Here is a 55,115-nt window from a genome sequence, read left to right as displayed (position 1 = left end):
GGCTGGCCGAGGCCGTGGCCTGGTTCAGGGCCCGCGGCGCCTTTAAGCGCGCGGCCCCGGATCAGTCGATCACCTCAGGCTTGCGTTGATCCGGGCGAGCGCCGCCGCGCCGGGGCAGAGATCCTTCTCGCCCAGGGCATTCAGCGCGGTCGCCGCCGTCCGCTGGGCCGCATGCCAGTCCCTGGCCGCCGGGTCGACGTAGAGCAGGCCGGTGGCGATCTCGCCGGCGGCGGCACGCAGCTGCATGGCGTTCATGGCGCCCAGGCGGTCGGTGGGGTCGTAGTCGGGCGCCACCTTGCGCAGCCGCAGCGTCGTGCCGTCGGCCTGCGGCACATCGATGACGTCGGGTGAACCGGTGGCGACCTGCTCTTCGGCCAGGGCTATGAAGTCGATGCGGTTCAAGGCCTCGTTGTGGGCGCGGACATGGTCGTAGCTGCGCGTCGATCCGGCATGGTTGTTGAAGGCCACGCAGGGGCTGATGACGTCGATGAAGGCCGCACCGCCGTGGCGGATAGCGCCCTCGATCAGCGGCACGAGCTGCTCCTTGTCGCCCGAGAAGCTGCGCGCCACATAGGTGGCGCCGAGCTGCAGGGCCAGGCCTGCGAGGTCGATGGCGGCGTCGTTGTTGGTGGCGCCCTTCTTGGCCACCGAGCCCTTGTCGGCCGTGGCGCTGAACTGGCCCTTGGTGAGGCCGTAGACGCCGTTGTTCTCGACGATATAGATCATGCGCACGCCGCGCCGCATGGCATGGGCGAACTGGCCCAGGCCGATGGAAGCCGAGTCGCCGTCGCCCGACACGCCCAGATAGAGCAGTTCGCGGTTGGCGAGGTAGGCGCCGGTCAGCACGCTGGGCATGCGGCCGTGCACGGTGTTGAAGCCGTGGCTGGCGCCCAGGAAGTAGTCGGGCGTCTTGCTGGAGCAGCCGATGCCGCTGAGCTTGGCGACGCGGTGGGGCTCGATGTCGAGCTGCCAGCAGGCCTGCACGATGGCACCGGAGATGGAGTCGTGGCCGCAGCCGGCGCACAGCGTCGAGACCTTGCCCTCGTAGTCACGGCGCGTGTAGCCGACCTTGTTCTTCGTGAGGCTGGGGTGGTGCAGCTTGGGTTTCGCCAGGTAGGTCATGCAGCGCTCCTCGGCGCTGTGGCGAGCGCGTGGACATGGCGCGTGATCGCGTCGGTGATGAAGCGAGCCGTGATGGGCGTGCCGTCGAAATGCAGCACCTTGATCAGCTGCGCCGGCGCCACCTCCAGCTCGTTGACCAGCAGGCGGCGCATCTGCGCGTCGCGGTTCTGCTCGACGACGAAGACGGCGTCGTGGGCCTCGATGAACTCGGTCACGCTGGGCGCGAAGGGGTAGGCGCGCAGCCGCATCGCGTCGATGTGGATGCCAGCCTCGGACAGCGCGGCCAGGGCCTCGTCCATGGCCGGCGCCGTCGAGCCGAAGTAGAGGACGCCCAGGCGCGTCTTCTGCGACGCAGCCCGCACCAGTGGCTGGGGCGCGATCAATGCAGCCGTCGCGAACTTGGCGCGCAGCCGTTCGACGTTGCGGATGTAGTCCTCGCCGCGCTCGGAGTAGATGGCCTGTTCGTTGCGCGTCGTGCCGCGCGTGAAGTAGGCGCCCTTGCTGGCATGCGTGCCCGGCAGCGTGCGCCAGGGGATGCCGTCGCCGTCGACGTCCTTGTAGCGGGCGAATTCCTTGCCGGCATCGAGCTGTTCGGCCGTCATGACCTTGCCGCGGTCGTAGCGGCGTTCATCGTCCCACTCGAGCGGCGCGCACAGGCGCTGGTTCATGCCGATGTCGAGATCGCTCATCAGGAAGACCGGCGTCTGCAGGCGTTCGGCCAGGTCCAGCGCGTCGGCAGCGAACTCGAAGCATTCGCGCGGGTCCTCGGGCAGCAGCAGCACATGCTGGGTGTCGCCATGCGAGGCGTAGGCACTGGACAGCAGGTCGGCCTGCTGGGTGCGCGTGGGCATGCCGGTGCTGGGGCCACCGCGCTGCACGTCGATGACGACGAAGGGAATCTCGGCGAAATAGGCCAGGCCGAGGAACTCGGTCATCAGCGACACACCGGGGCCGGAGGTGGCCGTGAAGGCGCGCGCGCCGTTCCAGCCCGCGCCGGTGATGATGCCGATGGAGGCGATCTCGTCCTCGGCCTGCACGATGGCATAGCGCTTCTCGCCGGTCTCGGGGTCGGTGCGGAACTTCACCGCGTATTTCTCGAAGGCCTCGGCCACCGACGACGACGGCGTGATCGGGTACCAGGCGCAGACGGTGGCACCGCCGTAGACGCAGCCCAGGGCCGTCGCCGCATTGCCTTCCAGGAAGATCTTGTCGCCCACCGCATCGGCGCGCTTCACGGCCAGTCCGAAGGGCTGGACGGACAGATGGTCGCGCGCGAATTCGCGGCCGGCGTGCAGAGCGCGCACATTGGAGTCCAGCAGTCTCTCCTTGCCCTTGTACTGCTCGGCGAACAACTTCTCGATGACGGCCGCCTCGATGCCCATCAGCTCGCTGAGCGCCCCCAGCACGAGGATGTTCTTGAACAGCGTGCGCTCGCGCGGCACGTCGTAGGTGGCGTTGCAGATGGCCGTGGCCGGCATGCCGATGACGTGGATGTCGGCGCGGAAAGCGCTCGGCGGCATGGGCTTGGTGCTGTCGTAGAAGAGATAGCCGCCGGGCTGGATCTCGGCCAGGTCCTGGGACCAGGTCTGCGGGTTCATGGCCACCATCAGGTCGACGCCACCGCGCCGGCCCAGCCAGCCGGCCTCGCAGACGCGCACCTCGTACCAGGTCGGCAGGCCCTGGATATTGCTCGGGAAGATGTTGCGCGGGCTGACCGGCACGCCCATGCGCAGAATGGCGCGCGCGAACAGCTCATTGGCCGAGGCCGAGCCCGAGCCGTTGACGTTGGCGAACTTGACGACGAAGTCGTTGACGGCTTCGATCCGGCTCATGCGGCCTCCCGACGGGCAGCCCCTAGGGAGGCCGAGCCCCCTCGGGGGGCAGTGCGCGAAGCGCGCGTGGGGGTTGTTGTCATGCCGCCTCCTTGCGGGTGGCATGGTCGCGGCAGGACGCGCCCGCCTTCGCCGTCACCAGCATGAACTTCTGCATGTCCCAGGCCCCCGTCGGACAGCGCTCGGCGCACAGGCCGCAGTGCAGGCAGACGTCCTCGTCCTTGGCCATCACGCGACCGGTCTTCAGCCCGCCCTCGACATAGATGTCCTGCATCAGGTTCAGGGCCGGCGCCTTGAGCCTCCCGCGCAGGTCGTCGCCATCCTCGGTGAAGGTGATGCAGTCCATCGGGCAGATGTCCACGCAGGCATCGCACTCGATGCAGAGCTTGGGCGCGAACACCGTCTGCACATCGCAGTTCAGGCAGCGCTGGGCCTCCTTGAAGGCCGTCGCCGCGTCGAAGCCCAGCTCGACCTCGACCTTGATGCTGGCCAGCGCGATGTTGGCAGCCGTCCAGGGCACCTTGCTGCGCAGGTCGTTGGTGATGGCGTTGTCATAGCTCCACTCGTGGATGCCCATTTTCTGGGACACGAGGTTGACGTGCGGCGGCGGGCGCTGCGTGACCGGCTCGCCGTGCAGCAGGCGATCGATGCTGACGGCCGCCTCATGGCCATGGGCCACGGCGGTGATGATGTTCTTCGGGCCGAAGGCCGCGTCGCCGCCGAAGAAGACGTGAGGCAGCGTGGACTGGAAGCTCTGCGGGTCCAGCACCGGCAGACCATGCTCGTTGAAAGCAATGCCCGCATCGCGCTCTATCCACGGGAAGCTGTTCTCCTGGCCGACGGCGATCAGCACCTCGTCGCAGGGGATGACGACCTCTTCGCCGGTCTGTGCCTTCTTGAAGCGCATGCCGGTGAGCTTGCCGTCCACATGCTCGAAGGCCAGCGGCACATGGAAGTCGAGGATGGGAATGCCTTCGTGCTCGGCGTCTTCCTTTTCCCAGGGCGAGGCCTTCATCTGTGCATAGCCGCTGCGCACGGCGACGGTGACGGACGAGGCTCCCAACCGCCGCGCCGAGCGGCAGCAGTCCATGGCCGTGTTGCCGCCGCCCAGCACGATGACGCGCGGGTTCACGGCCGTCACATGGCCGAAGCTGACGCTGGAGAGCCAGTCGATGCCGATGTGGATGCTCTCGGCGGCCTCCTGCCGACCGGGCAGCTGCAGGTCGCGCCCGCGCGGCGCACCGCAGCCGACGAAGACGGCGTCGTAGTCTTCACCCAGCAGGGCCTTCATCGAGGCTATGCGCTGGCCCGAACGCCATTCGACGCCCAGGCCGAGGATGTAGCCGCACTCCTCGTCGATGACGCGTTCCGGCAGCCGGAAGCGCGGGATCTGGGTGCGGATGAAGCCGCCGGGCTTGGCCTCGCCGTCAAACACCGTGACGGCATAGCCCTCCAGTGCCAGGTCGCGCGCTACCGCCAGCGAGGCCGGCCCCGCGCCCACGCAGGCCACGCGCTTGCCGTTCTTCGCGGCGGGCTTGGGCAGCATGGCGCGGAACTCGTCCGTCTTGCTGTCCGCCGCCACGCGCTTCAGGCGACAGATGGCGACGGGTTCTGGCTTGGCGGCCTGCTTCTCCTCGACCCGGCCGCGCCGGCAGGCGGGCTCGCAGGGCCGGTCGCAGGTTCTGCCCAGCACGCCGGGAAAGACATTGCTGACCCAGTTGACCCAGTAGGCCTCGTCATGGCGCCCCTGGGCGATGAGGCGGATGTATTCGGGCACCGGCGTGTGCGCCGGGCAGGCCCATTGGCAATCGACGACCTTGTGGAAATAGGCCGGATCCGAGATGTCGGTCCGCTGCACGGTGTCTCCTCCGTGGTGCGCTTTGTCGGGCCAGTCTAGGCCGACGGCCGATCACCCGGCTCTGTGGAAACCCTTTGCGGGCCGCGGGACTTGTTTCAGGCCGTGGCTCGGCGGCGCAGCCGCCAGGGGCCGAGATAGACCGCAACGACGGTCACGGCCCAGCAGATCCATCCCGTCCACAGGGTGTGGCTGGGATAGTGGGCGCCGCGCACCATCTGACCCACCCCGTAGACCGCGCCCAGGCCCACGCAGGCCAGCAGCCAGGCCTTGGCCGCTCGCGGATAGGCGCGCGCCAGCGCCCAGCCGCCGGCCAGATAGGCAAAGGCCGCGCTCGCGTGGCCGGACGGGAAGCAATGCCCGCCGCCACCGTCCTGGACGCCCAGCACCCAGTGCGAGATGTAGTGGGCCTTGCCACCGAACTCCGCCAGGTCCCAGGGGCAGCTCGTCAGACTGAAGCGCTTGATCAGCGAGATGACGGCCAGGCAGACCAGGGTCGTCACCAGCCACCAACGCCGTTCGCGCCTGCTCAACGCCGGCAGCAGCCGGGGGGCCAGGTTGAGCACGACGATGAAGCCCATGGCCAGATAGGAGACGAGGCGCCCGCCTTCGTGGATCAGCACCCGCGTGACCCAGACCTCGCGCAGCGCGAACCCGCTGACGTCGCCCACCTGGCGCATCGCCCAGAGGTCCAGGCGGCTGACATCCCAGGCCAGCAGCGCCAGCAAGGTCAGGCCCAAGGCCAGGGCGGCGGCGCGCGGGGAAGGGGCGAGAGGCTCGGTGGACATGGGCGCGCATTGTTGGGGAGATTCGGGGGGCCGTCTTGCTGCCGACCGGCCGCTTTCCGCCGTGACGGGCGTAAGTCACGCCACGGACGGGCCTTGTCTACACTGGCTGGATGAGTTCTCCCGTCTTTGCCGCCGAGCGCGCCGTGCGCATCGGCCGTCAGGCGCTCGAGGTCGAGGCCCGCGCCCTGGCCGAGCTGGCGCCCCGCCTGGGCGACGCTTTCGCGGCCGCCGTGCAGCTGATGCTGGGCTGCCGCGGCCGTGTCGCCGTCATGGGCATGGGCAAGAGCGGCCATGTCGGCCGCAAGATCGCCGCCACCCTGGCCTCCACCGGCACGCCTGCCCTCTTCGTCCACCCCGCCGAGGCCGCCCACGGCGACCTGGGCATGGTCACCCCCAGCGACGTCGTGCTGGCCCTGTCCAATTCCGGCGAGAGCGACGAGCTCAATGCCATCCTGCCCGTGCTCAAGCGCCTGGGCGTGCCCATCGTCGCCATGACCGGCCGCGCCGCCTCCAGCCTGGCTTCGCATGCCGACGTGGTGCTCGACAGCGCCGTGGCCGAGGAGGCCTGCCCGCTGCAACTGGCGCCCACCGCCAGCACGACGGCCCAGATGGCCCTGGGCGACGCCCTGGCCGTCGCCCTGCTCGACACCCGCGGCTTCAAGGCCGAGGACTTCGCCCGCTCCCACCCCGGCGGCGCCCTGGGCCGCAAGCTGCTGACGCATGTGCGCGACCTGATGCGCAGCGGTGACGCTCTGCCCCGCGTGAAGGCCGATACCGGCTTCACCGACCTGATGCGCGAGATGAGCGCCAAGGCCCTGGGCATGGCGGTCATCGTCGATGCCGAGGATCGCGTGCAGGGCATCTTCACGGACGGCGACCTGCGCCGCCTCGTCGAGCAGGGCCGCGACCTGCGCGCGCTGACCGCCGCCGAGGTCGCCCACGCCAAGCCGCGCACCGTCGGCGCCGAGGCCCTGGCCGTCGACGCCGCCGACCTGATGGAAGCCGCCCGCATCACCGTCGTCCTCGTCGTCGATGCCGAGCAGCGCCTGCTGGGCGCCATCAGCATCAACGACCTGATGCGTGCGAAGGTGATCTGATGCGGCCTGCCCTGCGTTTCCCCCCCGAACTCCTCGTCAAGGCCCAGGGCCGCGGCCTGGCCATCAAGCTGGCCATCTTCGACGTCGACGGCGTGCTGACCGACGGCCGCATCTACATCGGCGAGAACGGTGAAGAGTTCAAGGCCTTCAGCACCCTGGACGGCCATGGCCTGAAGTCGCTGCAGCAGGTCGGCATCACGCCCGTCATCGTCACCGGCCGCGACAGCCCGGCCGTGCGCCGCCGCGTGGCCGACCTGGGCCTCGCGCACGCCGTCTACGGCGTCAAGGACAAGCTCGCCACCGCCACTCCCCTGCTCAGCGCACTGGGCGCCAGCTGGGACGAAGTCGCCGTGATGGGCGACGACTGGCCCGACCTGCCGCTGATGACGCGGGCCGGCTTCGCCTGCGCCCCGCCCGGCGCCCATGCCGAGGTGCTGGCCATCGCCCATCACGTCACGAAGGCGGCCGCCGGCCACGGCGCGGCACGCGAATATTGCGACCTGCTGCTGATGGCGGCCGGCCACTACGAGCGCCTGCTCAACGCCCATCACGACACGCTGGACGGAGGCAAGAGCCCTTGACTCCCGTTGCGCTGCCGGCACCGGCACCCCGCCGCCAGAAGCCCCGCCCGCTGCTGTGGCGGGCGCAGAGCCTGTTGTCCAACTATCTGCCGCTGCTGCTGATGGCCGTGCTGGCCAGCGGCACCTGGTGGCTGGTCAAGAACACGCCGCTGATCGACACGCCGGGCGAGGTGGCCGCGCCGCGCCACGTGCCCGACTACCGCATGGCCAATTTCGAGATCCAGCGCATCGGCGCGGACGGACGCATGCACGTGCAGATCGCCGGCGCCGAGCTGCGCCACTACCCCGATACCGACACCGTCGAGATCGACCAGGCCCGTGTGCGCGCCATCGCGCCCGACGGCAGCCTGGCCATCGCCACCGCCAGGCGCGCCGTCAGCAACGGTGACGGCAGCGACATGCAGCTGCTCGGCGACGTTCATCTGCGCCGTCTGCCGCCCGGCGCCGGCGAGAACGCGCCCGCCCAGCTCGAGGTGCGCGGCGAGTTCCTGCAGGCCCTGTCCAACAGCGAGATCCTGCGCTCCCACCTGCCCGTCACCATCCGCCAGGGCGGCTCGACCTTGAACGCGCAGAACTTCGAATACCGCCACCTGACCGGCCAGGTCAGCTTCACCGGCAAGGCCCAGGGCCAGATCACCTCCAGGAGCCGTCAATGATTCAACGGGCCGAGCGCCGGGCCGCCCCTAGCCGGCACTCCATCCCCGCGGGGGCTGAGGCCGGACACGTGGCGCCCAGTGGGCGGCATGTGCCTGCCGAAGAGCCGCGGCACCTGCCGAGGCGCGGCCTGCAAGGCCGGCTCGCGTACCCGCGGGACGAGGGGCTCGCATGACCGAACTGGTCTTCATCACCGGTGCCTCCAGCGGCATCGGCCAGGCGCTGGCGCTGCGCTACTACCGCGACGGCGCCCGTCTTGCGCTGGTGGCACGTCGCACCGCCGAGGTCGAGCGCTGGGCTGCCGAGCAGCAGCTCGATGCCGCGCGCTTCAAGGTCTACGGCGCCGACGTGGCCGACCTCGACGCCATGGCCCGAATCGGCCGCGAATGCATCGCCGCGCAAGGCCTGCCCGACGTCGTCATCGCCAATGCCGGCATCAGCATCGGCATGGACACGGCCCACTTCGATGACCTCGAGGTCATGCGCCGCACCTTCGAGACCAACAACGTCGGCCTGGCCGCCACCTTCCATCCCTTCGTCGCCGCGATGAACGAGCGCCGCTCGGGCACGCTGGTCGGCGTCGCCAGCGTCGCCGCCATCCGCGGCCTGCCGGGCCACGGCGCCTATTGCGCCAGCAAGTCGGCCGTCGTCGCCTACTGCGAGAGCCTGCGCGGCGAATGCCGGCCCTTCGGCGTTCGCGTCGTGACCATCCTGCCGGGCTATATCGACACGCCGCTGACGCGCGGCAACCGCTACAGCATGCCCTTCCTGATGCAGGTCGAGGACTTCGCCGACCAGGCCGTGCGCACCATCCGTGCTGAGGTCAGCTACCGCGTCATCCCCTGGCAGATGGGCGTGATGGCCAAGATCCTGCGCCTGCTGCCCAACTGGCTCTATGACAGGGCGTTAGGGAGCCGGCCACGCAAGAAGCGCGCAAGCGAGTAGTCACAACGCGCGCACCGTGGCTACACTGCGCGCCTTCGTACCGAGAGCTGCCCGACGCAGCCCAGGAGGACATCATGGCCAAGGTGCTTCACCCCTGCTAGTGCCCGCGCGCTGACACCGTGTCAGCGCCGCTCGCCGGCTGCGCTTCGCGCACGCCCACCTGATTCCTGCCGCCCGCCTGGCGCGGCAGCCGATCTCGGACGACTTCCATGACTTTTCGCCTCCTCGGCCCGGGCCTGCTGGCCCTGGCCTTGCCCGCCTGGGGCAACGCCCCCGAACTCTCTCAACCCGCCGCCCTGCGTCTGGCCGTCGGCGAAGCCACGCCCGTCATCGACGGCCGCCTCGACGACGCGGCCTGGCAGCGCGCCCCGGTCTACGAGCGCTTCGCGCAATTCCTGCCCGTCGACAAGCAGGCCGCGCGTTGGCGCACCACCGTGCAGGTCCTCGTCACCGAGGACGCCCTGGTCTTCGGCATCCGCGCCTGGGACCCCGAGCCCGACCGCATCCGCGCGCCGCTGACCCGGCGTGATCAGGTCAAGGCCGACCAGGACTTCATCGCCGTCTTCATCGACCCCGTCGGCCACCGTCGCGCGGCCCAGTATGTGCGCGTCAGCGCGGCCGGCGGCGTCGAGGACGGGCTGTTCGCGGCCGAGGAAGACAGCGAGGACTCGGCCCCCGACTTCGACATCGAGGCCGCCGCGACCCGGATGCCCGACGGCTACAGCATCGAGCTGCGCTGGCCGCTCGCGGCCCTGCGCTTTCCGCACGCTGATGGCGCGCCGTGGCGTGTCATGGTGGCGCGCAACATCCCGCGCGAGGACCGCACGCTCAACGTCAGCGCGCCGGCCCTGAGCAAGGATGCGTTGAGCTTCATCGCCGAACTGCAGCCGCTGGACGGCCTCGGCGACCTCGTCGAACAAGTGCGCGAGCGCAGCTTCGTCGGCTTCCGCCCCGAGCTGACGCTGCGCTCGACGCGCGGCAGCAGCGAGGCGGACGGCACGCGCCGCTCGCGCAAGGCGTCCCTCGGCGCCGAGTTCAAGTGGCGGCCGCGCGCCGACTGGGTCATCGACGCGACGCTGAACCCCGAATTCTCCCAGGTCGAGCTCGACGCGCCCCAGCTCGCCGGCAACACCCGCTTCGCCCTCAGCGTGCCGGAGAAGCGGCCCTTCTTCCTGGAGAGCGCCGACGTCGTCGGCCCGACCCAGCCCGACGAGTCCGGCGAGAACCGCAGCCTGGCCGCCTTCTACACCCGCGCCATCACCGACCCCGACTGGGGCCTGCGCGCCACCTGGCGCGGCGCCGGTGCCGAGGCCACCGCCCTGCATCTGCGCGACGCCGGCGGCGGCACGCTGCTGCGCGCCGGCGCCTTCGCGACGCGCAGCGGCACCCAGCCGCGCAACTCCGAGGCCAGCTTCGCCCGCGGCCGCATGCAATTCGGCGAGGGTGGCCATTTGGGCCTGGCCGGACTGCTGTCGCTGCGCGACTTCGGCAACGGCCTGGGAACCCAGGTCATCGGCAGCGACGGGGTCTGGCGCGCCAGCGACAGCGACCAGTGGCGCGGCCACCTGCTGCTGTCGGACACGACGCTGGGCCTGGACGCCGACGGCCAGGTGCAGCGCGTCAGCCGCGAACGCGGCCACCGTGCTTGGCTGGCCTGGCGCCACCGTGACGCGGACTGGGTGGCCAACGTCAACGTCGAGGAGATCAGCCCGCGCTTCGCCAACGACAACGGCTTCGTCAGCCAGAGCGGCGTGCGCCGCACCTCGGCCTTCGGCGTGCTGCGTCTGGGCCCGCGCGAGTTCGCGGGCATCGCCATGCACGACCACGAGGCCCAGCTCAAGTTGCAGGAGACGCGCACGCTGGCCGATCCCCTGCTCGGTGTGGCGGCCGGCCAGGTTGTCGACCGTCTCGTGCAGCCGGGCTTCTGGTTCGCCGCGGCACACAACACCGGTGTCTGGGGCCATGTCGGCCTGGACTCGCATCGCGCCCGCAGTGGCAGCCAGTTGCACGCCACGCGCACCCTGCTGCTGGGCATCGAGTCCAACCCGGGCGAACTGCTCAACTACGTGAATGCCGAGGTGGAATGGGGCCGTCGCCTGGACTTCGACGCCGACCGCGTCGGCCTGGGCGCCCAGGGCCAGTTGCAGGCCCAGATGCGCATGCCGCTGCCGGCGGGCTTGTGGCTGGAGTTCGAGCAGCGCTTCGGCTTGGGTTGGGTCGATGCGCCCGATGGGCGGCGCGCCTTCACGGACCGCAGCGCCCAGAGCCTGGTCGTGCTGCATCTGAGCCCGCGCGATTCGCTGCGCCTCATCCACCAGCAGACCCGCTTCAACCGCCGCGAGGATGCGGGCGCCCGCCTCGCCGCCCAGGACGACCACGGCCGCGTGCTGGCGTTGATGTTCCAGCACCGCGTCGGCCTGTCCCGTGTCATCAGCGTCGGCTTGAACCGCGCCCGCGAACAGCCGGGGGCCGTGCGCGCGAACGAGGTCTTCGCCAAGGCGACATTGGCCTTCTAGAGAAGAATCACCAGACCAGAAATGACAAAGCGCCCCGAAGGGCGCTTTGCTCAGATCTCTTGCGAGGTCGTCGGGGGATCAGTAGCCGCCGGAACGGCCACCGCCGCCGTAGCCACCGCCACCACCACCGTAGCCGCCGCCACCGCCGGAACGGCCACCGCCGCCACCGCCGTAGCCGCCGCCACCGCCGGAACGGCCACCGCCGCCACCGCCGTAGCCGCCGCCACCACCGCCGTAGCCGCCGCCGCCACCACCGTAGCCACCGCCGCCACCGGAACGGCCACCGCCGCCGTAGCCACCACCACCACCGTAGCCGCCGCCGCCGGAGCGGCCACCGCCGCCACCGAAGCCGCCCGGACGCTCTTCACGGGGACGAGCCTCGTTGACGACGATGGCGCGGCCTTCCAGGGCCTGGCCGTTCATGCCGTTGATGGCGGCCTGCGCCTCGGCATCCGAACCCATTTCGACGAAGCCGAAACCCTTGGAGCGACCGGTTTCACGATCCATCATGACCTTTGCGGAGGTCACCGTACCGAACTGACCGAACGCTTCTTGCAGCGATTCGTCACGCACGCTGTAGGCGAGATTGCCCACGTAAAGCTTGTTTCCCATGGGGAAGCCCTTCTCTTCTCAAAACCAAAAAACCATGTGGAGCTTCAACCCATCGTGAACCATTCAAGCGAAGGTGCGGCGTCCAGACACAGGCAATTGATTATGGTGGCGGGGTAATGAGATTGATGAACGGCACTCTTACAAGTGTTGTTTTTCCGAGCTAGCACAAACCCTGGCGCCGTGGAGTCATCACCTTGCCTTCATCGATACCATCGCCGCCCGAACGTGAATTCATGACGCCCAGCCCGCTCTCCGCCCTGTCCCGCATCCTCGCCAGCGTGGACGCGCTTCGCAATCTGCGCGCCCTCTACGCCCTGCTGGCGAGCTTTTGCTTTGCCGGCCTGCTGCTGGCCATGGCCCAGTCCGCCCTGATGCGCGAGCAGAGCCTGCTCAGCGCCCTCTGGCTGGGCCTGGGTTTGGCCGTCGCTTTTTTTGGCGTCAACGCCACGGGCCTGATGCTGATGGACCAGGCCTGCGGGCGCACGGTGCGAGACCCGCAGGAGGCGCTGGCGGACGCGCTGCGCAGCGGCCACCGGGTGCTGGTGGCCCTGTCGGCCTGCCTGGCGCTGGCCGGAGCGATCGTGCTGGCGCTGGCCGGCCTGCTGTGGGCCACCCGCTGGCCGGTGATCGGCGCGCCCCTGCTCGCCCTTGTGCTGCCGGCCGGGGTGCTGGCCCTGGGGGGCGTCAGCTTTGTGCTGGTCGTGCTGGTGGGTCCCCTGGCGGGGCCGGCGGTCTGGGCCGGGCGGCGCAGCCGCGGCGTGATCGGCTTCCTGCGCGAACGCCTGCGCCACGGCCTGCCCGAAACGGCCCTGTTGATGTCGGCCGTCTATCTGATGACGGCCCTGGCCACCGCCGCCGTCAGCTTTGTCGTCGTCAGCGGCAGCCGGCTGGTGGCCGGGCTGGCCATCGTCGGCGCGGGGGTCGAACTGCCGGCCCGCCAGTTGCTGGCCGGCGTCATGGGCCTGGGCCCGCGCGGTTTTGGTGCCAGCGGCATGCCGCTGGAGGGCGGCTCTCTCGGCCTGGCCGCGTTGATCGGCGGCGGCGTCGTTTTCGCCATCGCCCTGGTGCTGCCAACGCTGGTCTGGTTGCGCGGCTGCTGCGCGGTCTATCTCGCGGTGACCGAGCCGGAATGACGGCGCCGCGAGCCGAGCGCCGGGCCGCCCCTAGCCGGCTCAGCATCCCCTCGGGGGATCGGTCGGCGTACTCGCCAACCGAGGGGCCAAGAATTGCGTCCCTCGTGCCCAGCGCGACGGAAACGCTGGTGGCGCTCGGCTTGGGTCCCCGCCTGGTCGCCCGCACGGGCTTCTGCATCCATCCGGCTCCGGCCTTGAAGGATGTGCCCAAGGTCGGCGGCACCAAGGACGTGAACCTGGCCAAGCTGAAAAAGCTCGCGCCCAGCCATGTCGTCGTCAACATCGACGAGAACCGGCTCGAAACGGCCGAAGCGCTGCGGGAATTCGTGCCCGAGGTCATCGTCACGCATCCACGCCGGCCCGAGGACAACCTCGCGCTGTTCGAGCTGCTGCGCGTGGCTTTTTCCAGCGAAGCCGGCGTCAACGAGCGCGCCGCGGCGCTGGCGGCCGGGTTCTCGGCCGCCCTGGCGCGCTGTCGCCAGCAGGCCTGGCCGGCCGAGAAGGTGCTCTATCTGATCTGGCGCGAGCCCTGGATGACGGTCGCCCGCGACACCTATATCTCCACGCTGCTGGCCGAGGCGGGCTGGCACACCTGGCCGGAGGTCCTCGGCGGCGACCACGGCGCCGGCCGTTACCCGACCCTGCGCGGCGACGAAGCCTGGCTTCGCGACATCGACAGCGTGCTGCTCAGCTCCGAGCCCTACCGCTTCGGTCCAGCGCATGTCGCCGAAGCGCAGGCCCTGTGCCCGCAGGCACAAGTGCGGCTGGTGGACGGCGAGCTGCTGAGCTGGTGGGGTTCCCGCGGCGCAGCAGGGCTGGACTATCTGTGCGACCTCCGCAATCAGTCAGCGGACTGAGTTTTTCCACACGCCCGGCGCAGGGCTTCACAATCGCCCGCCATGGACATCTACAAGCCTCTTGTCGCGCTGCTGGCCATCGTGAATCCGGTCGGCGTGGTGCCCTTTTTCATCCACTTCACCTCGGCCTTTTCGCGCCAGCAAAGGCGCAAGACCATCCTGGTCAGCGCCTGCACGGCCGGCATCGTCATCGCGCTGAGCGCCCTGTTCGGGCTGAAGATCATCGAGTTCTTCGGCATCTCGCTGGCCAGTTTCCAGGTCGGCGGCGGCTGCCTGCTGTTGATCAGCTCGCTGCAGATGCTCAATGCCCAGCCGGCCGAGGCGCGCAAGGAGGACGTGTCCGAGGGCTCCAGCAAGGCCGACGCCGGTGCCAGCATCGCCGTCGTGCCGCTCGCCATCCCGCTGCTGACCGGGCCGGCCACCATTTCCACCATGGTCATCTATGCCGACAAGACGCGGGTCTGGTGGGAGCTGGCGGTGCTGTGCGGCTATGGCGTCGTGGTGGCCTTCGTGACCTTCGTCGTCTTCTCGGCGTCCAGCAAGATCGCCAAGGTGCTGGGCCAGACCGGCATCAACATCATGACGCGGCTGATGGGCCTCATCCTCGCCGCCCTGGCCGTCGAGCTGCTGGCCGACGGCCTCATCAAGCTCTTCCCCGTGCTGGCCGCGCGCTCCATCAGCTGACATGGTGCCCCTCGTCCAAGGTGTACCTTGGCCGGTCCCCCGAGGGGACGGCGATGCTTGCGGCGTTGAGCCGCAACCACATCGCCAAGACGGGCCGGCTCGGGAGCGGCCCAGCGCTCGGCCCGCGCAAACGGAGCAGAACTGACATGAGCCTCTTCAGCCTGCCGCCGATCTGGATGGCGCCCATGGCCGGCGAGGCCGCAAGCAGCGCTCTCGTCGCCGCCGTCAGCGCCGGCGGCGGCTTCGGCCAATTGGGCGCGGCCTACCTGGCGCCGGCGCGCATTGCCGAGATTGCCGCCGACATCCGCGCGCGCACCGACCAGCCCTTCGGCATCAACCTGTTCTGCCCCCAGCCCTGGCTGCGCGACGACGCGGCGCTCGACATCTACCTCGCCCGCCTGGCGGCCTGGCATACCGAACTGGGCCTGCCGGCGCCGACCCGCCCGGAGCGCTACGAGGAGGACTTCGACGCCCAGCTTGAAGCCACCATCGCCGCGAAGCCCGCCGTCATCAGCTTCGTCATGGGCGACCCGGGCGTGGCGCGCGTCGCGGCCCTGAAGGCGCAAGGCTTCAAGGTCACAGCCACCGCAACGCAGGTCAGCGAGGGCCGGGGGCTGCAGGCCAGCGGCATCGACGCCGTCGTGGCCCAGGGCTATGAGGCCGGCGGCCATCGCGGCGGCTTTCTCGGCAAGCCCGAAGGCGCGCTGATCGGCTCGATGGCCCTGGTGCCGCAACTGGTCGATGCCCTCGACATCCCGGTTCTCGCCGCCGGCGGCATTGCCGATGCACGCGGCGTCGCAGCAGCCCAGGCCCTGGGAGCCAGCGGCGTGACGGTCGGCACGGCCTTCCTGCTGGTCGACGAATGCCCGCTGTCACCGGCCTACCGCGCCGCCCTGCTGGCCGCGAGCGACGCCGACTCGACGCTGACCCATGCCTTCTCCGGCCGCTTCGCGCGCGGCGTGGCCAACCGCGTCACGCGCGAGCTCGAAGGGGTGCCCCTGCCCGCCTTTCCCCAGCCCAATGCCGCCAGCCGCCCCCTGCGCCAGGCCGCGGCCAAGGCCGGCCAGGCCGACTTCATCAGCCTGTGGGCCGGCCAGGCCCTGCCGCTGAACCGCGCGCCGGGCCGCGCCGCCGACCTCGTCGCGGCCTTGAACAAGGGCTGGCGCGCTTGACGACCGTCCTGCTGCTGGAAGACGACCCCGCCATCGCGGACACGGTGGCCTTCGCGCTGCGCCGCGAGGGCTTCGCCGTCGAGCACAAGGCCTGGCTGGCCGAGGCGCGCGAGCGGCTGAAGCAGGCGCCGGCGCCCGACCTTCTCATCCTCGACATCGGCCTGCCCGACGGCCATGGCCTGGACCTGTGCCGCGAGCTGCGCGCCGGCCCGCTGGCGCATCTGCCCGTCATCGTGCTGAGCGCTCGCAGCGAAGAGATGGACCGCGTGCTCGGCCTGGAGCTGGGCGCCGACGACTATCTCGCCAAGCCCTTCAGCCCGCGCGAGCTGGTGGCGCGCGTGCGCGCCCTGCTGCGTCGAGTGCCGGCGCCGCCGCCGGCGACGGCGGGCTTCCTGGTCGACGGCTCGCGGGTCAGCCTGGACGGCGTGATGCTCAACCTCACCAAGCTGGAGCTGGGCCTGCTGACGCATCTGCTGCGCGCGCCGCAGCGCATCCACAGCCGCGACACCCTGCTCGACGCCGTCTGGGGCAGCAGCGCCGAGAGCACGGACCGCACCGTCGACACCCACATCAAGACGCTGCGCGCCAAGCTGCGCGAGGCGGCGCCGGGGCGCGATCCGATCAAGACTCACCGGGGCCTCGGCTACTCCCTCGAACCATGAGGCTCGGTCTCCGCGTCTTCTTCGGCTTCTTCCTGATCGCCGGCCTAAGCGCCGTGCTGCTGCTCAAGGTCTTCCTGGCCGAGGTGAAGCCCAGCGTGCGCGAGGTCATGGAGGACCTGATGGTGGAGGCGGCCCATCTGCTGGCCGAGACCGCCGCCGACGAGATGGACGCCGACGGCCTCAAGCCAGGCAGCCGCCTCACCGAGCAGTTCCGGCGCTACGTGAAGCGCGAGGTCGACGTGCCGATCTGGGGCCTGCGCAAGCAGAGCCTGGACCTGCGCCTGTACGTGACCGACGCGCGCGGCCGCGTGGTGGCGGACTCCGGCCAGCCCTCGGCCGTGGGCCAGGACTACTCGCAATGGCGCGACGTGGCGCTGACCCTGCGCGGCGACTACGGCGCCCGCTCGACGCGCTATTCGGCCGACGACCGCAGCACCATCCTGGTCGTCGCGGCACCCATCCTCAAGGACGGCCGCACCCTGGGGGTCGTCAGCGTGGCCAAGCCGGTGGCCAGCGTGCAGCGCTTCATCGACCGCGCCGAGCGCCGCGTCTTCTGGGCCGGTGCCGCGCTGCTGGCGACCAGCCTCATCGTCGGCGTCGCGGTGACGCTGTGGCTGGTGGCCTCGGTGCGGCGGCTGCGCCGCTATGCCCAGCAGGCCCAGGCCGGCCAAGCCTTCGCGCCACCAGCCATGCCGGGCGAGCTCGGCGACCTGGCCCACGCGATGGACGACATGCGCCGCCGCCTCGAGGGCCGCGAACAGCTGGAGCACGACGTGCGTGCGCTGACCCACGAGCTCAAGAGCCCGCTCGCCGCCTTGCGCGCCAGCGGCGAGCTGCTGCAGGACGAGCTGCCCGAGGCCGACCGCAAGCGCTTCGCCGGCCAGGTGCTGGACCAGACCGCACGGCTGCAGACCCTGGTCGAGCGCGTGCTGGCCCTGTCCCAGCTCGAAGCCCAGGTGGGCCTGGGCGAGCGCCAGCGCATCATGCTGGCGGACTGGACCGAGACCCAGCTGGACCGGCAGGCACCGCGCCTGGAACAGCAAGGCCTGCGTGTGGCCTGGAGCGCTCGTGAGAACGTGGCCGTCGACGTCGACCCGGCCCTGCTGGAACTGGCCTTCGGCAATCTCCTCGTCAACGCCATCGACTTCGCCCCGGCCGGCTCGACGCTGGAACTGGCCGTCAGCACGACGCCGACGACGGCGCGCCTGACCCTGCGCGACCACGGCCCCGGCGTGCCGGCCGCCGGCTTCATCCACCTGGGCAAGCGCTTCTTCTCGACGGCAAGACCTGGCAGCCTCGTCAAGGGCTCGGGCCTGGGCCTGGCCATTGCGCGCCGCGTGGCCGAGCTGCACGGCGGCTGGCTGAGCTTCGAGACGACGGCACCAGGCCTGCGCGTCAGCCTGGTGCTGCCGCGCTGACTTCACGCCCGCCTCACACAGCCCTTCCTGCCCTCACCGCCGCTCGCGATGCTGGCGGCATGAAGCTCAACCCCACCTTTTCCAAGCTGGCCATCCTGGCCGCCGTTTCCCTCCTGCTGTGCATCGTGCTCGCCCAGATCGGCGGGCTGGTGCACGAACGCCAGTCCCGGCAGCAGGAAGCCGTCCAGAACGTCGAACAAGCCCTGGCTGGCGGCCAGACCCTGCTCGGGCCGCTGCTGGTGCGCAGCTGCAAGGAAGTCTGGAAGAACGGCCAGGGCGAAGCTCAATCGCGCGGCTTTGCGCTGACGGCCGCGCCGGCCGAGCTGACGGTCAGCGGCGGCCTCAGCCCCGAGACCCGCTACCGCGGCCTGTTCAAGGTCAACACCTATACCGGCAAGTTCAAACTGGCGGCGCAGTGGGCCGACGCGTCCGCATTGACGCCCCGCGGCGAGCGCCCCGGCAGCCAGGTCGAATGCGGCGACGTCTCGGTGATGTTTTCCGTCAGCGATGCCCGCGGCCTGCGCGGTGCCGAGCTCCGGCGCGACGGCCAGCCGCTGGCCGTGAAACCCGGCACCACCCACCCCATCTACGGCAACGGCCTGCACGCGCTGCTGCCCGGCCTGCGCCTGGACGCCGGCCTGTCGCTGACCTTGTCCCTCGACCTCGTCGGCAGCCAGCGTTTCGGCGTCGTACCGGCCGCCGGCAGCACGACCGTCGGCGTTCAGTCGAGCTGGCCGCATCCGAGCTTTGGTGGGCGATTCCTGCCGGCCGACCGCAAGATCGGCGTCAGCGGTTTCGACGCGAGCTGGAAGGTCACCGAGCTGGCCAGCAATGCCGCCAACCAGATCGCCGCGGGCGAGAAGAACCCCGACACCCTGGACGTCGAACTGATCGACCCCGTGAACCCCTATGTGATGAGCGACCGCGCCATCAAGTACGGCCTGATGTTCATCGCACTGACCTTCGTCACCGTCGGGCTGACCGAGCTGCTGACCGGCCGGCGCGTGCATCCGGTGCAATACCTGCTCGTCGGCCTGGCGCTCAGCCTGTTCTTCCTGCTGCTGCTCAGCCTGTCGGAACACCTGCCCTTCCTGGTGGCCTATCTGGTCGCCGCCGGCGCCGCGGCCGCGGTGCTGACGCAATATGCCGCGGCCATGCTGGGCGGCTGGCTGCGCGGCGCGGCCTTCGGCGGCGGCATCGCCCTGCTCTACGGCGCCCTCTACGTGCTGCTGAGCCGAGAACAGGCGGCCCTGGCCATCGGCGCCGTCCTGCTGTTCGCGGTGCTCGCAACCGTGATGACGCTCACGCGCAAGCTTGACTGGTACCGACTGGGCGGCGCCGCGAGCGAATAACGTACGCTAGGGGCTGCATCCCGCCGCCCCCTCCGTACGCCTCGTTAGCCCTCCATGGCCCGTCAAGGTTTCGACTACATCATCGTGGGCGCCGGCACCGCCGGCTGCCTGCTCGCGAACCGGCTCAGCGCCGATCCCGAGAAGCGCGTCCTCCTCATCGAGGCCGGCGGCAAGGACGACTACCACTGGATCCACATCCCGGTCGGCTATCTCTACTGCATCGGCAACCCGCGCACCGACTGGTGCTTCAACACCGAAGCCGAGCCGGGGCTGAACGGCCGCAGCCTGCGCTATCCGCGCGGCAAGGTGCTGGGCGGCAGCTCCAGCATCAACGGCATGATCTATATGCGCGGCCAAAGCCGCGACTACGAGCACTGGGCCGACGTCACGGGCGACGACACCTGGCGCTGGGAACGCGTGCTGCGTGCCTTCCGCAAGCACGAGAACCACTGGCGGCTGGACAAGGCCAAGACGGCGCCCGAGGGTTTCGCCGCCGTGCACGGCAGCAAGGGCGAGTGGCGGGTCGAGCAGCAGCGCCTGCGCTGGCCCATCCTCGACGCCTTCGCCGCGGCGGCAACCCAGGCCGGCATCCCGGCCACCAGCGACTTCAACGCCGGCACCAACGAGGGCGTGGGCTACTTCGAGGTCAACCAGAAGAAGGGCCTGCGCTGGAACACGGCCAAGGCTTTCCTGCGGCCGACCGCCCTGGGCCGGCCCAATTTCGAGCTCTGGACCGGCGCCCAGGTGCGCAAGCTGCGCCTGATGCGCGACGACGCCGGCCTGCGCTGCAGCGGCGTCGAGGTGCTGACGCCGCATGGTGTGGAGCAGCCCTGGCTGAATGCCGGCGGCGAAGTCATCCTGGCCGCCGGCGCCATCGGCTCGCCGCAGATCCTGCAGCTTTCCGGCCTGGGCCCGGGCGCCCTGCTGCAAGGCCTCGGCCTCGCCGTCGAGCAGGACCTGCAAGGCGTGGGCATGAATCTGCAGGACCATCTGCAGATCCGCGCCGTCTACAAGGTGCAAGGCGCCAAGACGCTGAACACCCGCTCGTCCTCGCTGCTGGGCAAGGCCATGATCGGCCTGGAATATGCGCTGCGCCGCAGCGGCCCGATGAGCATGGCGCCGTCCCAGCTGGGCGCCTTCACGCGCAGCACGCCCGAGAAGATCTGGCCCGATCTGGAATACCACGTGCAGCCGCTGTCGCTGGACGCCTTCGGCGAGCCCCTGCACGGCTTCAACGCCTTCACGGCCAGCGTCTGCAACCTCAACCCGACCAGCCGCGGCTCGGTGCACATCACATCGCCGGATGCGGCGGTGGCACCGGCCATCCGGCCCAACTACCTGTCCACCGAAGCCGACCGCAAGGTGGCAGCCGACAGCCTCAAGCTGACGCGCCGCATCGTCTCGCAGCCGGCCCTGGCTGGCTTCAAGCCCGAGGAATACCGGCCCGGGCCGCAATACCAGACCGACGAGGAACTGGCCCGCCTGGCCGGCGACATCGCCACCACCATCTTCCACCCCGTGGGCACCTGCCGCATGGGCCGCAAGGAGGATCCCTGCGCCGTCGTCGACTCGCGGCTGCGCGTTCAGGGCGTGAGCGGCCTGCGCATCGCGGATGCGAGCGTGATGCCCACCATCACGAGCGGCAACACGAATTCGCCGACGCTGATGATTGCGGAGAAGCTGGCGGGGTGGCTGACGAGCTGAGTCCACCCCTGGCCGGCAGCGTCACGGACAATTGGCGCCGTGGACCAGCCTTCTCCGAATCCGACCCGCGTGCTCGCCGTCATCCCCCCGATGACGCAGCTGAACACGCCCTACCCGTCCACCGCCTATCTGACCGGCTTCCTGCGCTCGCGCGGCATTGACGCCCAGCAGGTGGACCTGGCGCTGGCCTTGGTGCTGGAGCTGTTCACGCCCGCCGGCCTGGTGCAGATCCGCGAGGTCGTGCAGGCCCTGCCCGAGGCGAAACGCACCCCGCAGACCGCCTGGTTTGCCGCTGAATTCGATGCAATCGCCGCCGCCGCGCCGCGCGTCCTCGGCTTCCTGCAGGGCCGCGACCCGACGCTGGCGCATCGCATCAACACCCGGACCTTTCTGCCCGAGGGCGCGCGTTTCGCGTCGCTGGACAACTATGTCGACGAGGACGGTGGCGACCCGCTGGCCTGGGCCTTCGGCGCCCTGGGGCTGCAGGACCGCGCCCGCCATCTGGCCACGCTCTTCCTCAACGACCTCGCCGATGTGCTGCGCGACGCGGTGGACGAGCGCTTCGAATTCGTCCGCTATGCCGAGTCGCTCGCCGCGGCCCAGGCCCACTTCGACCCGCTGGCCCAGGCGCTGGCGGCGCCACCGAATCTCGTCGACGCGACGCTGCAGCGGCTCACGCTCGCTGCGCTGGAGTTGCACCAGCCCGACGTCGTGCTGCTGTCGGTGCCCTTCCCCGGTTCGGTCTATGCCGCCCTGCGCATCGCCCAGACCATCAAGGCCGCGCGGCCGAATGTCGTCACGGTGCTGGGCGGCGGCTATGTGAACACCGAGCTGCGCGAGCTGGCCGAGCCGCGCGTCTTTGACTTCGTCGACTATGTGACGCTGGACGCCGGCGAGCGGCCGCTGCTGGCCCTGCTAGAGCACGTCGCGGGCAAGCGCTCCAAGACACGGCTGGTACGCACCTTCTGGCGCGACAACGAGGGGGCGGTCAAGTACACCAACTTCGTCGAGCCCGATGTGCCGTTTGACGACGTCGGCACGCCGACCTGGGACGGTCTGCCGCTGGACCGCTACTTGTCCCTGCTGGACATGCTCAACCCCATGAACCGGCTGTGGAGCGACGGGCGCTGGAACAAGTTGACCGTGGCCCACGGCTGCTACTGGAAGAAGTGCAGCTTCTGCGACGTCAGCCTGGACTACATCTCGCGCTACGAGGCAGCCTCGGCCGAGGTGCTGGTGGACCGCATCGAGGCCATCGTGAAGGAGACGGGGCAGACAGGCTTTCATTTCGTCGACGAGGCGGCACCTCCAAAGGCCCTGAAGGCGCTCGCTGAAGAACTGATTCGCCGCGGCGTCGCCATCAGCTGGTGGGGCAATATCCGCTTTGAAAAGACCTTCACGCCCGATCTCTGTCAGCTGCTGGCCGACAGCGGCTGCATCGCCATTTCAGGGGGGCTGGAGGTGGCCTCGGACCGGCTGCTCAAGCTGATGAAGAAGGGCGTCAGCGTCGAGCAGGTGGCGCGCGTGACCAAGGCCTTTGCCGACGCCGGCGTGCTGGTGCATGCCTATCTGATGTACGGCTTCCCGACGCAGACGACGCAGGACACGGTGGATGCGCTGGAGTACGTGCGCCAGCTGTTCGAGAACGGCTGCATCCACAGCGGCTTCTTCCACCGATTCGCCTGCACGGTGCATTCGCCGGTCGGCCTCAACCCGGCCGAGTACGGCGTCACGCTGCAACCCCTGCCGGCCGACGGGCGCTTCGCCAGGAACGACATCGCCTTCGTCGACCCCACGCCCACCGACCACGACGGCCTGGGCCAGGGGCTCAAAAAAGGCCTCTACAACTTCATGCACGGCATCGGCATCGAGCAGGACATCCGCTCCTGGTTCCCGGTGCGCGTGCCAAAGACCACGGTGCCGCGCCGCTTTGTCGAGCGCGCCCTCTCGACCCTGAGCTGATGTACACCTCCACCTTCACCTTCGCCAAGGGCGACTACGACGCCGACTTCTTCGCGCTGGACGAGCGCATCGCCGCGGTCGCCCGCTCCATTCCCGGCTACCGCGGTGAAGAGGCCTGGGAGAACGCCGCCACGGGCCTGATCTCCAATGTCTACTACTGGGATTCGATGGAGGCCCTGCAGCAGCTGATGAGCCACCCCGATCACCGCGAGGCCAAGCAGGCCCAGGCGCGCTGGCTCAAGGGCTACCAGGTCGTCATCGCCCAGGTCATGCGCAGCTATGGCGACGGCGGCATCGCCCACCCGCTCGCCGCGACGAAGGCCTGAGCCATGGACCGCCGCCGGCTGCTGGCCCTCAGTGCCCTGCCGCTTGCTGCGCAGGCTGCAACACCCGTGCACACGCGGGTGGACACGCCACTGGGTCACTTCGTCATCGAGGTGGACCCGGCCGTCGCGCCCATCACCGTGGCCAACTACCTCGCTCACGTGGACCAGCACCTGCTGGACAAGGCCTGGGTCTACCGCCTCGTCACGCGGGCCAACCAGGCGCCGGACACTGCACACAAGATCGAGGTCGTGCAGTGGGGCATGAACCAGCCCGACGATGCCCAGCCGCGGCTGCCCGCCATCGCCCACGAAACCACGCGCCAGACCGGCCTGCGCCACCGCGATGGCACTGTTTCCATGGCACGCGGCGCGCCCGGCACGGCCACATCGGAGTTCTTCATCTGCATCGGCGACCAGCCGGCGCTGGACTTCGGCGGCCTGCGCAACCCCGACGGCCTGGGCTTCGCCGCCTTCGGCCAGGTCGTGCAAGGCATGGACGCGGTGAGGGCCTTGCATGCCAGGGCCGGCGCTCAGCAATGGCTGAAGCCTTCCATCGCCATCGGCCCCGTGCGCCGGGTCTGAACCCTCTCGACGCCTGAAGGAGGCCTCAGCGGCAGGCCGCCGCCAGGCGCTGGCCCTGCTCGCGCGCACCGGCGAGAACGGCGTCCGTGACGGGTTCGGCCAGCCGGTCGCGCAGGCTGTCGTCGCTGAGCGTGCGGCGGCGCAGCTGGCCCTCGGCAACCGCGTAGGCCAGGGCCCGTGCGGCGTCGCGCGGCATCAGCTCGCCGGCATCGTAGAGCGTCGCCAGCAGGCCCATCGCGAAGGGCTCGCACTGCGCGGCGGCGCCTTGCAGACCGGCCAGGGCCTGGGCGCGCCAGGCCTGCAGCGCCTCGGCGTCCAGGGCCTGCAGGGCGCTCGGCCCTTGCATGTAGAAGTCGATCTGCGCGGCGGCCAGGCCGGCGCTGGCGGCGTCGCCGAGGAAGCGCAGCCTCTCCTGCAGCAGCGAGGCCGGCAGGCCCTGGCAATAGGCCGGCGGCTCGGCCTGGGGCGCCACGCAGGCAGACAGGGCAAGGTAGGCCGCATGGCCCGCTCGTGCATCACCCCGGCGGGCCAGGGCGACAAGGCGCTCCAGCTCATCCGACGCGGGGGCGACTGGCGCCATGCCCGGCCGGACGAGGGGCTGGGCCGCCGCAACGGGCGGCGCGACGGGAAGGCGCAGCGGCAGGGCTGGCACGCTGCGCTCGGGAGCTGGGGGGGCCACGACGGCAGGCGGCGCCGACGTGGTCGCAAGGCCGAGCATGGCCAGCAGCGCCAGCGCCGCGAGCCCCGCATGCCAGGCCTTGACCATCATCGGCTCAGTTCCAGAGGTAGCAGTAGGTCTGGCTGCGCTCGAGGTTGCTGCCCACGCTGCCGCTGGACGAGAACTTCTTGACCCAGCCGTTGGGTGCGCTCGTCGTCGGCACGTCGCCGCAGTTGCTGTGCACCCAGTGGATGCCGACACCGCTGGTGTACTTGGCGCCGCAGAGCTCCAGCCTGTCGTTGACCTTTATGGCGGCCAGCGAGGCGGGCATGGAGCTCGAGTTCTTCACGTAGTCCACGGCATAGACATTGTCCATGGCCACGTCGTAGGTCTTGCCGTCCTGGTCGGCGCGCAGGCTGAGCCGGGTGTGCGAGAGCTTGATGCCCTGGAGGGTCTGGGTGGCGGCGGCGAACTTCGGTGCGCTCGTCACGGTACCGGTCAGGAAGGCGCCCTTGTTGGTGCCGGTGCAGACGCTTTGTTCGCTGGCGAACGCGGCGGCGGTCAGGCCCAGCAGCAGCGTCGCGATCAGTGCATGCTTCAATTCAGTTCCTTGGTGGAGAGCGAATGAACCCGGCGGATGCCGGGGCTGACGGAGCGACGGACTGCAGCGGCTCCGCGAGGGACGCTAGCCTGCCCAGGCCACGTTGCATCTCCGTGACGCCCCGGCCCATGAAACAGGGACGTCCCGGCCGTTGACATCCGGCGCTGACTGCGCTGGACCGGGGGCCACAATGCCCGCATGAACCAGGCATCCTCCGTGCACGTCGTCGGTGCCAGCATCCAGACCGAGCTGCCGGTCATCATTGCCGAGCTCGGCCCCATCGCCGACCGGCTGAAGCTGGCCCGCGAGGCCATCGACGAGTTGCGCATCAGCCATCCTCAGTCGCCGGCGTCCAACGTCAAGTCGGTCTATATGAGCCCGTGGAAAAGCCACATGCTCAACGACAAGCTGATGCCGCTGTGCGCCAGCGTCGTCGAGATTGCCAAGGCGGCCGCACCCAAGGCATGGTCAGGGGATCTCGACGCTCTGGGGCTGGACCTGCTGGTCACCCATTGCTGGGGCGCCATCTACGAGCAGGCCGACTACACGGCGCCGCACAACCACTGGCCGGCCGACCTGAGCTGCGTCGTCTATCTGGAAGCAGAGCCAGGCTGCGCGCCGCTGGTGTTTTCCAAGACCAGCGCCTTCCAGCCGCGGCCCGGCACGCTGATCATGTTCCCCGGCATCGCCATGCACGAGGTGCCCGCCACGCCGGGGCGACGCGTCGTCGTCGCGATGAATCTGTTCAAGCAGCTGGGCTTGGATCCGGCGGCGGCAGCGGCAGGCTGAGTCGGGCGCGCAGGCCCGGGCCTGCGTGGGCGTCCAGCAGTTCAAGCCGCCCCCCGTGGCGGGCGGCGATGTCGGCCGCGATGGCCAGGCCCAAGCCGCTGCCGGTCCCGCTGGCGCTGTCGCCGCGGCGGAAGCGCTGCATGGCGGCCGGCCGATCGGCCGCCGGGATGCCGGGGCCGTTGTCTTCCACCTCCAGCCAGGGGCCGTCCGGCCCGCTGCCGCAGCGCACGGTGATGCGCGCGCTGGCGCCGGCATAGCTGACGGCGTTGTGGATGAGGTTCTCCAGCAGCTCGCGCAGCAGGAAGGAATGCCCCAGGGCCGGCGCGTCGGCGAGCTCGAAGCCGAGGTCCACGCCGTCGGGCAGGGCGCGGTGGGCCCAGTCCTGGCCACTTTCGGTGGCGATGTCGCGCAGGTCGATGCGCTGGCCGACATCCACGCTGCGGTCCTCGGCCCGGGCCAGCGACAGCAGCTGCTGAGCCAGGCGGGCGCTGCGCACGACACGCTGGCGCAGCCGCTGCAGCAGCGGATCCACGCGCGGGTCGTGCGGCTCCAGCATGGCCAGCTCGATCTCGGTCTGCAGCGAGGTCAGCGGCGTGCGCAGCTGGTGGGCGGCGTCGGCCAGGAATTCACGCTGGGCGCCGGCCGCGCGGCCCAGACGCTCGAACAAGCGGTTGAAGGCGGCCTGCAACGGCACCAGCTCGCGCGGCAGGCTGGCGCTCAGCGGCGTGAGGCGATGCAGATCGCGGTGTTCCAGCTCGGCGCTCAGCCCGGTCAGCGGCGCCAGGCCCTGGCGGATGGCCCACCAACCGGCCAGGGCCAGCAACAGCGCAAGGGCACCGCCGTTCAGCGCCACCAGGCCGCCGATCTCGCGCTGCAGGGCATCGCGCTTGTGCAGGGTCTCGGCGACCAGGATCTGGCAGACGCCCGTGCCGCAGTCATGGCCGAGCTGCACCAGGCGCAGCTCGCGGCCGCGCAGCTTCACGTCGCCGTAGTGGGAAATGCCCGCCGCCAGCGGTGCAAACCGCGGCTGCACCTCGGCCAGGCCGGCGTCGCCCTGCAGGGCCTCGCCGTGCGGCGTCATCACGAGGTAGAAGACATCGTCCTGGCGGTCGAAGCGCAGCGCGCGGTCCATGGTGGCGCTGACATCGATGCGCGGCTCGCCGCTGCGCACGTCGATCTGCCCGGCCAGGGTCAGGGCCGTGTCTTCCAGGCCTTCGTCGAGCCAGCTCTGGGCGCTGTGCCTGACCTGCTCGTACAGCGCCGTGCCGAGCACCGGCAGGGCCACCAGCAGGGGCAGCATCAGCCAGCCGAAAAGACGGCGCTGCAGGCTGGAGCGCGAGCCCTCAGGCAAGGTCAGCCTATTTCTTCGAGCAAATACCCCAGGCCACGCACCGTGCGCAACTGCACACCGCCCGGCTCGATCTTGGCGCGCAGGCGCGACAGGCAGACTTCGATGGCGTTGTCGCTGACGCCCTGGTCCCAGGCATTGCTGGCCAACGCGATGTGCTCCTTGGGCACAACCTTGCCGGCACGCGCCATCAGGAAGCCCAGCACGTCCCATTCGCGGGCCGACAGGGCCAAGGGTTCGTCTTCGATATAGGCACGGCGTGCCTCCTGGTCGATGCGCAGGCGGGCCAGCTGCAGCTGGTTGCTGGTGCGGGCCTGGCTGCGCCGCACCAGGGCGCGGGCGCGGGCGACCAGTTCGGTCAGGGCAAAGGGCTTGACGAGATAGTCGTCGGCGCCGCCTTCCAGGCCGCGCACGCGGTCCTCGACGGCATCGCGGGCGGTCAGGATCAGCACCGGCACGGCAATGCTTTCGCCACGCACGCGGCGCAGGGTCTCGAAGCCGTCGATGCCGGCCAGACCGATGTCCAGGATGAGAAGGTCGTAGGCGTCTTCGCGCAGCGAGCGCGGCACGGGCTCGCCTCGGGCGGTGCAGTCAACGACCCAGCCCTGGGAACGCAGGGCGCGGGCGGTGGTTTCGACGAGTTGTTCGTCGTCTTCGACGAGCAGGATGCGCATGAGCGGCAGTATGACCCGGCAGCGCCCGAAGTGCTGACGCAGGGCTGTCACAGGACGTCAGTTCATCGACAGGCCGGCGTCATGGGCGCGACGGCCGTGTTTCCGACACTACTCGCCATGGAAACGTTAGTTGAGCGCCGCCCCGCGGTGCTGTTGTTTCACGGTCTGTGCGCCAACCCTCTGGAGTTGGCACCTGTTGCGAAATCCTTGCGAGAAGTCGGTTACGTCGTCGAGGTACCGGCCATGTCCGGCTACGGCGTCAGCAGTGCCACCGGCGAGCAACTGCCCGTGCCCCCCTTCGAACACTGGTTGAAAGAAGCCGAGGCGGCCTTCGACCGCCTGGCCGCCGAGCATGGGCGGGTCGCCGTCGGCGGGCTTTGCATGGGCGCCGTGCTCGGCATGGCCCTGGCCGCGCGCCGGCCGGCCGCCGCCCTGGTGCTGATCTCGACCACCCTGCATTTCGATGGCTGGAACGTCTCGCCCTGGCGCCGCCTGCTGCCCCTGGCCTATCTGCCCTGGCTGCGCCGGCGCATGAGCTTCAAGGAAACGGCGCCTTTCGGCCTGAAGAACGAGCGCCTGCGCGCCTGGGTCGAGCAGGCCATGGCCTCCGACAAGGTCTCGGCCGTCGGCGCCGCCCGCCTGTCGGCCGCCTCGCTTTACGAAGCCACCCGGCTGATCCGCCATGTGCGCGCCCGGCTCGGCCGGCTGGCCGCCCCGGCCCTGGTGCTGCATGCCACCGAGGACGACGTCGCCGGTCCGCGCAGCGTGCACGAGCTGCAAGGGCGCCTGGGCAGCCAGCCCGAGGTGCACTGGTTCCACGACAGCTATCACATGCTGACGCTGGACAACGAACGCATCGCCGTTGCCCGCACGGTGCGCGATTTCCTGCTGCGCCAGCATCCGCTGGCGCGCCTCTCTCCCTCGACTTCCGGAGCTCTCCATGAGCAACACGCTTGAACAACTCTGCAGCATCGCCCAGCGCGAACTCGGCGCCGAGGCGCTGAACGACAAGGTCGAGACGCCCTTCGTCGAACTCGGCCTCGACTCCCTGGGCCTGGTGGACTTCATGTTCACCGTGGAAGACCATTTCCACGTCAACATCGAGCATGACCGCGCGCTGCAGAACCCGACGCTGGCCGGCCTGGCCACGCTGGTGGACGAACTGCTCGCCGCCAAGGCCCAGCCGGTCGCCGCCTGATGTCCGTCTGGATCACCGGCCTGGGCGCCGTCAGCGCCCTCGGCGCCGGTTCGGACGCACTGGCCGATGCACTGCTGGCCGGCCGTTCGGGCATCACCGCCCAGCCGGGCAGCGAAGAGCATGCCCTCAAGCCCTATGCCGCCGCGGCCGTGACGGTGCCGCTGGCGCCCGGCCTGCCGCCGGCCCAGCGCAATCTTTACGACCGCCACAGCCTGATGGCGCTGGAAGCCGCCGCCGAAGCCTGGGCCCAGGCCGGCCTGCCGGCCACGGCGCCCGATCCGGACCGCGCCGCCGTCGCCTGGGGCACGGGCCTGGGCGGCTCGATGTCCATGGAGGCGTCCTACGCCCAGATGTACACGGTGCGCCCGCCGCGCGTGCACCCCTACACGGTGGTGCGGGTGATGGCCAATTCGGCCGCCTCCCATCTGGCCATGCGCCACCAGCTGCGCGCCGCCCAGCTGGCCGTGTCCAATGCCTGCGCCTCCTCGGCCCAGGCCATCGGCGAGGCCCTGTGGCTGCTGCGCAATGGCCGCGCCGACGTCGCCCTGGTCGGCGGCTCCGAGGCCATGCTGCACATCGGCAGCGCCATGGGCTGGCAGGCCATGGGCGTCATGGCGCCGCTGGATGCCGAAGCGCCCGAGCAGAGCTGCCGCCCCTTCGACGATGCCCGCAAGGGCCTGGTGCTGGGTGAAGGCGCCGCAGCCCTGGTGCTGGAGACCGAAGCCCATGCCCGCGCCCGCGGCGCCACGCCGCTGGCGACGCTGGCCGGCTACGGCCACAGCGTCGACGCCGTGCACCTGTCCCGCCCCGACGCCGCCGGCCAGGCGCGCGCGATGACGGCCGCCCTGCGCGACGCCGGCCTCTCGCCTGCCGACATCGGCTACATCAACACCCATGGCACGGCCACCGAAGTGGGCGACGCCGTCGAGGCCGAGTCCATCGCCGCCGTTTTTGGCGCCCGGGCCGTGCCGATCTCGGCCACCAAGGCCCTGCACGGCCATCTGATCGGCGCCGGCGGTGCGCTGGAGCTGGTTGCCACCGTCCAGGCCCTGCGCCGCCAGACGCTGCCGCCCAGCGCCCACGTGCGAACCAGCCAGCTGAGCGAACAGGTCGACCTCATCACCGGCGCCGCCCGCAGCGCGACGCTGCGCGCGGCGATGTCCAACTCCTTCGCCTTCGGCGGCAGCAACGTGGCATTAGTCACCACGCTGGTTTGAGTCCGGCGTCGGGGGCGTGGCTATGCTGGCCACCCCCTTGACTCCGGCCTCCGCCATGCGCCTGCATCCCCGCCACGCCGCCCTCCTCCTCGCCCTGCCCCTGCTTGCCGCGGCCGCGCCCGCCGCTGCCCCGCTGCCGCCCGTGCGCGAGGCCGAGGGCATCCGCGAGTACCGGCTGCCCAACGGCCTGCAGGTCCTGCTGATCCCGGACGCCACCAAGCCCACCGTCACCGTCAACGTGACCTACCGCGTCGGCAGCCGCCACGAGGGCTATGGCGAAACGGGCATGGCCCATCTGCTGGAACACCTGCTGTTCAAGACGACCCGGCAGTTCCCCAATGTCGGCGCCGAACTGTCCAAGCGCGGCATGCAGTTCAACGGCTCGACCAATGTCGACCGCACCAACTATTTCGAGACCTTCCCCGCCAATGCCGAAGCCCTGAGCTGGGCGCTGCGCATGGAAGCCGACCGCATGACCGGTGCCAAGGTGCTGAAGAGCGACCTCGACACCGAGATGAGCGTGGTGCGCAACGAGATGGAAGCCGGCGAGAACAACGCCATCGGCATCCTCGTGCAGCGCACCCAGGCCGCCGCCTACCAGTGGCATGCCTACGGCCGCAGCACCATCGGCGCGCGTTCCGACGTCGAGAACGTCGACATCCCGAATCTGCAGGCCTTCTACAAGCGCCACTACCAACCCGACAACGCCACGCTGATCGTCGCCGGCGCCTTCGACGCCACCAAGATCCTGGCCGAGGTGCAGCGCGTCTTCGGTGCCCTGCCCAAGCCCACGCGCAAGCTGATGCCGACCTACACCGTCGAGCCGGTACAGGAGGGCGAGCGCCTCGTCACGCTGCGCCGGCCCTCGGGCAACCAGGGCCTGCTGATCAGCTATCACATCCCGCCGCTGGCCAGCCCGGAGTACGCGGCCTTCGACGTCGCCGTCACCGCCCTGGCCGACGTCCCCACCGGTCGCCTGCACAGGCGCCTTGTCGAGCCCGGCCTGGCGGCGCAGACCTTCGGCTGGCCCGGCCGCAATGCCGAGCCCGGGCTGCTGAACTTCGGCCTGGTGCTGAAGGAGGACAACGACGTCGAGCGCGCCCAGCAGATCCTCGTCGACACCGTGGAAGGCCTGGCCAAGGAGCCCGTCACCGCCGAAGAACTGCAGCGGGCCAAGACGCAGTGGACGCAGCGCTTCGACGACCTGATGGCCAACCCCCAGCAGCTCTGCGTGACCCTGTCCGAAGCGATCGCCGCCGGCGACTGGCGCCTGCTTTTCCTGATGCGCAACCGCATCGAAGCCGCGACGCTGGACGACGTCAACGCAACGCTGCGCAAATGGGTGCTGCCCAGCAACCGCTCGCTGGGCCGACTGTTCGCCACCGCGGCGCCGGTGCGGTCGCCGCTGGCCGTGGCCGTGCCGGCCGCCGATGCGCTGAAGGACTATGTACCCAAGGCCGCCGTCGCCGCCGGCGAGGTCTTCGACACCAGCCCCGCCAACTTCGACCGCCGCACCGAGCGCTACCAGCTGCCCAACGGCCTCAAGGTCGCCCTGGTGCCCAAGCGTTCGCGCGGCGAGACGGTGGAGGTGGCGCTGAACCTGCAGTACGGTACGCTGGAGGCCCTGCGCGGCAAGCGCACCGAAGCCAACCTCATTGGCGAGGCCCTGGCCCTGGGCACCAAGCAGCACACCCGCGCCCAGATCAGCGACAGCTTCGATCGCCTGAAGACCCGCTTCTCGTCCAACAGCGGCGCCACCGAAGGCGCGCGCCTGTCGCTGGGCAGCCGCCGCGGCCAGCTCGCCGAGGCCCTGGGCCTGATGGCCGAAGTGCTGCGCGAGCCCGTCTTCCCGGCCAGCGAGGTCGAGCAGATGGTGCGCCAGCAGGTCGCCAATCTCGAGGAGATGGCCCAGCAGCCGCAGGGCATCGCGCCGCAAGCCTTGCAGCAGGCCCTGGCCGCCGCCTATCCGGCCGACGACCCGCGCGCCTTCCTTGGCTTCCCGGACTACATCGCCGCGGTCAAGGCCGTGACCCCTGCCAGGCTGCAGGCCTTCCACCGCGACTTCTTCGGCGCCGCCCACGGCGAGCTGGTGCTGGTGGGCGACTTCGACGCCGCCGAGGTCAAGCCGCTGATCGCACGCCTGTTCGGCGACTGGACGGCGCCTCAGGCCTATGCCCGCCTGAGCATGCCCCTGCCGGCCGTGCAAGGCCTCAAGCTCAGCGCGACGCTGAAGGACAAGGCCAATGCCATGGTGCTGGGCGGCCTGCTGCTGCCGATGACCGATGACCACGCCGACTATGCGGCCCTGCGCATCGCCGCCCATGTGCTGGGCGCCAGCGGCTTCGACTCGCGGCTGCTGACCCGGCTGCGCCAGAAGGAAGGCGTGTCCTACGGTGCCGGCGCCTGGCTGAACGCGTCCAGCTTCGAGCCGCGCGCCCAGATCGACATCTACGCCATCTTTGCGCCGGAGAACCGCGCTCGCGTCGAGGCGGCGCTGAACGACGAGCTGGCCCGCTTCGTGCGCGACGGCCTGACGCAGACCGAGCTCGACACCGCCAAGCGCGCCATGAAGGCCCAGGCCGACACCTGGCGCAGCGAAGACGGCGCCGTCGCCGGTGCCATCGCCGGCCATCTCGAGCGCGGCCGCCAGTTCAAGTGGAATGCCGAGCTGGATGCGCGCGGCGAGGCGCTGACGCTGGAACAGGTCAACGCCGCCATCAAGCGCTGGATAGCTCCGGACAAGGCCAACTGGTCCTGGGCCGGCGACTTCGACAAGAAGGCCGCCGCTAAGTAGCCGCCACGGCCGCACGCGCGGCCTCGAAGCATTCGTTCGCGATCCGCCACAAGCGGGCCGCATCGTCATAGCGATCGCTGGGCTCGCCGCCCAGCGCGTCGCCCACCAGTTCGCGGCGCGGCTGGGCGTAGTGCAGCCAGAAGTCGGCGCCCATCTTCTGCGGCAGCAGTTCGGCGTTGAAGCTCAAGTAGTCGCCAGGTCCGGCGCCGCGCAGAAAGCCTTCGAAGCAGCGCTGCCACATCCAGCGGAAGTGGCCGAGGTAGTCGCCCGGGTCGTCGAGCCCCGTCTGGATACAGCCAGGGTTGCCGACGCGGGCATGCAGGAAGCGCACGCGCTCGAACACCGGCTGCAGGCGGGCGGCACGGTCGTAGAACTCGCCGCCATAGGTCAACTCGTGGCCTGTGTACCAGTGGGACAGGTCGGCGTTGAAGCGCAGGGCCGGGAAACGCTCGACGAGGTCCAGCGTGCGGCGCAGGTCCTGGGTCATGGTGCCGCGATGGGTCTCGACATAGACCGGGTGGGCGTGGCGGGCCGAGGTCTCCAGCACGGCCGCAGCAAGTGCATCCATCTCGGCATCGGTCTCGAAGGAATTGCCGACGTGCAGGGTCGTGATCTCGCAGCCGAGGTCGCGCTGCTCGCGCACGATGGCGTCCACGTCGGGCGGCGTCAGCGCACGGCAGATGCCGGTGACGGCCAGGCCGGCGTCGCGGGCGGCTTGCGCAGCTTCGGCGCTGGGCTGCCAGATCTGCACCGCCTCGTGGCCGTCGGCCTTCAACAGCGCGAGTTGCTCGGCATGGCTGGCGCGCCAGCCGGTCGAGCCGCGCGGCAGTTCGGCCAGGGTGCCGAGGTTGATGTCACGACGCAGCCGCGGTGGGCGCTGGCTGGCGTCGTTGCAGCGGTCAAGGGACGACAAGTTCATGGCCGGCATCATGCCGCGCAGCCAGGTCGTCCAACGCGGCCTGCAGCGTCGGGTGGCGGAAGCAGTAGCCGGCGGCCAGGGCCGCAGCGGGCACGACGTTCTGGCCATCCAGCAGCAGGGTCGACATCTCGCCGGCCAGCAAGCGCAGCGGCCAGGCCGGCGCGCGCATCCAGGCGCGGCGCCCGAAGGAGGCAGCCAGAGCGCGGGCGAAGTCGGCCTGGCGCGGCGTCTCCGGCGCGACGGCGTTGACGGGACCCGACAGCTCGTTCTGGTCGAGCGCGAAGCGGATCAGGCCGACCGCATCGTCGCGATGCAACCAGGGTGCCGGCTGCTGGCCGTTGCCGAGCACTGCGCCCAGACCCGAGCGCGCAGCCAAGGCCTGCATCGGATAGGCACCGTCCTCACGGCCCAGCACGACGCCGAAGCGCAGCCTCACGACGCGCACACCCAGAGCCTCGGCGCGGCGCGCCTCGTGCTCGATGGCGGCGCAAAGATCGGACTGGAACTCGCCCGGCCTGGGCAGGCTGGCTTCCGTGCACGGCATGCCGTCGTTGACCGCGCCATAGAAGCCCACGGCCGAGGCGCTGACCAGCACCCGCGGGCGCTGCTCCAGGCGGCGCATCAGCGCCACCAGCCGCTGCGTGATGCCGACGCGGCTGCCCATCAGCGTGCGGCGGCGCGCAGCCGTCCACGGCATGCCCAGCACGCGGGCGCCGGCCAGGTTGACGACGGCGTCGATGCGGGTCTCGGACGGGAGGGCGTCCAGGTCATCGATCACCCAGACCCCAGGTCCGAACAGGCCGCGCGCCTGGCGCTGGTCGCGGGACAACGCGATGACGCGACGGCCTTCCCGACACAACTCGGCCACCACGGCCTGGCCGACAAAGCCGGTCGCGCCGGTGACGAGGACGGCGCCCTGGCGGCGCATCGAGGCCGGCTGCGTCGTCGTCGGCACCGGCATCCTGGCCAGGCGGCGCACGGCGATCAGATTGCGCAGGCTCCAGGCCAGCACACCGACGCCGTACAGCGACAGCACCGGCGCCCACCATCCATTGGCGACGGGTTGAAGCCGCGTCGGCTCCTGACCCCAGGCCCACAGCACCGGCGCGAACACGGCCAGGAAGAGGCCATAAGTGATGGTCAGCAGCGTGTGCAGCGCGCGCTCGAAGGGCGGCAGGCTGCGGCTGCGGTCTTCCTCCAGGAAGTCGGCCAGCGTGACGACGACCTCGACACCCAGCAGGGCCGCCAACAGCGCGGCGAACAGCCCTTGCCATTGCCACCACGCCAGGCCGATGAAGACCACGCCGTAGATAGCCTCGCGGATGGTGTGCAGCGTGAGTTCGCGCCGCGCCGAAGGCCGCTGCGGCAGCTTGGCTTCCAGCTCGTGATGCCAGAGGTTGTCGAAGGCGCCCATGACGGCCTGGACGCTGAGCAGGGTGAAGAGGATGTTCATGTCGTTTGTCCTTGGTGATGTGAAGTTGCGGGCCGAGCGCCGGGCCGCTCCCGAGCCGGCCCGCCTTCGGCGACACCTGCTGGTCAATCCGGCAGGTGTCGCCATCCCCTCGGGGGCTGAGGCCGGACACGGCAAGTCCTGTGGACTTGTCGTGCCTGCCGAAGAGCTGTGGCACTGCCGCAGCGCGGTCTGCAGGACCGACCAGACTTGCCGGCGTTCAGAAGCTGGGCGAGGGGTCAACAAACACGCCGGTTTGGTGGAAGGTCTCGCCCCAGACGGGGTGAGTCATGGAAAGGGTGAAACGGAAGAGGCCGTTGCCCAGGTCGCGGTGCTCGACGCGGCAGGTGCCGGGGCTGAGCAGGCGGGGCATGACCAGGCGCAACGGGCCCAGGTCGAGGAAGTAGCGGTGGCTCTGGAACACCAGGGCGCCCTCGTGCTCGAAGACATCCAGCGCCATGCCCAGGCCGCCGCGGGTGCGCTCCTGCAGGCGGCCGTTGGCATCCAGTTCCTTGGTCGAGAACACGCGGCCGACGCCGCCTTCGAAGCTGCGCTCCCAGACCACGCCAGCGCCGACGGACCGCACGCGCACCGTCGTCGGCACGCCGTTGGCATTGGCGGCGGCCAGCGGACTCTTCAGCGGCTTGACCAGCCAGGCCAGCACGCGGCCCAGGGCCGAGCAGCGCATGTCCATCAGGCCGCGGTAGGTCGCCTCGGCGTGGCCGGCAGCAAAGCGGCGCTGCACGGCGGCGGGCAGGCGGGCCCAGGCGGCGGGGCCGATGAGGGCGGAGATGTCGAGGGGCTTGGCGGCTTTCATACCCCCTCCATCGCGACAAGCGTGCCAGCCCGAATTTCCACCCTAAGTGATTGATTTCATTGAAATCACCACGGCAATCCGCATACCTCGGATACAGTGCCGACCACCCCACCTGTCAACTTCGTTAACACCCTATGCTGCTGATCCGCTTCGCCATGGGCTTCTCGCTTTTCGAGACCCTGGTGCTGGCCGGCGTGCTGCTCTGGTGGTCGGACCGGGTGGCCGGCGGCCGGCTGCTGGCGACCTTCCTGGTGGGCATCGCCATCTGGATCACGGGCAACGAGCTGCCCAACTGGTGGGGCCCGAGCGCGGAGCCGGTGGCCCTGCGGCTGGTGTCGATGGCGCCCTTCGTCTCGACCTTCTTCTTCCACTTCTGCGTGGTGTTCTGCCGCGTGCCGCTGGGCCGCCTCGGCGTGGCGACGGCCTATGCCCTGGGCGCCGTGGCCTCGCTGTGTTCGCTGCTGGGCCAGCCGGGGCATCTGACCTGGAGCGACGGCGTCGGCTGGATCTTCATCGCCGGCCGCCTGGGCTGGCTGGCAAGCATCGCCTGGATCATCCTCGGCATCGCCGGCGTGGCGGTGCTGCTGCGTGGCCTGGCCATGGCAAAGCCGCCGGCGCGTCAGCAGATTGCCGCCGTCACCGCTTCCTGCCTGTGGGGGCTGCTGTGCCTGAGCGGCTACGGCCTGGTGCTGCTGCAGGTGCCGGTCTTCCCGGTGCCTCTGCTGCTGCTGCCGCTCTACCCCGTCATTCTGGTTTACGGCGTGCTGCGCTGGGGCGTGTTCGTCGCCAATGCCTGGGCCGGCCGCGCCCTGGTGTGGACGCTGCTGCTGGCCGTCGGCGTCGGCATCGTCGGCCTGATGCCGCTGCTGCTGCCCTTCGAGTCGCGCTGGCTCAGCGGCGTGGCCGTGGCGGCCGGCTGCCTGGCACTGAGCGGGCCGGTGCGGCGCTTTGTGCAGCGACTGATCTATCCGGGTGGCGAAGCCTCCGCCGCCGACTTGCAAGCCTGGCGCGAGGCGCTGCTGCCGGCCGAAACGCTGGCCGAACTGGGCGAGCTGGCCGGCAAGCTGCTGAGCCAGCGCCTGGGGACGCCGGTGGAGGTGGTGTTCGACGCCGATGTCGAGCCAACCTTGCCTCGACTGAACTGCCGCAGATCGCCCTGGCGGCTTGAGCTGGAAGGTTGGTCGGCTGCGCCCCCGGGCCAGCGTCACCTGGCCGAGCTTTTCGGCAGCCTGGTGCTCGAGGCCGCCATGCGCGTCGAGCAGGCCCAGCAGCTCGCGGCCCGCGAGCGCGAGCGCCAGCTGCAGGCCCGCCTCGCCGAACTGGGCGCCCTGGCCGCCACCGTGGCCCACGACATCCGCAACCCGCTCAACATCATCTCCATGGCCGTGGCGATGGCGCCCGGCGACACGCGCCGCGAGGTGGCCGAGCAGGTCGACCGCATCGCGCATCTGACGCGCGACCTGCTGGACTACGCCAAGCCCTGGAAGCTGGCACCTACCGAGGTCGACCTCACCACCCTCGTGCAGACGGTGGCGCGCCGCCAGCCCGAGGTGGAGATCGGCCCCGGCCTGCAGCAGCCGCTGCCTGCGCTGCTGGACGCGCGCCGCGTCGAGCAGGCGCTGACCAATCTCGTCGAGAACGCCCGCACCGCCAGCGGCAGCGCCGTCCATGTCGACGCCGAGCGGAGCGCCGACGGGCTGCGCCTATACGTCTGCGACAACGGCCCCGGTGTGCCTGAATCCATCCGCGAGCGGCTGTTCGAACCCTTCGCCTCACGCAGTCCCGGTGGCACCGGCCTCGGCCTGGCCATCGTCGCCCGCGTGATGGCCGCGCACGGCGGCACGGCCGCACTGACCGAGCGCCCCGGCTGGCGCACCTGCTTCACGCTGAGCTTTCCCCATGACCCCCTCAACCCCTGAGACCGGCCGCGTGCTGCTCGTCGACGACGAAGCAGCCTTCCAGCGCCTGGGCGGCAACTTCCTGCGCAGCCTCGGCCACGAGGTCGACATCGCCGGCGACGGCGATGCCGCCCTGGCCCGCTTCGCCGAGCGGCGGCCCGAACTGGTGCTGCTGGACTTGGCCATGCCGCCGCATATGGACCCGGAGCGTGGCCTGGAGCTGATCCCGCGGCTCGCCGGCGTGCCCGTCGTCGTGCTGACAGGCCATGGCGAGCATGAGCTGAGCCTGCGCGCGGCGGAGCTGGGCGCCTGGGACTTCATCACCAAGCCCATCGACCCCGACCTGCTGCGCTTCGTCGTTGCCCGCGCGCTGCGCAAATCGCGGCTGGAGGCCGAGCTGACCCGGCTGCGCGCCGAGCAGGGCGCCGACGACCTCGGCCTCGTCGGCCAGACGCCGCCCATGCAGCAGCTGCGCGCCATGGTGCGCCGCGTTGCGCCGACGCGAGTCAGCGTGCTGGTGCTGGGCCCCACGGGCACGGGCAAGGAGCTGGTGGCCCGCGCCCTGCATGAGGGCAGCCCGCGCCGCGACGGCCCCTTCATCGTCGTGCACTGCGGTGCGCTGTCGGCCGAGCTGCTGGAGAGCGAACTCTTCGGTCACATGAAGGGCAGCTTCACCGGCGCCTACCGCGACCAGCCCGGCCTCGTCGAAGCGGCACATGGCGGCACGCTCTTCCTCGACGAGGTCGGCGAGATGCCGCCGGCCATGCAGGTCAAGCTGCTGCGCTTTCTGCAGGAGGGCACCTTCGTTCCCGTCGGCGGCCGCGTGCAAAAGCAGGCCGAGGCCCGCGTCATCGCTGCCACCCATCGCGACCTCGAAGCCATGGTGCGCGAAGGCAGCTTCCGCGAGGACCTCTATTACCGCCTCAAGGGCGTCGTGCTGCGCACACCGGCGCTGTCCGAACGCATGGCCGACGTGCCGCTGCTGGCCGCACGATTCCTGCAGCGCGGCGCTCCGCAGGCGCGCTTCTCGGCGGGTGCGCTCGCCTGGGTGACGTCAAGAGACTGGCCCGGCAATGTGCGCGAACTCAAGGCCATCGTCGAATCGGCCGGCGCCTTGCTGCTGCCGGAGCAGAACGAAGTCGACACCGAGCTGTTGCGACTGGCGACGGGCGACAGCTCGGAGCCTCAGCGCGGTGCCGAGCCTGCGGCAGGCACCGGCGTGCTGGATGCGGCGCTGAACGAACTGGAACGTCGCCTGATCCAGGACGCGATGAGCGCAGCGGGCGGCAATCAGTCGGAGGCGGCGCGTCAGCTAGGCGTGTCGCGCGTCGGCCTGATCAAGAAGCTGTCGCGCCTCGGCCTTCGTTAGTTGCCGAAGTCCTTCAACCACTGCCTGAGCTTCTTGCGGCCATCGCTGTTGGTGCCGCGGTAGACCTTCAGCGCCTGCGCCAGGAACTGCTGCTCAGCCGGCGTCAGGCCGGTGGGCTCACGCTCTTCATCGAGCCAACCGGCTTCCTTGCCGCACAGATGCTCGATCTGCCGCGCCAGCTTGTCACCCAGCGGCCGCGCGCCGCTCTTGGCCATGGACCAGGTCGCACCACTGACGCCGATGCGCGTCGCCCATGCCGCCTCCAGGCCCTTGGGTGGATCGCCAGCGTTGATGCGCTCCTCGGCAAAGGACTGGAACAACGCGATGGCGTTGAGGCGGCGGATGGTGGCTGGACTGGACACGTGATACGGCTGCGACACGGTGTTGTGAAAACACTTCACACCAATTCTAGGTGTTGACGATGAAGTGAAAACTCTTAACAATGCGCATATTCGCTCAGGAGAACTGAGCTTCTCCACTCAACCCCACCGACGACCGAACCGCTTTTTCTGCCATGAATCGCCATCTCGCCACCGTCATCGTCCCCATCGGCTTGCATAGCCGATGCGATGCCGCGTCGATGGCGCGGGGCCAGAAATCGAAGCTGCAGGGTCTGTCCCTGCCGGTCGCCTATGCACACGACTTCGGTCGTGAGACTGATGACGCCAACCTATCGGGTGAAGGACCCGGCTGACGCCGACCTTCCACGCTCATTCGAGGCCCGGTCTCCTGCCAAGGAACCGGGCCTTTCCTTTTTCCACTGTTCAACCGAACACAGCGCCGGGGCTGCCCCGACGCCGCTGCGCCTGCGCAGTGCCTGCTCATTAACAACTCGCACCGAGCGCCGCGCCGGCTCAGGCCCGTGCAGCGCTCACAACTGGCAGGCGCCGAGGCTAGGCCTCGGCTCCCCTGCCCCATCTCGGGTGTGCCCACGCACAAGCACCGGCCGGCCCGGTGTGCATGTGCGCTCGGGCGGCCGCCTGTCGCGTGCAGCGACGCAACTCTGGTTTGCGCAAGCCAGTCGCGTCGCGTGTGGACACAGCCGAGATGGACTTTGTTTTTGCCTCGTTAGCTCAGTGGACAAGAGCGCCGGTTTACGAAGCCGGATGTCGGACGTTCGAATCGTTCACGAGGCGCCATATCTCGACGTAGCCAAGTGATCGAAGGCGGCGGCCTGCAAAGCCGCTGGCGTCCGCCCTCCTCGGTTTGAATCCGAGCGTCGAGTCCATGCCCCGTTGGACTTCCGGTGAGGTCCTCGGCCCTTCAAGCCGAAGAGGCGGGTTCGACTCCCGCACGCGGTACCACCCTTCAACCCGAAGCCTTTCGTCGAGCTCACGCTTCGAAAGGCGCAAACCGGCCGCAACGATTGGGCGGCGTCGGAACCCGTTACCGACAACCTTTCTTTCAATCATCCGGATGTAGCTCAACCAGGTAGAGCGCCTGCTTTGGGAGCAGGTGGCTGCACGTTCAACTCGTGCCACCCGGACCAACCGTTTCTTCTTGTCGCCATAGTTCAGTTGGAAGAGCGCCGGTCTGTCGAACCGGAGGTCGCGGGGTCGGGACCCGCTGGCGGCGCCAATTTCTTACGTGCGCTTGGGGGTGGCCGTCACCTAGAGGTCCAAGGTTCGAGGTCGTGACCCTCGCAGCACCGGTTCGAATCCGGTCGGCTACCCCCAAGCGCACCACAACACCAACCGGAGGCCATCATGAAGAAGACCGCAACCCAAACCCACAGCTTTCGAGACGATGAGCAAGCGCCGCAAGGGCTTCCCGTCTGAGACCCAGGTCAAGCGCGGCGACCGCGTCGTGCATGGCCACAAGGAGCTGGTCGAGAAGCTCGGCCGCGACGACCGCTGCCCCTGCGGCTCCCGGAGGTCGTTTCAAGCGCTGCTGCCTGAACAGCGGCTGCTTTCGACGGCGTGAACCGTCACCACTATCGGCGCTAGTGCGCCTTCTGCCGGGGTGTAGCTCAACGGTAGAGCAGCGGCCTTTGAAGTCGCCTGTTGCAGGTTCGAGTCCTGCCGCCCCTGCCATTCATCCATCGTGCTTAGCCCAAGAAAGGAGGTCAGCATGCACGACGTTCTGCAGTTGGACATCACCGGCCTCCCGCAGGCCTGGATCTCAGTGGAGCAGGCCGCCTGCCTGGTCGCTACCGATGCGGTCATCTGGTCCGCCGGCGATCAGCCGCTCGCCATCATGCGCGGCGGCATCAACACTGCCACGGGCCGCCAGTCGGTCCTGGCCGTACCGCCCATCATCGCCCTGCGCGGCTCGTCGAGGCTCAATCTCTTCGACATCACGCCGGTCTACGGCAAGGGCAAGGTCATCAAGCGCGACCGCTGCACCTGCGCCTACTGCGGTGTGGCGTTCGATGCTCGCGCGCTGACCATCGACCACATCGTGCCGGCCAGCCGTGGCGGGCGTTTAAGCTGGATGAACACGGTCGCGGCCTGCTGCGCCTGCAATTCGCGCAAGGCCGACCGCACGCCGGACGAGGCTCGCATGCCGCTGCTGTTCGCGCCCTTTGTGCCGAGCCGCTTCGAGGACTTCATCCTCAAGGGCCGGCACATCCGCGCCGACGTGCACGACTGGCTGGCCGCGCGCCTGCCGAAGGGATCTCGCCTCAGCTGAGGCGGCAACGAATCTGCCGAAGAAGGCAAAGGCTCACAGGCCGGGGTTCAAACGCCCCGCCGGTGCGCCGTGGCCAGGTTTCATCGCCTGTCGCCGCGGCGTATGCCGCCCTGCCGGAATCGGTCGATACGGCGAAGCACGGTTGCCCCGCAAGGGTTCGGGTTCGACTCCCGGCTTCGTCACCACTGGATAGCTCAGTCGGGTAGAGCAACGAATTCCTAATTCGTCTGACGCGGGTTCGAATCCCGCTCCAAACCTAGCCTTGAACGCTATTTCAAACCGGTCGAGAGACCACCCGCCGAACGTGCGCCCCGGCTTCGACCGGACCGCGCATCAGCGGCCCGCGCTTGTGCGCCGGGCAAGCGGGGCTTCGCATCCACGACCAGCCGAGAGCGCCTTCAGGGAGGGGGCGTTCGACGCGCAGCGTGGCTCGGGGCCCTGGCATCCGACGTCCGCACGGGTCCCTGTAACGGCACCCTCATCCCATCAACACGCGTCACCACAAGGAGAACACCATGACGATCAAGCGTGTGACTGTGAAGAAGAACGAGCGCGGCCTGCTGCTGCGCAATGGCGATTTCGAGCGCGTGCTGCAACCGGGCACGCACTGGCTGTTCGCTGGCATGGACGAGCTCAAGGTCGAGCTCTTCAACATCGGTGCGCCGGCCTTCGTGCACCCGTTGACCGACTATCTGATGGCCAAGGAGCCCGAGGTCGTCGAGGCGGAATTCCTGCGCGTCGAGCTGAACGAGCACCAGGCCGGCCTGCGCACCGAGAACGGCGTGCTGGTCGAAGTTCTGCCACCGTCCACGCGGCGCCTGTACTGGCGCGGCCTGGTGGACGTGCAGGTCGAGGTCATCGACCTGCGCGCCTCCGCCGAGCTGCCAGCTGCCCTGGCCGCACGCCTGGCCCAGCCGCAACTGCGCCCGCGCACGGTGACCGGCCTGGCCGGCGTGCTGCAGGTCGAGGTGCCCGAACACGGCGCCGGCCTGCTGCGCGTGGACGGCAAGGTCGAGCGGCTGCTGGAGCCGGGCGCGCACGCGTTCTGGAAGTTTGGCCGCAATGTGGCCGTGGAGCTGGTGGACCTGCGGCTGCAGGCGCTGGAGGTGTCGGGCCAGGAAATCCTGACCCGTGACAAGGTCGCGTTGCGGCTCAACCTCGCGGCGAACTGGCGCTACACGGACGTGCTGCGTGCCTTTCAGGCGCTGCCGAAGCCGGCGGACCACCTCTACCGCGAGCTGCAATTCGGGCTGCGTGCGGCGGTGGGCACCCGCACGCTGGACGAGCTGCTGGAGAACAAGTCGGTCATCGACGAGGTCGTGACCGCCCAGGTCACCGCGAAGCTGGCGGGCTACGGCCTGCAGCTGGACGGCGTGGGCGTGAAGGACATCGTGCTGCCGGGTGAGATGAAGACCATCCTCGCCCAGGTGGTGGAGGCCGGCAAGGCCGCCGAGGCCAACGTGATCCGCCGCCGCGAAGAAACCGCGGCGACGCGCGCCCTGCTCAACACCGCCAAGGTGATGGAGGACAACCCCGTCGCCCTGCGCCTGAAGGAGCTGGAAACGCTGGAACGCGTGGCCGAGCGCATCGACAAGATCTCCGTGTTCGGAGGTCTGGACCAGGTGCTCAACGGGCTGGTGAAGCTCCGCTGAGTGCCGCCCCGCCGGCCTGGCCGGCGGGGCTTCATTTCAAGGAGAAACCCATGACCACGCCGTTATTGCAAGCGGCCGTGCGGCGCGCCTACGACGTGTTCGGCGCCTACACGGCACCCCGCCAGCCGCTGGACGTCTGTACCGTGTGCTGCATGGATGAGGAGCTGGAACGCGAGATGCGTGCCGTGCCGTTGCGCAAGTTGAAGCGGCTGCATTTCTACGAATACAGCACCGGTGCCAAGTGCGTCGAAGGCCAGCCGGCCGACGAGGTGAAATACCTGCTGCCGCGCTTGCTGGAATTGCTGGCGGCCGGCGAGGAAACCCATCATTCGATCGAGCTGGCTCTTGATCGTGTTGGACGCTGTCCCGTTGATGCGTTCAGCACGGAGGAACGCGCCGTGCTCGACGCCTTCATGCTGGCCTGCTTCGACGCCTGCCTGCGCGGCGAATGGGCAACCGAGGGCATCTGGTACGACCTCGAGGACCCGCTCGCCCTGCTGGTGATGGCGGACTACGCCGGCCTTGCGCTGGAGCCCTTGCTGCAGCACTGGACTCAACACCAGAGCCCGCAATCCACGATCCGCTTCGTCGAGAGCACCTACTGGGGCTACTGGCGCGATCACTGGATCAGCAACGCCTTCGCGACTGATCGACCGCAGCTGCAGGCGGTGTTCAAAAGCTGGTTGCAGGCCCCCGCAACCAAGACGGCATTCACGACAAAGCTGCTGCTCCCTCATTTCCTGGATCGGGTCGAACAGACGCTTTCCAACACCTGCGCACCATTCCCGTTGATGGTGGAAGCGGTGTTCGATCACCTGACCTATTGATAGAAAGAATCATCATGGAACCCCAACACATCCACGAAGACGTCCCCGGGGGCGTCCCGCTGAAGCTGTGGACGCAGGGCGTGCCCGTCGAGGCCTCGGCCAAGCGCCAGCTAACCAATGCGGCCCGCCTGCCCATCGTCTTCAAGCACATCGCCGCGATGCCGGACGTGCACTTCGGCATCGGCGCGACCGTCGGCTCGGTCATTCCCACCGTCAAGGCCATCATCCCGGCCGCCGTCGGTGTGGACATCGGCTGCGGCATGATGGCCTGCAAGACCACGCTGACGGCCGAGGACCTGCCCGACAACCTGGCACCGTTGCGCGCGGCCATCGAGCGCGCCGTGCCCCACGGCCGCCAACCCGGCAGCCGTGACCCCGGCGCCTGGCAGAAGCCGCCGGGCTCGGTCAACACGGCCTGGGCGCAGCTGGAGCCCGAATTCACCGAGCTCTGCCGCGACTACCCCAAGCTGGCCAAGACCAACCACATCCAGCACCTGGGAACGCTGGGCAGCGGCAACCACTTCATCGAAGTCTGCCTGGATGAAGCCGGCGCCGTGTGGTTCATGCTGCACTCCGGCTCGCGCGGCGTAGGCAACTTCATCGGCACGATGTTCATCGAGCTGGCCAAGCAGGACGCGCTGCGCCACCAGGCCAATCTGCCGGACCGCGACCTGGCCTACTTCGAGGAAGGCAGCCGCTACTTCGGCGACTACGTCCGCTCGGTCAGCTGGGCGCAGAAATTTGCGGCTATCAACCGCGAGCTGATGATGAAGCGCGTGATCGAGGCCGCGAAGACGGTCATCCGCAAGAACTTCCAGAGCCATATCGAGGCGGTGAATTGCCACCACAACTATGTGCAGAAAGAGGTTCACTTCGGTCAGGAGGTCTACCTGACCCGCAAGGGCGCCGTCAGCGCCAAGCAGGGCCAGCTGGGCATCATCCCGGGCAGCATGGGCGCGCGCAGCTACATCGTGCGCGGCAAGGGCAACGCGGAGAGCTTCGAAAGCTGCTCCCACGGCGCCGGCCGCGTCATGAGCCGCGGCGACGCCAAGCGCCAGTTCACGCTGGCCGACCACCGCGCCGCCACCGAAGGCGTCGAATGCCGCAAGGACAAGGATGTCATCGATGAAACGCCCGCGGCCTACAAGGACATCGACGCCGTCATGGCTGCCCAGCGCGAGCTGGTGGACGTGGTGCACACGCTCAAGCAGGTGGTCTGCGTGAAGGGTTGATGACCCGACCAGCCTTCAAAGGGCGCCCGATTTCGATTGGGCGCCCTTTTTTTTGTGGATTTGCACCGGGAACCGCGCGCAAGCACGAAGCCACTCAACCTCATGGGCGCACTACCATTGCCGCCCTCGGGGAAAAATTCACCATGAAACTGCTCGCCAAATTCAATCTGGTCTATTTGCTCGTCATGAGCCTGGGTATTGCGCTGAGCGGCTACATCGCCCGCAATCTGCTGCAGAACAACGCCCAGCAGGAGGTCGTCGAGAGCGCGCGCATGCTGATGGAAAAGGCGCTGGCCGTGCGCGCCTACACGAACACGCAGATCAAGCCGCTGCTCGTGTCCCAGATGACCAACGAGTTCCTGCCGCAGACGGTGCCGAGCTATTCAGCCACCGAGGTCCTGGGCACTCTGCTGGCCAAGCACCCCGAGTTCGCCTACAAGGAGGCAACGCTGAACCCGACCAATCCGCGCGACCGCGCCACCAGCTGGGAAGTCGACATCGTGGGTCAATTCAGGAGCGCCGCCGACCTGAAGGAAACGACGGGCGTCCGCGACACCCCCGCCGGCCCGTCGCTCTACATCGCCCGCCCGCTGCGCATCACCGACCCCGCCTGCCTGGCCTGCCACAGCAGCGTCGAGGCGGCGCCGGCCACCATGGTCGCCAAGTACGGCCCCGCCAACGGCTTCGGCTGGAACCTGAACGAGGTCATCGGCGCCCAGATCGTCTCCGTGCCCCTGGGCGTGCCGCTGCAGCGTGCCGACCAGACCTTCAAGGTCTTCATCACCTCGCTGATCGGCGTCTTCGTCGCCGTCGGCATCGTGCTGAACCTGATGGTGTGGATGCTGGTGGTGCGCCCCGTCACCCGCCTGTCGGCCCTGGCCGACCGCGTCAGCCAGGGCGACCTGGACGCGCCCGAGTTCCAGGCCAGCGGCAAGGACGAGATCGCCACCCTGTCCGATTCCTTCTCCCGCATGCGCGCCAGCGTGGTGCAGGCCATGAAGCTGCTGGATTCCTGAGTCATTCCACTGCATGAGCGACAAGAAGCACCCAACGCAGCTGGGCAAGTACCGCATCACCGAGGTTCTCGGTGAAGGCGCGATGGGTGTCGTCTACAAGGGTTTCGACCCGGACATCCAGCGCACCGTCGCGCTGAAGACCATTCGCACCCAGCTCGACGCGGACGACGACAGCCCGGGCGCGCCGGCTTCGCGCTTTCGCAACGAGGCCCAGGCCGCCGGCCGGCTGATGCACCCCGGCATCGTCGCCGTCTACGACTTCGGCCGCGACGAGAACGTCGCCTACATCGCCATGGAGTTCGTCGAGGGCAGGTCCCTGGCGAGCTACCTCAGCGCCAAGGTCCGCTTCACCGACACCGACATCCCGGGCATCATGAGCCAACTGCTCGATGCCCTGGACCACGCCCACGAGAAGGGCGTCTGGCACCGCGACATCAAGCCCGCCAACATCATCATGACGACGGCCGGGCGGCTCAAGGTGGCCGACTTCGGCATCGCCCGCATCGAGAGCACCAACCTCACGCAGACCCACTACATGGTGGGCACGCCCAGCCACATGGCGCCCGAGCAGTTCCTCGGCAAGCCCATGGACCGGCGCGTGGACATCTACGGCGCCGGCGTCGTGCTCTACCAGCTGCTCACCGGCCGCGCGCCCTTTGCCGGCACGACCGAGGCACTGATGTACAAGGTCGTCAACGACATGCCCCAGCCACCGTCGACGGTGGAAGGCGTGGAGCGCCCCGGCTGGTTCGACGCCATCATCGCCCGCGCCCTGGCCAAGCGCCCGGACGACCGCTATGCCACCGCCGAGGAATTCAAGCAGGCGCTGACCGCCGGCATCGGCCAGGTCATCGACGACTCGTCCTGGGAAAAGACCGTCATGCTGGCGCCGGCGCGCGCCAAACCCGCCCAGCCCCTGGCCACGCCGACGCATGCGCCGCCGTCGCTGTCGGGCACCTCTCTGCCCGGAACGGCCGGTTCGGTGGGCTCGGTCGGTACCGCCAGTGCGCCGACGCCCTCGCACTGGGACAAGGCCCAGCTCAACCAGGCCGAGATGACGTTGGCCCGGCATGTCGGCCCGCTGGCCAGCGTGCTGGTGCGCCGCGCCGCGCGTGAATGCCACGACATCAACGAGCTCTACAACAAGCTCGCCGAGCAGGTGACCGACCCGCGTGCCCGCGACGCCTTCCTGGGCCAGGCCAGCCTGGTCACCGGCGGCCACCACCACCGCACGGCGGGCGGTGGCACGGCCGGTTCGCCTTCTTCTCACGGCAGCTCCAAAGGCGCCACCGCAGGTTCTGCCGGGGGCACCATGATTGGCGGCCCGCTGAACGAAGCCGTCATGGACAAGGCCCAGGTCGTGCTGGGCAGGTACGTCGGCCCCATCGCCAAGGTGCTGATCAAGCGTGCCGCCGCCGGCACGGACAGCCGGGCGGTGTTCTTCAACCGGCTCGCCGAGGCCGTCAACGACCCGGCAGCCCGCGCCAAGCTGCTGGCCGAGCTGAGCCGTCTCTCCTGAGCCTCTCAGCCCTGGGGGCCGGGCACCGTGGCGAGGACGGCGTCCCCGGCAGCGCCTGCCTCGGACAATGCCGTGCGCAGCCGCTCGTGGCGCGCCGCGTCGCGTACAGCCCCGTCCGCCAGCGCCATGACGCAGACCGCGCGGTTGCGGCCCGCCTGCTTGGCCAGGTAGAGGGCTTGGTCGGCCAACCCGACGGCGTCCTGCCAGCGCTGGCCCGCATGCGCCGGCCACACGCTGGCGCCGGCCGATGCCGTCACGGTCAGCGTCGTGCCATCGGGCAGCGTCACCGGCCCGCCGCCCAGCCGCGCCAGCGCCCGTGCCACCGGCCCTTCAAGCGCATCGGCCTCGCAGCCCGGCAGCATCAGCAGGAATTCCTCGCCGCCCCAGCGCACCAATGCGTCGCTGCCGCGCAGACCGTCCTGCAGCCGCCGCGCGACGGCCTGCAGCACGGCATCGCCGGTCGCATGCCCGTGACGGTCGTTGACCTGCTTGAAATGATCCACATCGAGCAGCACCAGGCCCATGGCCGCCGCCGGCTCGGCGGCCAGGCGCTGCTCCGCGTGGCGACGGTTGAAAGCGCCGGTCAGCGCGTCGCGGCTGGCCTGAGCGTCGAGCTGGTCATTGGCGACCTGCAGGCGGCGGTTGCGCCGCTGCACCTGCATCAGGCCGCGGCCAATGAGGACTCCGCCGAGCAGCAATGCAAACGCCGCCACGCCCCACGCACGCTGCTGCAGTGCGCGTGCGGTCGCCTCGGCCGTGTCACGCTGTTGTTGCACCTCCAACCGCTCGATCTCCAGCGCGCGGCGGTCGGCATCGAAGCGGCTCTGCTGCTCCTGGGCCGCGGTGTCGTTCTGGCGCTGCGCGACCTGCTCCAGCGACTGCTGCTGCTCGCGCAGCGTCGCGATGGCCTCGCCGTAGCGGCCGGCGGCCTCATAGGCAATCGACAACTGCTCCAGCAGGTCGGTGGCCTCCAGCGGCATGTTCAAGCCCTGCACCGTGGCCACGCCCTCGCGCGCCAGCGCGATGCCGGCCTCGGCCTGGCCGAGGTGCACCATCGCCACGCCACGGTTCACCCGCGTGAAGGCCACCATGACGGTGTCATCCAGACGACGTGCCAGCTTCTCGCCTTCCAGCGCGTGGGCGTAGGCCTTGGCATGCGTGCCGGGGTCGCCGTTGTAGTAGTGGGCGAGGTTGTTCAGGGCCACCAGCTCGGAGCCTTCGTCCTTGATGCGCCGGGCCAGGCTCAAGGCCTCCTGCAGGGCCACGAACTCGCGCCGACGGTCGTGAGTGGAGGCGTAGGCATAGCTCTGGTCGATGAGCAGCGAGACGACATATTGCTGATTGCCGATGGCACGGGCGCGAGCCATGGCCTCGTCGAGATTCTGCAGCGCGGCACCGAAGTCGCGCCTCAGCATGTGGACGCTGGACAGCTGGTTCAGGCTGCGCAGCTTGTCCATGGGGCTGCCGCTGGTGGCGGCCTGGCGAGCCGCCTCCAGGCCCGCCTGCAGCGCAGCCGCGGCATCGCCCAGGCGTTCCAGCGCCTGTGACTGGGCATAGACGACGTTGAAGCGATCCTTGGGCGAGCCGACGGGCGGCCTGGCCGCCAGCTGGGCCAGCAGCTCGCGGATGCGCGGGGAGTTGTGCTCGCCGAGGGCCTCGTACAACGACACCAGCAGCAACTCGGTGGCGCAGGGTTCGCAGCCCTCGCGGGCGGCCATCACCTGCAGCACGGCAAGCGAGGCGCGCAGGGCTGTGGCGTCCGGCACGGCGCGCGCCTGAGCGGCCACGGCGGCGTAGTAGCGCTGGCGCAGGGCCTGCGGCGCATCGTCAGGCGGCGGGCCGGCGTCACGCAGCCGCTGCAAGGCTTCGTCGGCCGGGCCGGCACCGCGCTGGTTGAAGTCGTCGAGCAACGCCTGCACGGCAGCCGTGCGCGCGGCGTCGTCCTGCGCCACAGCGACCGGCGCGCCCAACAGCAGGGCCCAGCACCCGGCCTGGAGCAACCAGCCCCGCCAGTCACCGCGCCTCATGCGTCACCTTCCCGGCCAGCCGGCGCGGGCCCGAGCACCTCGATCCACCGCGGGGCCGCGTCGGGACCGTCCACCTGCACCTGCAGGGCGCGGTTGCGGCCACCGGCCTTGGCGCGGTAGAGCGCGGCGTCGGCGCTCGCCAGCGCATCCGCCCAGGGCTGCTGCGCCCATGCCGGCCAACTCACCACGCCGGCCGACACGGTGACCGCCAGCGGCTGTACCGTGCCGGCAACGAACGGCGATCCGGCCACGGTCGACAGCAGCCGCTCAATGAATGCCAAGGTGCCGGCATCGCTGGCGCCCGGCTTGAGCAGCAGCAGGAACTCTTCTCCGCCCCAGCGCGCAACGAGGTCGCCATCGCGGACGAGCGCGCCCAGGCGTCGGGCCAGCTCCTGCAGCACGGCGTCGCCCGCCGGATGGCCGTGGCTGTCGTTGATGCGCTTGAAGTGATCGACGTCCAGCAGCAACAGCATCGCGCCTTGCGGCACCCCCCGGGCCTGCAGGCCGTCCAGCACCTGCTGCGCATGACCGCGGTTGAACAGCTGCGTCAGCGGATCGCGCGAGCTGTGCTCCTGCAGCAGCGCGCGGTTGCCGCGCAGCAGCCGCAGACGGCGGCGCGACAGCAGCAGCCATTGGGCCAGCACCGCACAGGCCAGCAATGCCGTGACGCCAAGCGCCACCGTCAACCGCTGGGCGGCGACCTGGGTGCCCCGTTCGGCGTCGCGCCGCTCGGCCTCCAGCCGCAGCCGCTCCAGCTGCTGACTCTGCCGTTCACTGGCAAAGCGTTCGCGCAGCGCCACGGCCATGCGCGCGCGCTCGGCCTGCCGTTGTTCATCGGTGCGCCGCGCCAGCTCTCGCAACAGGCGCAGGGCCTGCTGGCGTTGGCCACGCTCCTCCAACTGGGCCGCCTGCCGGGCCAGCTCGCGCAGCGCGCCGGCGTCGCCGTCGGCATCGCCCACCAGCGGCGGCTCGGCCGGCGCCATGCCGGCGATGCAGAGGGCGGCGGCGACCATCAAGCGACGGGCAAAGGGCCAGGAACATCGCGGCGGCATGCCGGGATTCTGCATGGCCGGCGACGAGGGTATGGCCTCGCGGTGGACTCGCCCGTGAGCTTTTAGGCGCTGGCCCCCCGTGCGCTGACCGCGGCCTCGTGAATATCCCCCCGGGGCCGGTCCGGTCCCCGTGGCAACATCGCGCCCGTTTTCCGCGTACTCCGAAATCCCACACCATGAAGAAAACCGCACTGTCCGCCGCACTCGCTCTGGCCACCCTGTTGATCGCGCCGCTCGCGTCGGCCCAGGACATCCGCGCCGTCACGGAAGACGGACGCCGCGTGCTGCTGGGCGCGGATGGCAAATGGCGCTTCGATGCCAAGGCCCGTCCGGGCAGCGCCACCGCCACGGAAGGCGGATCGCCCTACCAGACGTCGGTGAAGAAGATCACGCTGAACTTCAACACCGCCGAGTGGATGCTGACCGCCAAGCGCGACGGCGAGGCCTCCAACAAGCGGCTGTTCCAGCACCGCAACCTGCCCATCTACGCCATGGTCATCGCCGACGAACTGCCGGCCAGCAACGAGTCGCTGAAGGCCGCCATCTTCAGCAACGCGTCGTCGGGCGGCTTCACGACGACCACGCTGATCGACCAGTCCAAGCAGCTCTCCGGACACCAGATTGGCGAAGTTCGTTTCGCTGCCGCCAACAAGAGCGGCATGGAATTCGTCTTCTCGTCCTACTACTACGCCGACGAAGACGGCAATGTGCAACTGATGTGCTACACGGCGCAGTCGCTGTTCCACAAATACCAGGCCGAGTGCGAGAAGCTGCTGAACGGCTTGTCGATCAAGTAGGGCCCGCGTCGACGCGCCGGTAGAGGGCCACCTTCAGGCTGCGGTCCGGCGACGCGTCGGCGAACGCCGCGGGATTGGCCACCCGCTCCACGAACTGCAGCTCCGGTGCGCCCTCGGCCACGGCGTCGCGCAGGAAGTCCAGGCCCAACTCTGGCGCATTCAGGCAAAGCAGCGCCTGCCCGCCCGGTGCCAGCAGGGCCGGCAGGCGCCGGGCGAGCCGCAGATAGTCCTTGGTCGCGACAAAGCTGCCCTTCTGGAAGCTGGGCGGGTCGCAGATGACGAGGTCGTAGGGGCCACCGCGCGTCAGCTTGCCCCAGGAGTTGAAGATGTCGTGGGCCAGGAACTTGGCGCCGGCCTTCACGCCGTTGAGTTCATGGTTGCTGCGGCCGATGGCGAGCGCCCCTGACGCCATGTCCACATTGACCACCTCGGCCGCGCCGGCATGCAGCGCGACGACCGAGAAGGCGCAGGTGTAGGCGAACAGGTTGAGCACCTTGGCGCCCGGCTGCACGTGCTCGCGCACCCAGCGCCGGCCCTCGGCCATGTCGAGAAACAGACCGTGGTTCTGGCCGCGCAGCAGGTGGACGATGTAGCGCGCACCGGCCTCGGTGACGACATGCGGCTCGGGCACGGCGCCTGCCATCAACCGTGTTTCGGCGCCCTCGCCGCGGCACTGGTAGATCCAGGGAGCATCGGGCCAGCGCGCGATCAGCGCGGCGGCAACGGCGGCGAGCTCGTCCTCGGTCAACGGCTTGAAGCTGGTCAGCAGCAGCAGCGGTGGATAGGCATCCAGCGCGAGGTGCTCGCAGCCGGGGTACAGGCCGCCGCGTCCATGAAAGATCCGTCGGGCGTCTTGAGGAAGTTCCGCCGTCGCGGCGATGGCATCGAGCAGGGCTTGCATGGGCCGTCATTGTCGAGTCCAGAATGCCGCTCATGGACTTCCAGCTCATGCTCGACGAGATCAACGACGAACTGCGACCGCAGCTGGCCACGGCCGGCGGCAAGGTGGCCAGCTACATCCCGGCGCTGGCGCGGGTGTCGCCGCTGCAGTTCGGCATCGCGCTGCGCACCTGCTCCGGCGAGACGGCCGCTGCCGGCGACAGCGCCACGCCCTTCTCCATCCAGAGCATGTCCAAGGTGTTCTCGCTGACGCTGGCCATCCGAGCCCTGGGCGAGGCCATGTGGGATCGCATCGGCCGCGAGCCCTCGGGCAGCCCCTTCAACTCGCTGGTGCAGTTGGAGTCGGAGCGCGGCATCCCGCGCAACCCCTTCATCAATGCCGGTGCGATCGCCGTGGCGGACCGGCTGGTCTCACAGGGCGACGCCAAGGTCGAACTGCTGGCGCTGTTGGGCCGGCTTTGCGGCGAAGCCGTCCACATCGACGCGGAAGTCGCGCAGTCGGAAGCCGACACGGGTTTCCGCAACACGGCGCTGGCCAATTTCATGAAGGCCTTCGGCACGCTGGACAACGAGGTGGCCACGGTGCTTGACGTCTACTTCAACCAGTGCGCCATTGCGATGAGCTGCGAGCAGGTGGCCTGCGCCGCCGGCTTTCTGTGCCGCGATGGCCGGCATCCGCTGGCCGGCACGCCGGTGCTGAGCGAGGCGCAGACGCGGCGCGTCAACGCGCTGATGCTGACCTGCGGCACCTACGATGCGGCCGGCGAGTTCGCCTTCCGCATCGGCCTGCCCTGCAAGAGCGGCGTCGGCGGCGGCATCGTCGCCGTCGTGCCCGACCGACTCAGCCTGTGCGTGTGGTCGCCGGCGCTGGACCCGACCGGGAACTCGCTGCTGGGCCGCCGGGCGCTGGAGCTCTTCGTCGCGAAGACGGGGCTATCGGTGTTCTGAGTCCTGGCGCCAGCGTTCCGGCGAGGAGCCTGTCCAACCCTGGAAGGCGCGAAAAAAGGAGTTGGGGTCCTCGAAGCCGAGCAGGAAGGAAATCTCGGCATGTGAGAGCCGCGTCTGCGCCAGGTAGTGGCGGGCCAGGCCGGCACGGATGTCGGCAACCAGGGCCTGGAAGTTCAGCCCTTCTTCGCCCAGGCGACGCTGCAGCGTGCGCCGGCTCATTGCCAGCCGCGACGCCACGGCATCGATGCCGGACTGGCCACCGGGCAGGGATTCGAGCAGCAGTGCGCGCACCCGCTCGCCGACGGTCGCCGACGCATCCAGCTCGGCCAGGCGACGGCGCAACTCGGGCTCGAAGACGCGCCACATGGCGTCGCTGGCCGTCAGGAAGGGGCGCTCCACATCGGCCGCCGCAAAGGCGATGGCCGGCGCCCCACCGATGTCGATTGCACAACCGAACCAGGCTTCGAAATCGGCCAGCGGCTCGGGCCGTGCAGGCAGGCAAAGCTGCAAGGCAGGCAGCGGCTCGCGCGTGCCCAGCCGCCCGAGGCGCAGCAAGAAGGCGAGTTCGCCGACCAGCAGCGACAGCGGCGGCCCCTGCGACACCGCCAGCCAGCGCGGGCGCACGGCGAGCCTGCCGTCGGCGCCGGGCTGCAGGTCCAGGGCCATCGGCGCCACCAGGCGTTTGTGATGTGCCAGGCGTTGCAGCGCCGAGGCGAGATCGGGGCTGCACAGGGCGGCGAACAGCGGCGGCGAGAACACCTCCGTGCTGAGGGCATCGACCAGGCGCAGCGGGAACAGCGGATCGCCCACGGCCTCCTCCAGCGCCTGCCAGAGCCGGAAATAGCCGGCGGTGTCCAACCCGGCCTGGGGCCGGCTCAGCAGGTCATCGGGCAGGCCCGCGCGGCGCAGCACGTCGGCCGGGCGCAGG

At 69.6% G+C, this 55,115-nt stretch carries 51 protein-coding genes and 8 tRNA genes (2 of these 59 only partly in view); 42 read left to right on the top strand and 17 right to left on the bottom strand.

The annotated features are described in order from the left end of the window. Positions 1-89 carry the 3' end of an alpha/beta hydrolase family protein gene (locus AC3WOE_RS17995; protein ID WP_492692346.1) on the top strand. Its footprint begins 970 nt before the window's first position, so 89 of the gene's 1,059 nt are visible here — the last part of the coding sequence; its start codon lies beyond the left edge, outside the window; the stop codon is at positions 87-89. Here the strand turns inward: AC3WOE_RS17995 and AC3WOE_RS17990 are convergent. The 4 genes from AC3WOE_RS17990 to AC3WOE_RS17975 all read right to left on the bottom strand — a co-directional run bounded on the left by AC3WOE_RS17990 (position 70) and on the right by AC3WOE_RS17975 (position 5,597). Beyond that, on the bottom strand, positions 70-1,122 hold the full coding sequence (locus tag AC3WOE_RS17990; RefSeq protein ID WP_492692345.1) for a 2-oxoacid:ferredoxin oxidoreductase subunit beta: 1,053 nt from the start codon (positions 1,120-1,122) through the stop codon (positions 70-72). The two genes, AC3WOE_RS17995 and AC3WOE_RS17990, sit on opposite strands and share 20 nt — an antisense overlap. Continuing rightward, positions 1,119-2,954, bottom strand: coding sequence for a 2-oxoacid:acceptor oxidoreductase subunit alpha (locus AC3WOE_RS17985; protein ID WP_492692344.1), 1,836 nt, complete (start codon positions 2,952-2,954; stop codon positions 1,119-1,121). The genes AC3WOE_RS17990 and AC3WOE_RS17985 overlap by 4 nt, the downstream gene beginning before the upstream one ends. Before the next feature lie 79 nt (positions 2,955-3,033). Further along, positions 3,034-4,812 (bottom strand): FAD-dependent oxidoreductase, encoded by a 1,779-nt coding sequence (locus tag AC3WOE_RS17980; RefSeq protein ID WP_492692342.1) that lies wholly within the window; start codon positions 4,810-4,812, stop codon positions 3,034-3,036. A gap of 95 nt (positions 4,813-4,907) precedes the next feature. Next, positions 4,908-5,597, bottom strand: coding sequence for a phosphatase PAP2 family protein (locus tag AC3WOE_RS17975; protein WP_492692341.1), 690 nt, complete (start codon positions 5,595-5,597; stop codon positions 4,908-4,910). 110 nt (positions 5,598-5,707) lie between these two features. Between AC3WOE_RS17975 and AC3WOE_RS17970 the strand changes: the two genes are divergently transcribed. From AC3WOE_RS17970 to AC3WOE_RS17950, 5 genes are all read left to right on the top strand, one after another. Then, on the top strand, positions 5,708-6,694 hold the full coding sequence (locus tag AC3WOE_RS17970) for a KpsF/GutQ family sugar-phosphate isomerase (protein WP_492692340.1): 987 nt from the start codon (positions 5,708-5,710) through the stop codon (positions 6,692-6,694). Continuing rightward, a complete protein-coding gene (locus tag AC3WOE_RS17965) occupies positions 6,694-7,275 on the top strand; it encodes a KdsC family phosphatase (protein ID WP_492692339.1) in 582 nt (193 codons plus the stop codon). Before AC3WOE_RS17970 ends, AC3WOE_RS17965 begins: the two co-directional genes overlap by 1 nt. After that, positions 7,272-7,931: an LPS export ABC transporter periplasmic protein LptC gene (gene lptC, locus AC3WOE_RS17960; protein ID WP_492692338.1), complete on the top strand. Its 660-nt coding sequence runs from the start codon at positions 7,272-7,274 to the stop codon at positions 7,929-7,931. Before AC3WOE_RS17965 ends, lptC begins: the two co-directional genes overlap by 4 nt. A 169-nt stretch (positions 7,932-8,100) precedes the next feature. Further along, the gene (locus AC3WOE_RS17955; protein WP_492692336.1) at positions 8,101-8,874 is read left to right on the top strand and encodes an SDR family oxidoreductase; all 774 of its coding nucleotides are present in this window, start codon (positions 8,101-8,103) and stop codon (positions 8,872-8,874) included. Positions 8,875-9,083: 209 nt separating this feature from the next. Further along, positions 9,084-11,390, top strand: a complete 2,307-nt coding sequence (locus tag AC3WOE_RS17950; protein WP_492692334.1) for a carbohydrate binding family 9 domain-containing protein — start codon at positions 9,084-9,086, stop codon at positions 11,388-11,390. Between the two features lie 78 nt (positions 11,391-11,468). Here AC3WOE_RS17950 and rbp read toward each other — a convergent pair whose 3' ends face one another. Further along, on the bottom strand, positions 11,469-12,002 hold the full coding sequence (gene rbp / locus AC3WOE_RS17945; protein WP_492692332.1) for an RNA-binding regulator: 534 nt from the start codon (positions 12,000-12,002) through the stop codon (positions 11,469-11,471). A 233-nt stretch (positions 12,003-12,235) separates the two neighbouring features. Here rbp and AC3WOE_RS17940 point away from each other — a divergent pair, with 233 nt between their 5' ends. The 11 genes from AC3WOE_RS17940 (at position 12,236) to AC3WOE_RS17890 (ending at position 23,854) form a co-directional block, all read left to right on the top strand. Continuing rightward, the gene (locus AC3WOE_RS17940; RefSeq protein WP_492692331.1) at positions 12,236-13,135 is read left to right on the top strand and encodes a hypothetical protein; all 900 of its coding nucleotides are present in this window, start codon (positions 12,236-12,238) and stop codon (positions 13,133-13,135) included. Beyond that, positions 13,132-13,992 carry a helical backbone metal receptor gene (locus AC3WOE_RS17935; protein WP_492692330.1) on the top strand — a complete coding sequence of 287 codons (861 nt, stop codon included), beginning with the start codon at positions 13,132-13,134 and terminating at the stop codon, positions 13,990-13,992. Before AC3WOE_RS17940 ends, AC3WOE_RS17935 begins: the two co-directional genes overlap by 4 nt. A gap of 42 nt (positions 13,993-14,034) precedes the next feature. After that, complete coding sequence (locus tag AC3WOE_RS17930; RefSeq protein WP_492692328.1) at positions 14,035-14,676, top strand: MarC family protein; 642 nt, start codon at positions 14,035-14,037, stop codon at positions 14,674-14,676. A gap of 146 nt (positions 14,677-14,822) precedes the next feature. Then, the gene (locus AC3WOE_RS17925; protein ID WP_492692327.1) at positions 14,823-15,848 is read left to right on the top strand and encodes an NAD(P)H-dependent flavin oxidoreductase; all 1,026 of its coding nucleotides are present in this window, start codon (positions 14,823-14,825) and stop codon (positions 15,846-15,848) included. Further along, complete coding sequence (gene creB, locus AC3WOE_RS17920) at positions 15,836-16,510, top strand: two-component system response regulator CreB (protein ID WP_492692520.1); 675 nt, start codon at positions 15,836-15,838, stop codon at positions 16,508-16,510. The genes AC3WOE_RS17925 and creB overlap by 13 nt, the downstream gene beginning before the upstream one ends. Continuing rightward, complete coding sequence (gene creC / locus AC3WOE_RS17915; protein ID WP_492692325.1) at positions 16,507-17,928, top strand: two-component system sensor histidine kinase CreC; 1,422 nt, start codon at positions 16,507-16,509, stop codon at positions 17,926-17,928. The genes creB and creC overlap by 4 nt, the downstream gene beginning before the upstream one ends. A gap of 59 nt (positions 17,929-17,987) precedes the next feature. Continuing rightward, on the top strand, positions 17,988-19,280 hold the full coding sequence (creD, locus tag AC3WOE_RS17910) for a cell envelope integrity protein CreD (protein WP_492692324.1): 1,293 nt from the start codon (positions 17,988-17,990) through the stop codon (positions 19,278-19,280). A 54-nt stretch (positions 19,281-19,334) separates the two neighbouring features. Beyond that, a complete protein-coding gene (locus AC3WOE_RS17905) occupies positions 19,335-20,984 on the top strand; it encodes a GMC family oxidoreductase (protein ID WP_492692322.1) in 1,650 nt (549 codons plus the stop codon). Positions 20,985-21,074: 90 nt separating this feature from the next. Further along, positions 21,075-22,946: a B12-binding domain-containing radical SAM protein gene (locus AC3WOE_RS17900; RefSeq protein ID WP_492692518.1), complete on the top strand. Its 1,872-nt coding sequence runs from the start codon at positions 21,075-21,077 to the stop codon at positions 22,944-22,946. After that, on the top strand, positions 22,946-23,272 hold the full coding sequence (locus AC3WOE_RS17895; protein ID WP_492692320.1) for an antibiotic biosynthesis monooxygenase family protein: 327 nt from the start codon (positions 22,946-22,948) through the stop codon (positions 23,270-23,272). Before AC3WOE_RS17900 ends, AC3WOE_RS17895 begins: the two co-directional genes overlap by 1 nt. A 3-nt stretch (positions 23,273-23,275) precedes the next feature. Further along, positions 23,276-23,854, top strand: coding sequence for a peptidylprolyl isomerase (locus tag AC3WOE_RS17890; protein ID WP_492692319.1), 579 nt, complete (start codon positions 23,276-23,278; stop codon positions 23,852-23,854). A 25-nt stretch (positions 23,855-23,879) separates the two neighbouring features. On the opposite strand, the gene AC3WOE_RS17885 is transcribed toward AC3WOE_RS17890, so the two are convergent. Both AC3WOE_RS17885 and AC3WOE_RS17880 read right to left on the bottom strand, forming a co-directional pair. Continuing rightward, positions 23,880-24,623 carry a hypothetical protein gene (locus tag AC3WOE_RS17885; RefSeq protein WP_492692318.1) on the bottom strand — a complete coding sequence of 248 codons (744 nt, stop codon included), beginning with the start codon at positions 24,621-24,623 and terminating at the stop codon, positions 23,880-23,882. A 4-nt stretch (positions 24,624-24,627) separates the two neighbouring features. Then, positions 24,628-25,113 carry a hypothetical protein gene (locus AC3WOE_RS17880; RefSeq protein WP_492692317.1) on the bottom strand — a complete coding sequence of 162 codons (486 nt, stop codon included), beginning with the start codon at positions 25,111-25,113 and terminating at the stop codon, positions 24,628-24,630. A 198-nt stretch (positions 25,114-25,311) separates the two neighbouring features. Here AC3WOE_RS17880 and AC3WOE_RS17875 point away from each other — a divergent pair, with 198 nt between their 5' ends. Next, the gene (locus tag AC3WOE_RS17875; RefSeq protein WP_492692316.1) at positions 25,312-25,902 is read left to right on the top strand and encodes a 2OG-Fe(II) oxygenase family protein; all 591 of its coding nucleotides are present in this window, start codon (positions 25,312-25,314) and stop codon (positions 25,900-25,902) included. Here AC3WOE_RS17875 and AC3WOE_RS17870 read toward each other — a convergent pair. Both AC3WOE_RS17870 and AC3WOE_RS17865 read right to left on the bottom strand, forming a co-directional pair. Further along, positions 25,859-27,253, bottom strand: a complete 1,395-nt coding sequence (locus AC3WOE_RS17870) for a sensor histidine kinase (protein ID WP_492692315.1) — start codon at positions 27,251-27,253, stop codon at positions 25,859-25,861. The two genes, AC3WOE_RS17875 and AC3WOE_RS17870, sit on opposite strands and share 44 nt — an antisense overlap. A gap of 2 nt (positions 27,254-27,255) precedes the next feature. After that, complete coding sequence (locus AC3WOE_RS17865; RefSeq protein WP_492692313.1) at positions 27,256-27,924, bottom strand: response regulator; 669 nt, start codon at positions 27,922-27,924, stop codon at positions 27,256-27,258. A gap of 81 nt (positions 27,925-28,005) precedes the next feature. Here AC3WOE_RS17865 and AC3WOE_RS17860 point away from each other — a divergent pair, with 81 nt between their 5' ends. The 4 genes from AC3WOE_RS17860 to AC3WOE_RS17845 are packed head-to-tail and all read left to right on the top strand — an operon-like array spanning position 28,006 to position 33,133. Continuing rightward, positions 28,006-28,881 (top strand): alpha/beta hydrolase, encoded by an 876-nt coding sequence (locus AC3WOE_RS17860; protein WP_492692312.1) that lies wholly within the window; start codon positions 28,006-28,008, stop codon positions 28,879-28,881. Next, positions 28,865-29,122: an acyl carrier protein gene (locus AC3WOE_RS17855; RefSeq protein ID WP_492692311.1), complete on the top strand. Its 258-nt coding sequence runs from the start codon at positions 28,865-28,867 to the stop codon at positions 29,120-29,122. Before AC3WOE_RS17860 ends, AC3WOE_RS17855 begins: the two co-directional genes overlap by 17 nt. Continuing rightward, positions 29,122-30,339 (top strand): beta-ketoacyl-[acyl-carrier-protein] synthase family protein, encoded by a 1,218-nt coding sequence (locus tag AC3WOE_RS17850; protein ID WP_492692310.1) that lies wholly within the window; start codon positions 29,122-29,124, stop codon positions 30,337-30,339. Before AC3WOE_RS17855 ends, AC3WOE_RS17850 begins: the two co-directional genes overlap by 1 nt. A 55-nt stretch (positions 30,340-30,394) precedes the next feature. After that, the gene (locus tag AC3WOE_RS17845; RefSeq protein WP_492692309.1) at positions 30,395-33,133 is read left to right on the top strand and encodes a M16 family metallopeptidase; all 2,739 of its coding nucleotides are present in this window, start codon (positions 30,395-30,397) and stop codon (positions 33,131-33,133) included. Here AC3WOE_RS17845 and AC3WOE_RS17840 read toward each other — a convergent pair. The 3 genes from AC3WOE_RS17840 to AC3WOE_RS17830 all read right to left on the bottom strand — a co-directional run bounded on the left by AC3WOE_RS17840 (position 33,126) and on the right by AC3WOE_RS17830 (position 36,319). Next, a complete protein-coding gene (locus AC3WOE_RS17840; protein ID WP_492692308.1) occupies positions 33,126-34,052 on the bottom strand; it encodes a hypothetical protein in 927 nt (308 codons plus the stop codon). The genes AC3WOE_RS17845 and AC3WOE_RS17840 overlap by 8 nt on opposite strands. Further along, on the bottom strand, positions 34,033-35,505 hold the full coding sequence (locus AC3WOE_RS17835; protein WP_492692307.1) for a TIGR01777 family oxidoreductase: 1,473 nt from the start codon (positions 35,503-35,505) through the stop codon (positions 34,033-34,035). Before AC3WOE_RS17835 ends, AC3WOE_RS17840 begins: the two co-directional genes overlap by 20 nt. Positions 35,506-35,722: 217 nt before the next feature. Continuing rightward, entirely contained in the window at positions 35,723-36,319 is a 597-nt protein-coding gene (locus tag AC3WOE_RS17830) for a DUF4166 domain-containing protein (protein ID WP_492692305.1), read from the bottom strand. 134 nt (positions 36,320-36,453) lie between these two features. On the opposite strand from AC3WOE_RS17830, the gene AC3WOE_RS17825 reads away from it, so the two are divergent. Next, positions 36,454-38,238, top strand: coding sequence for a sensor histidine kinase (locus AC3WOE_RS17825; protein ID WP_492692304.1), 1,785 nt, complete (start codon positions 36,454-36,456; stop codon positions 38,236-38,238). Continuing rightward, the gene (locus AC3WOE_RS17820) at positions 38,219-39,586 is read left to right on the top strand and encodes a sigma-54-dependent transcriptional regulator (protein WP_492692302.1); all 1,368 of its coding nucleotides are present in this window, start codon (positions 38,219-38,221) and stop codon (positions 39,584-39,586) included. Before AC3WOE_RS17825 ends, AC3WOE_RS17820 begins: the two co-directional genes overlap by 20 nt. Here the strand turns inward: AC3WOE_RS17820 and AC3WOE_RS17815 are convergent. After that, positions 39,583-39,987 carry a hypothetical protein gene (locus AC3WOE_RS17815; protein ID WP_492692301.1) on the bottom strand — a complete coding sequence of 135 codons (405 nt, stop codon included), beginning with the start codon at positions 39,985-39,987 and terminating at the stop codon, positions 39,583-39,585. The two genes, AC3WOE_RS17820 and AC3WOE_RS17815, sit on opposite strands and share 4 nt — an antisense overlap. Before the next feature lie 113 nt (positions 39,988-40,100). On the opposite strand from AC3WOE_RS17815, the gene AC3WOE_RS17810 reads away from it, so the two are divergent. The 16 genes from AC3WOE_RS17810 to AC3WOE_RS17735 all read left to right on the top strand — a co-directional run bounded on the left by AC3WOE_RS17810 (position 40,101) and on the right by AC3WOE_RS17735 (position 48,463). Continuing rightward, complete coding sequence (locus AC3WOE_RS17810; RefSeq protein ID WP_492692300.1) at positions 40,101-40,280, top strand: hypothetical protein; 180 nt, start codon at positions 40,101-40,103, stop codon at positions 40,278-40,280. A 368-nt stretch (positions 40,281-40,648) separates the two neighbouring features. Beyond that, positions 40,649-40,725 (top strand) — tRNA-Arg (locus AC3WOE_RS17805). Between the two features lie 3 nt (positions 40,726-40,728). Next, a tRNA-Cys gene (locus AC3WOE_RS17800) sits at positions 40,729-40,814 on the top strand. 1 nt (position 40,815) lies between these two features. Beyond that, positions 40,816-40,890, top strand: a tRNA-Glu gene (locus AC3WOE_RS17795). A gap of 108 nt (positions 40,891-40,998) precedes the next feature. After that, positions 40,999-41,075: transfer RNA gene (locus AC3WOE_RS17790), tRNA-Pro, on the top strand. A gap of 13 nt (positions 41,076-41,088) precedes the next feature. Continuing rightward, a tRNA-Asp gene (locus AC3WOE_RS17785) sits at positions 41,089-41,164 on the top strand. 20 nt (positions 41,165-41,184) lie between these two features. Then, positions 41,185-41,262: transfer RNA gene (locus AC3WOE_RS17780), tRNA-His, on the top strand. 70 nt (positions 41,263-41,332) lie between these two features. Further along, positions 41,333-41,509: a hypothetical protein gene (locus AC3WOE_RS17775; RefSeq protein WP_492692299.1), complete on the top strand. Its 177-nt coding sequence runs from the start codon at positions 41,333-41,335 to the stop codon at positions 41,507-41,509. A gap of 35 nt (positions 41,510-41,544) precedes the next feature. Further along, positions 41,545-41,619: transfer RNA gene (locus AC3WOE_RS17770), tRNA-Gln, on the top strand. A 37-nt stretch (positions 41,620-41,656) separates the two neighbouring features. Continuing rightward, the gene (locus AC3WOE_RS17765; RefSeq protein ID WP_492692297.1) at positions 41,657-42,217 is read left to right on the top strand and encodes an HNH endonuclease; all 561 of its coding nucleotides are present in this window, start codon (positions 41,657-41,659) and stop codon (positions 42,215-42,217) included. Positions 42,218-42,404: 187 nt separating this feature from the next. Continuing rightward, positions 42,405-42,470 (top strand) — tRNA-Arg (locus AC3WOE_RS17760). Between the two features lie 262 nt (positions 42,471-42,732). Beyond that, a complete protein-coding gene (locus AC3WOE_RS17755) occupies positions 42,733-43,869 on the top strand; it encodes a slipin family protein (protein ID WP_492692295.1) in 1,137 nt (378 codons plus the stop codon). A 50-nt stretch (positions 43,870-43,919) separates the two neighbouring features. Then, positions 43,920-44,696, top strand: a complete 777-nt coding sequence (locus tag AC3WOE_RS17750) for a hypothetical protein (RefSeq protein ID WP_492692294.1) — start codon at positions 43,920-43,922, stop codon at positions 44,694-44,696. 14 nt (positions 44,697-44,710) lie between these two features. Continuing rightward, positions 44,711-45,928, top strand: coding sequence for an RtcB family protein (locus tag AC3WOE_RS17745; protein ID WP_492692292.1), 1,218 nt, complete (start codon positions 44,711-44,713; stop codon positions 45,926-45,928). Positions 45,929-46,071: 143 nt separating this feature from the next. Next, positions 46,072-46,944 carry a c-type heme family protein gene (locus AC3WOE_RS17740; protein WP_492692291.1) on the top strand — a complete coding sequence of 291 codons (873 nt, stop codon included), beginning with the start codon at positions 46,072-46,074 and terminating at the stop codon, positions 46,942-46,944. A gap of 13 nt (positions 46,945-46,957) precedes the next feature. After that, positions 46,958-48,463 carry a serine/threonine-protein kinase gene (locus AC3WOE_RS17735; protein WP_492692290.1) on the top strand — a complete coding sequence of 502 codons (1,506 nt, stop codon included), beginning with the start codon at positions 46,958-46,960 and terminating at the stop codon, positions 48,461-48,463. 5 nt (positions 48,464-48,468) lie between these two features. Here the strand turns inward: AC3WOE_RS17735 and AC3WOE_RS17730 are convergent, their stop codons facing one another. Next, positions 48,469-50,490, bottom strand: a complete 2,022-nt coding sequence (locus tag AC3WOE_RS17730; RefSeq protein WP_492692288.1) for a diguanylate cyclase — start codon at positions 50,488-50,490, stop codon at positions 48,469-48,471. After that, the gene (locus tag AC3WOE_RS17725; protein WP_492692287.1) at positions 50,487-51,542 is read right to left on the bottom strand and encodes a GGDEF domain-containing protein; all 1,056 of its coding nucleotides are present in this window, start codon (positions 51,540-51,542) and stop codon (positions 50,487-50,489) included. Before AC3WOE_RS17725 ends, AC3WOE_RS17730 begins: the two co-directional genes overlap by 4 nt. A 176-nt stretch (positions 51,543-51,718) precedes the next feature. On the opposite strand from AC3WOE_RS17725, the gene AC3WOE_RS17720 reads away from it, so the two are divergent. Beyond that, a complete protein-coding gene (locus tag AC3WOE_RS17720; protein WP_492692285.1) occupies positions 51,719-52,339 on the top strand; it encodes a hypothetical protein in 621 nt (206 codons plus the stop codon). Here the strand turns inward: AC3WOE_RS17720 and AC3WOE_RS17715 are convergent. Then, a complete protein-coding gene (locus AC3WOE_RS17715) occupies positions 52,332-53,240 on the bottom strand; it encodes a class I SAM-dependent methyltransferase (RefSeq protein WP_492692284.1) in 909 nt (302 codons plus the stop codon). The genes AC3WOE_RS17720 and AC3WOE_RS17715 overlap by 8 nt on opposite strands. 32 nt (positions 53,241-53,272) lie before the next feature. Between AC3WOE_RS17715 and AC3WOE_RS17710 the strand changes: the two genes are divergently transcribed. Continuing rightward, positions 53,273-54,187: a glutaminase gene (locus AC3WOE_RS17710; RefSeq protein WP_492692283.1), complete on the top strand. Its 915-nt coding sequence runs from the start codon at positions 53,273-53,275 to the stop codon at positions 54,185-54,187. On the opposite strand, the gene AC3WOE_RS17705 is transcribed toward AC3WOE_RS17710, so the two are convergent. Next, positions 54,173-55,115 carry the 3' portion of an AraC family transcriptional regulator gene (locus tag AC3WOE_RS17705; protein WP_492692281.1) on the bottom strand. 68 nt of this gene lie beyond the right edge of the window, so the window shows 943 of its 1,011 coding nt (coding positions 69-1,011); its start codon lies off the right edge, out of view; its stop codon occupies positions 54,173-54,175. The two genes, AC3WOE_RS17710 and AC3WOE_RS17705, sit on opposite strands and share 15 nt — an antisense overlap.

Source organism: Roseateles sp. FW305-36, from assembly GCF_058787015.1.
Note: the sequence above shows the minus strand (reverse complement) of the source record. Positions and strands in the feature narration are given on the sequence as shown.

Coding starts and splice junctions, on each gene's coding strand:
- AC3WOE_RS17990 (WP_492692345.1), bottom strand. CDS start 1,122: ATGACCTACCTGGCGAAACCCAAGCTGCACCACCCCAGCCTCACGAAG.
- AC3WOE_RS17985 (WP_492692344.1), bottom strand. CDS start 2,954: ATGAGCCGGATCGAAGCCGTCAACGACTTCGTCGTCAAGTTCGCCAAC.
- AC3WOE_RS17975 (WP_492692341.1), bottom strand. CDS start 5,597: ATGTCCACCGAGCCTCTCGCCCCTTCCCCGCGCGCCGCCGCCCTGGCC.
- AC3WOE_RS17970 (WP_492692340.1), top strand. CDS start 5,708: ATGAGTTCTCCCGTCTTTGCCGCCGAGCGCGCCGTGCGCATCGGCCGT.
- AC3WOE_RS17965 (WP_492692339.1), top strand. CDS start 6,694: ATGCGGCCTGCCCTGCGTTTCCCCCCCGAACTCCTCGTCAAGGCCCAG.
- AC3WOE_RS17955 (WP_492692336.1), top strand. CDS start 8,101: ATGACCGAACTGGTCTTCATCACCGGTGCCTCCAGCGGCATCGGCCAG.
- AC3WOE_RS17950 (WP_492692334.1), top strand. CDS start 9,084: ATGACTTTTCGCCTCCTCGGCCCGGGCCTGCTGGCCCTGGCCTTGCCC.
- rbp (WP_492692332.1), bottom strand. CDS start 12,002: ATGGGAAACAAGCTTTACGTGGGCAATCTCGCCTACAGCGTGCGTGAC.
- AC3WOE_RS17940 (WP_492692331.1), top strand. CDS start 12,236: ATGACGCCCAGCCCGCTCTCCGCCCTGTCCCGCATCCTCGCCAGCGTG.
- AC3WOE_RS17935 (WP_492692330.1), top strand. CDS start 13,132: ATGACGGCGCCGCGAGCCGAGCGCCGGGCCGCCCCTAGCCGGCTCAGC.
- AC3WOE_RS17930 (WP_492692328.1), top strand. CDS start 14,035: ATGGACATCTACAAGCCTCTTGTCGCGCTGCTGGCCATCGTGAATCCG.
- AC3WOE_RS17925 (WP_492692327.1), top strand. CDS start 14,823: ATGAGCCTCTTCAGCCTGCCGCCGATCTGGATGGCGCCCATGGCCGGC.
- creC (WP_492692325.1), top strand. CDS start 16,507: ATGAGGCTCGGTCTCCGCGTCTTCTTCGGCTTCTTCCTGATCGCCGGC.
- creD (WP_492692324.1), top strand. CDS start 17,988: ATGAAGCTCAACCCCACCTTTTCCAAGCTGGCCATCCTGGCCGCCGTT.
- AC3WOE_RS17905 (WP_492692322.1), top strand. CDS start 19,335: ATGGCCCGTCAAGGTTTCGACTACATCATCGTGGGCGCCGGCACCGCC.
- AC3WOE_RS17900 (WP_492692518.1), top strand. CDS start 21,075: ATGACGCAGCTGAACACGCCCTACCCGTCCACCGCCTATCTGACCGGC.
- AC3WOE_RS17895 (WP_492692320.1), top strand. CDS start 22,946: ATGTACACCTCCACCTTCACCTTCGCCAAGGGCGACTACGACGCCGAC.
- AC3WOE_RS17890 (WP_492692319.1), top strand. CDS start 23,276: ATGGACCGCCGCCGGCTGCTGGCCCTCAGTGCCCTGCCGCTTGCTGCG.
- AC3WOE_RS17885 (WP_492692318.1), bottom strand. CDS start 24,623: ATGATGGTCAAGGCCTGGCATGCGGGGCTCGCGGCGCTGGCGCTGCTG.
- AC3WOE_RS17875 (WP_492692316.1), top strand. CDS start 25,312: ATGAACCAGGCATCCTCCGTGCACGTCGTCGGTGCCAGCATCCAGACC.
- AC3WOE_RS17865 (WP_492692313.1), bottom strand. CDS start 27,924: ATGCGCATCCTGCTCGTCGAAGACGACGAACAACTCGTCGAAACCACC.
- AC3WOE_RS17860 (WP_492692312.1), top strand. CDS start 28,006: ATGGGCGCGACGGCCGTGTTTCCGACACTACTCGCCATGGAAACGTTA.
- AC3WOE_RS17855 (WP_492692311.1), top strand. CDS start 28,865: ATGAGCAACACGCTTGAACAACTCTGCAGCATCGCCCAGCGCGAACTC.
- AC3WOE_RS17850 (WP_492692310.1), top strand. CDS start 29,122: ATGTCCGTCTGGATCACCGGCCTGGGCGCCGTCAGCGCCCTCGGCGCC.
- AC3WOE_RS17845 (WP_492692309.1), top strand. CDS start 30,395: ATGCGCCTGCATCCCCGCCACGCCGCCCTCCTCCTCGCCCTGCCCCTG.
- AC3WOE_RS17840 (WP_492692308.1), bottom strand. CDS start 34,052: ATGAACTTGTCGTCCCTTGACCGCTGCAACGACGCCAGCCAGCGCCCA.
- AC3WOE_RS17835 (WP_492692307.1), bottom strand. CDS start 35,505: ATGAACATCCTCTTCACCCTGCTCAGCGTCCAGGCCGTCATGGGCGCC.
- AC3WOE_RS17830 (WP_492692305.1), bottom strand. CDS start 36,319: ATGAAAGCCGCCAAGCCCCTCGACATCTCCGCCCTCATCGGCCCCGCC.
- AC3WOE_RS17825 (WP_492692304.1), top strand. CDS start 36,454: ATGCTGCTGATCCGCTTCGCCATGGGCTTCTCGCTTTTCGAGACCCTG.
- AC3WOE_RS17820 (WP_492692302.1), top strand. CDS start 38,219: ATGACCCCCTCAACCCCTGAGACCGGCCGCGTGCTGCTCGTCGACGAC.
- AC3WOE_RS17810 (WP_492692300.1), top strand. CDS start 40,101: ATGAATCGCCATCTCGCCACCGTCATCGTCCCCATCGGCTTGCATAGC.
- AC3WOE_RS17775 (WP_492692299.1), top strand. CDS start 41,333: ATGAGCAAGCGCCGCAAGGGCTTCCCGTCTGAGACCCAGGTCAAGCGC.
- AC3WOE_RS17765 (WP_492692297.1), top strand. CDS start 41,657: ATGCACGACGTTCTGCAGTTGGACATCACCGGCCTCCCGCAGGCCTGG.
- AC3WOE_RS17755 (WP_492692295.1), top strand. CDS start 42,733: ATGACGATCAAGCGTGTGACTGTGAAGAAGAACGAGCGCGGCCTGCTG.
- AC3WOE_RS17750 (WP_492692294.1), top strand. CDS start 43,920: ATGACCACGCCGTTATTGCAAGCGGCCGTGCGGCGCGCCTACGACGTG.
- AC3WOE_RS17745 (WP_492692292.1), top strand. CDS start 44,711: ATGGAACCCCAACACATCCACGAAGACGTCCCCGGGGGCGTCCCGCTG.
- AC3WOE_RS17740 (WP_492692291.1), top strand. CDS start 46,072: ATGAAACTGCTCGCCAAATTCAATCTGGTCTATTTGCTCGTCATGAGC.
- AC3WOE_RS17735 (WP_492692290.1), top strand. CDS start 46,958: ATGAGCGACAAGAAGCACCCAACGCAGCTGGGCAAGTACCGCATCACC.
- AC3WOE_RS17730 (WP_492692288.1), bottom strand. CDS start 50,490: ATGAGGCGCGGTGACTGGCGGGGCTGGTTGCTCCAGGCCGGGTGCTGG.
- AC3WOE_RS17725 (WP_492692287.1), bottom strand. CDS start 51,542: ATGCCGCCGCGATGTTCCTGGCCCTTTGCCCGTCGCTTGATGGTCGCC.
- AC3WOE_RS17720 (WP_492692285.1), top strand. CDS start 51,719: ATGAAGAAAACCGCACTGTCCGCCGCACTCGCTCTGGCCACCCTGTTG.
- AC3WOE_RS17715 (WP_492692284.1), bottom strand. CDS start 53,240: ATGCAAGCCCTGCTCGATGCCATCGCCGCGACGGCGGAACTTCCTCAA.
- AC3WOE_RS17710 (WP_492692283.1), top strand. CDS start 53,273: ATGGACTTCCAGCTCATGCTCGACGAGATCAACGACGAACTGCGACCG.